Genomic DNA, 55,755 nt, shown 5'->3' with positions numbered 1-55,755 from the left:
AAGAGCTTGCCCCGCGCCTTTTAGCGCGCGACTGACGACGGAGTTCGACCCCGAGCCATGCTCAATACGCTGCGCAAGATCGTCCAGGAAGTTAACTCCGCCAAGGATCTCAAGGCGGCGTTGGGGATTATTGTGTTGCGCGTCAAGGAAGCCATGGGCAGCCAGGTCTGCTCGGTTTACCTGCTGGACCCCGAGACCAACCGTTTTGTGCTGATGGCCACGGAGGGCTTGAACAAGCGCTCCATCGGCAAGGTCAGCATGGCGCCCAATGAAGGTCTGGTGGGCCTGGTGGGGACGCGTGAAGAACCCCTGAACCTCGAGAACGCGGCCGATCACCCGCGTTATCGCTACTTTGCCGAAACCGGTGAAGAGCGCTACGCCTCGTTCCTTGGCGCACCGATCATTCACCACCGCCGTGTTGTCGGCGTGTTGGTCATCCAGCAAAAAGAGCGTCGCCAGTTCGACGAAGGCGAAGAAGCCTTCCTGGTGACCATGAGCGCGCAACTGGCCGGGGTTATCGCCCACGCCGAAGCGACCGGCTCGATTCGCGGCCTGGGGCGCCAGGGCAAGGGTATCCAGGAAGCCAAGTTCGTCGGCGTACCGGGTTCGCCAGGCGCCGCGGTGGGTACCGCGGTGGTCATGCTGCCGCCAGCCGACCTCGATGTGGTGCCGGACAAGAGCGTCAGTGACATCGACGCCGAGATCAAACTGTTCAAGACCGCCCTCGAAGGCGTGCGCGCCGACATGCGCAACCTGTCGACCAAGCTGGCCACCCAGTTGCGTCCCGAAGAGCGTGCGCTGTTCGACGTGTACCAGATGATGCTCGACGACGCGTCCCTGGGTAACGAAGTCAAGACCGTGATCAAGACCGGCCAGTGGGCCCAGGGCGCGTTGCGCCAGGTGGTCACCGATCACGTCAACCGTTTCGAAATGATGGACGACGCCTACCTGCGCGAGCGGGCATCGGATGTGCGCGACCTGGGGCGCCGTCTGTTGGCGTACCTGCAGGAAGACCGCAGCACCAACATGGTCTTCCCCGATAACACCATCCTGGTCAGTGAAGAATTGACCGCCACCCAGCTTGGCGAAGTGCCTGAAGGCAAGCTGGTAGGCCTGGTCTCGGTATTGGGTTCGGGTAACTCCCACGTGGCGATCCTGGCCCGGGCCATGGGTATCCCGACGGTGATGGGCCTGGTGGACCTGCCGTACTCCAAGGTCGATGGCATCGACATGATCGTCGACGGGCATCGCGGCGAGGTGTTCACCAACCCCAGCGACGTGCTGCGCAAGCAATACGCCGAGGTGGTGGAAGAAGAGAAGCAACTGGCCCAGGGCCTGGATTCGCTGCGCGAGCTGCCGTGTGTCACCCCCGACGGCCACCGCGTACCGCTGCTGGTCAACACCGGCCTGCTGGCGGATGTAGCTCGTGCGCAACAACGCGGCGCCGAAGGGGTGGGTCTGTACCGCACCGAAGTGCCGTTCATGATCAACCAGCGTTTCCCGAGCGAGAAGGAGCAGCTGGCGATTTATCGCGAGCAATTGCAAGCCTTCCACCCGTTACCGGTGACGATGCGCAGCCTGGATATTGGCGGCGACAAGTCACTGTCCTATTTCCCGATCAAGGAAGACAACCCCTTCCTTGGCTGGCGTGGCATCCGCGTTACCCTCGACCATCCCGAAATCTTCCTCGTCCAGACCCGCGCCATGCTCAAGGCCAGCGAGGGCTTGAACAACCTGCGTATCCTGCTGCCGATGATCTCCGGCACCCATGAACTGGAAGAAGCCCTGCACCTGATCCACCGCGCCTGGGGCGAAGTGCGCGACGAAGGCGCCGATGTGCCGATGCCGCCGATTGGCGTGATGATCGAAATCCCTGCGGCGGTGTACCAGGCCAAGGAACTGGCGCGGCAGGTGGACTTCCTGTCGGTAGGCTCCAACGACCTGACCCAGTACCTGCTGGCCGTGGACCGTAACAACCCACGGGTGGCCGACCTCTACGACTACCTGCACCCGGCGGTGCTGCAAGCGCTGCAACACGTAGTGCGCGACGCCCATGCCGAAGGCAAGCCGGTGAGTATCTGCGGCGAAATGGCCGGTGACCCGGCGGCGGCGGTGCTGTTGATGGCGATGGGCTTTGACAGCCTGTCGATGAACGCCACCAACTTGCCGAAAGTGAAGTGGATGCTGCGCCAGGTGGAATTGAGCAGGGCCAAGGATTTGCTCGCCGAGTTGATGACTATCGACAACCCGCAAGTTATCCACAGCTCGCTGCAATTGGCGCTGAAAAACCTGGGGTTGACCCGGATGATCAACCCGGCCTCGGCCAAGACCCTGTAGGAGCGAGCTTCTAGCAGATCGTTCCCGCGCTCTGCGTGGGAATGCAGCCCTGGACGCTCCGCGTCGGCTTTTAGAGCGTGACGCAGAGCGTCACAAGAGGCGTTTCCCACGCAGAGCGTGGGAACGATCAAAGTGAAGTGGATGCTGCGCCAGGTGGAATTGAGCAGGTCGAAGGATTTGCTCGCCGAGTTGATGACCATCGACAACCCGCAAGTTATCCACAGTTCGCTGCAATTGGCGCTGAAAAACCTGGGGTTGACCCGGATGATCAACCCGGCCTCGGCCAAAACCCTGTAGGAGCGAGCTTCTAGCAGATCGTTCCCGCGCTCTGCGTGGGAATGCAGCCCTGGACGCTCCGCGTCGGCTTTTAGAGCGTGACGCAGAGCGTCACAAGAGGCGTTCCCACGCAGAGCGTGGGAACGATCAATGCGCCAGGTGGAATTGAGCAGGGCCAAGGACTTGCTCGCCGAGTTGATGACCATCGACAACCCGCAAGTTATCCACAGCTCGCTGCAATTGGCGCTGAAAAACCTGGGGTTGACCCGGATGATCAACCCGGCCTCGGCCAAAACCCTTTAGACCGAGGCGCCTTCATCGCAGGCAAGCCAGCTCCCACCTGTGGAATGCATTCCCCTGTGGGAGCTGGCTTGCCTGCGATAGCGGTGGTCCAAGCAGCGCTAAAACATCAGGTCCACCTCACCCAGCCGCCCCCCGTGCGGGCCAAAGCTGCGCTCCAGCATCCGCCGCGTCCCATCGGCATTCACGATCAGCGCCGTGCTCGCCCGTGTCCCATAACTGGGGCTGGCGATAAACACGCTCGACAGCAGGCTTTCGGTCGCCAGGCCTACGCCGGTGTCCGGCAACTCAGCAAACGGGGCAGTCTGCGGGTCGCTGAGAATTCCCAGCAGTGCCTCAGGCTCGGGGTTTTCCAGCACGGCGCTGAACGCTGCTTTGGCCTTCACCAGCTTCGGCCATGGCGTATTCAGGCCGGCATTGGATAACCCGTACACCCCCGCCTTCAACCGCGTCGGCTCGGTATCATTGGCGTTGTAGTGCCACAGCTCATCCCGCGTGCCCACCAGCAGGTTGAACCCGGCATATTCAATCGAGCGGCCATTTACATCGGCCAAATAATCGTCGATCGGCAGCGAGCCGCTGAGAAACCGCGCAACCAGTTCGCCGCGAGACTTGCGTGCCGGTGGCTGGTGCGGGTCGCGGATGTTGGTCAAGGCGGCAAAGCGCCCATCCGCGTTCACCCCCAGCCAGGTGCCCCCGGCCTCCTGATCGCGACCGGCATAGACCTGGGGCGCATCCGCCCAATGGGCCAGCGGCAGGCTGGGGCGGGCGTAGAACTCATCGCGGTTGGCCGCAACGATCAGCGGTTGGGCATGGCCCGGTCGCCAGGCGAAAACAATCAGGCACATCGGGTGACCCCTTTTGTGTTTTTGCCACTCTACCCACAGACGCGCCGGTGTTCCATCGTCTCGAAGTTGGGCCGCGCACCTCTGATCCGTTAACATGCCGGGCTGTTTGGTGTGTATGTGAACTTCTTAATTTGATCTCGCAGCTGTAACGCAGGCTTAATCGCACATCGGCATGGTCCGGTGCGTCATGACTAAATGTTTTAACGAGGAGTCGCAATGCTGCCTTACCCGCAGATCGACCCGGTGGCCCTGGCCATCGGTCCGCTGAAAATCCATTGGTACGGGTTGATGTACCTGATCGGCATCGGCGGTGCCTGGCTGCTGGCTTCCCGGCGCCTGAACCGTTTCGACCCGACCTGGACCAAGGAGAAGCTCTCCGACATGGTGTTCTGGATGTCGATGGGCGTGATCGTCGGCGGGCGCCTGGGGTATGTGCTGTTCTACGACCTGTCTGCGTATCTCGCCAACCCGACCCTGATCTTCGAAGTGTGGAAGGGCGGCATGGCGTTCCACGGCGGGTTTATCGGCGTGATGATCGCCGCCTGGTGGTTTGGTCGGCGCAATGGCAAGTCGTTCTTCCAACTGATGGACTTCGTCGCACCCTTCGTGCCGATCGGCCTGGGCGCCGGGCGCATTGGTAACTTTATCAACGCCGAGTTGTGGGGCAAGCCGACCGACGTACCGTGGGCGATGGTGTTCCCGCCGTTCAGCGACCCGGCGCAATTGCCGCGCCACCCGTCGCAGCTTTACCAGTTCGCGTTGGAAGGTGTGGCGCTGTTCCTTATTCTCTATATCTTCTCGCGCAAGCCACGCCCAACCATGGCCGTCTCGGGCATGTTCGCGCTGTTCTACGGGATTTTCCGCTTTATCGTCGAATTCGTACGGGTACCGGATGCGCAGTTGGGCTACCTGGCGTGGGGCTGGCTGACCATGGGTCAGGTGCTTAGCCTGCCGATGATCCTGGCGGGCCTGGGCATGCTGTGGTGGGCGTACAATCGCCCGCAGCCGCTGAAGAACGCCGCGCTTTAAATTCGAATGCCAAGACCAGGAGGTCTTGGCTTCAACGATACGGGTAAAAACATGAAGCAATATCTCGAACTGCTGCAGGACGTCGTGACCAATGGCCTGACCAAGGGCGACCGCACGGGCACCGGCACCAAGGCTGTGTTTGCGCGTCAGTATCGGCATAACCTGGCCGACGGCTTCCCGCTGCTGACCACCAAGAAGCTGCACTTCAAAAGCATCGCCAACGAACTGATCTGGATGTTGAGCGGCAACACCAACATCAAGTGGCTCAACGAAAATGGCGTGAAGATTTGGGATGAGTGGGCCACCGAAGACGGCGACCTGGGCCCGGTCTACGGCGAGCAGTGGACGGCCTGGCCGACCAAGGACGGCGGCACGATCAACCAGATCGACTACATGGTGCACACGCTCAAGACCAACCCCAACAGCCGTCGCATCCTGTTCCACGGCTGGAACGTTGAATACCTGCCGGACGAAACCCAGAGCCCGCAGGAAAACGCGCGTAATGGCAAGCAAGCCTTGCCGCCGTGCCATTTGCTTTACCAGGCGTTCGTGCATGACGGCCATCTGTCGATGCAGCTGTATATCCGCAGCTCCGACGTGTTCCTGGGCCTGCCGTACAACACTGCCGCGCTGGCGTTGCTGACCCACATGCTGGCCCAGCAGTGCGACCTGATCCCCCACGAGATCATCGTCACCACGGGCGACACCCACGCCTACAGCAACCACATGGAACAGATCCAGACCCAGTTGGCGCGTACGCCGAAAAAACTGCCGGAACTGGTGATCAAGCGTAAGCCTGCGTCGATCTACGACTATAAGTTCGAAGACTTCGAAATCGTGGGTTACGACGCCGACCCAAGTATCAAGGCCGACGTGGCGATCTAAAGCCCTATTCGGTGAAAAACTGTGGGAGCTGGCTTGCCTGCGATAGCGCAGTGTCAGGCGACATTAATGTCGCTGGTCCACCGCCATCGCAGGCAAGCCAGCTCCCACATGGGTTTGGTGTTCACCTGAGTTAATGGCCGTGGCTTCTGCCCACATGCGAAGGCTCGGCCTCGCTGGCCGCAATCCCGCCGCTGACCTCCAACTGCTGCAAGATCCCGCACTGGTTCCCGCCGCCGCAGCGTTGACGCAAGTCCAGCAGTTGCTCCTGCAAGGCCAACAATCCATCGATCCGCGCTTTCACATGATGGATATGTTCGTCGATCAACGCATTCACGCTTTCGCACTGGTCCTGGGGACTGTCACGCAGCCCCAGCAGGCTGCGGATTTCTTCGAGGGTCATGTCCAGGCTGCGGCAGTTGCGGATAAAGGTCAGTCGCTCGGTATGCACCTGGGTGTACACGCGGTAGTTGCCGTCGGTGCGTGCCGGGGGCGGCAGCAGGTTTTCCTTCTCGTAATAACGGATGGTTTCCACCGGGCAATCGGTGAGTTTGGCCAGTTCGCCGATCTTCATCGCAGCAATCTCCAAATGGGTGCTTGACCCTATAGTGGCTACAGGGTCTTTACTTGGCAACAGGCACCTTTACGGACGCGACCTGATGAGCCACTCCATTTATACCCCGCACAAGCACGACCACAAGCATGATCACGATCACGATCACGATCACGATCACGCTCATGACCACGGCCATGATCACAAACATGACCATGGGCCTGCCAAACTCACGCCTGTGGATAACCACGGCCATTCCGGCTCCTGCTGCTCCGGCACTGCCGGGCCTGCCATCGTGACCTTGAGTGAAGCGCCCACCGCCGGCTCGCGCCTGAGCACCTTCCGCATCGAAGCCATGGATTGCCCTACCGAGCAGACGCTGATCCAGAACAAGCTGGGCAAGCTCGCTGGCGTGCAGCAACTGGAATTCAACCTGATCAACCGCATCCTCGGCGTCACCCATGACCTGCCGAACACGGCGCCGATCATTGAGGCAATCAAGTCCATCGGCATGCAGGCCGACCCTATCGAAGAAGGCAGCCCCGCTGCCGCGCCGCCCGCCAAGAAACATTGGTGGCCGCTGGCGGTGTCGGGCGTGGGTGCCCTGGGGGCAGAGGTGTTGCACTTCACTGGTGTGGCGCCCACCTGGGTAATCGCGCTGGTGGCGTTGGTGTCGATTCTCAGCGGCGGCCTTACCACCTACAAGAAGGGCTGGATTGCCCTGAAGAACTTCAACCTCAATATCAATGCCTTGATGAGCATCGCGGTGACGGGCGCGATCCTGATTGGCCAGTGGCCGGAAGCGGCGATGGTGATGTTCCTGTTCACCGTGGCCGAGTTGATTGAGGCCAAGTCCCTGGACCGGGCGCGCAACGCCATCAGCGGCCTGATGCAGATGACCCCGGAACAGGCCACGGTGCGCCAGGCCGATGGTTCCTGGCTGGAACAAGAGGTCAAGAGCATTGATCTTGGCGCGATTGTCCGAGTAAAACCCGGCGAGCGCATCGGGCTCGACGGTGAAGTCACGGCCGGCCAGTCCACCATCGACCAGGCACCGATCACCGGGGAAAGCCTGCCGATAGAAAAAACCGTGGGCGATAAAGTGTTTGCCGGCACCATCAACCAGGCCGGCGCCCTGGAGTACAAGGTCACCGCCGCGGCCAACAACTCCACGCTGGCGCGGATCATTCACGCCGTGGAACAGGCTCAAGGCGCACGCGCACCGACCCAGCGCTTTGTCGACAGTTTCTCCAAGGTCTACACCCCGGCTGTCTTCCTGTTTGCCCTCGGTGTGGCGGTGATTCCGCCGCTGTTCATGGCGGGCGTGTGGTTTGACTGGATCTACCGCGCCCTCGTGCTGCTGGTGGTGGCCTGCCCTTGTGCCTTGGTGATCTCCACCCCGGTGACCATTGTCAGCGGCCTGGCGGCGGCGGCGCGCAAAGGCATCCTGATCAAGGGCGGCGTGTACCTGGAGGGCGGCTACAAGCTCGACTACCTGGCCCTCGACAAGACCGGAACCATCACCCACGGCAAACCGGTACAAACCGACTACCTGCCGCTGTTCCCGAACATCGAAGACAGCGCGCCGGCCCTGGCGGCCAGCTTGGCATCGCGTTCCGATCACCCGGTGTCCCTGGCGATTGCCAACGCGGCTGTGGATAAAAACCTGTCGACTCACGCTGTGGATAACTTCGAAGCCCTGGCCGGGCGCGGTGTGCGGGGTGATATCAACGGCCAGACCTATCACCTGGGTAACCACCGCCTGGTGGAAGACCTCGGTCTGTGTTCCGAGGCCTTGGAAGAGAAACTCTTTGCCCTGGAAAAACAAGGCAAGTCCGTGGTGTTGCTGTTGGACAAGTCTGGCCCGCTGGCGCTGTTTGCCGTGGCCGACACGGTCAAGGAGAGCAGCCGCGAAGCCATTCAGCAGTTGCACGACCTGGGCATCAAGACCCTGATGCTCACCGGCGACAACACCCACACTGCCAAGGCCATTGCGGCCCAGGTGGGTATCGACCAGGCCCAGGGCGACCTGTTGCCCACCGACAAGCTGCAAGCCATCGAAACCCTCTACGGCCAGGGCCATCGGGTGGGCATGGTGGGTGATGGCATCAACGACGCCCCGGCCCTGGCCCGTGCCGAGATCGGCTTTGCGATGGCCGCGGCGGGCACTGACACCGCTATCGAGACCGCCGACGTGGCGCTGATGGACGATGATTTGCGCAAGATTCCGGCTTTCATTCGGTTGTCGCGGCAAACGTCGAGTATCCTCAAGCAGAACATCGCCCTGGCGCTGGTGATCAAGGCGATCTTCCTGGCCGTCACGTTCATGGGCATGGCGACCATGTGGATGGCGGTCTTCGCCGACATGGGCGTGAGCCTGCTGGTGGTGTTCAATGGCCTGCGCCTGGTGCGCAAATAGAGGATGAGAGGGTGGTGTGCTGAGTGCTGAGTTAAAGGCGTTTTTCATGGTCGCCCGCCTGGGCAGCATTACCCAGGCGGCGAAGAAACTCGGCTTGAGCCAGCCCACGGTGACCACCCAGATTCGCAACCTGGAAAGCCACTACGGCGTCGAGTTGTTCTACCGTGGCGGCCGCCGCCTCACCGTCAGCGACGAAGGCGCGCGGCTATTGCCGATGGTCAAGGCGCTGTTGCAGCAGGAAGCGGATATCGAGTTTTTCCTGCGCAACAACGGCCAGGTCCAGGGTGCGCTGAGAATTGCCGCAACGGCGCCGTATTACATCCTCGATCTGGTCAAAGCCTTTCGCGAGCGCCTGCCCCAGGTGGACGTGTCGGTGGAAATCGGCAACTCCCAGCAGGTGCTTGAGGCGCTGGACGATTACCGCGTCGATGTCGCGGCCTCATCGCAATTGCTGGAAGACGCCCGGCTGATCCGCCGCGTGCTGGGCACCGACCCGCTGGTGCTGGCGGTGCACCGCAATCACCCGTTGGCCAAGCTCGATCACGTAACGTTGAGCGCGCTAGTCGGGCATACCTTGCTGATGCGTGAAGCGGGCTCCACCACCCGCCGGCTGACGGAAGAGATGTTGAAGAACGCCGGCGTGGGGTACGGGCCGTTGCTGGAGATTGGCAGCCGTGAGTCGATTCGCGAGGCGGTGCTGCGCAACATCGGCATCAGCATCATCGCCCGCCAGGAAGTGCCCCATGACCCGCAGTTGCGCGTGCTGACCATCGAGAATGCACCGCAGATTCCGGAGTATCTGTATTGCCTCAAGGAGCGCAAAGGAGCGCGCCTGCCGGCGGCGTTCCTTGGCCTGGCTCAGGAAATGTCACCCCTCTGATCGTTCCCACGCTCCGCGTGGGAACGCCGCCCAGGACGCTCCGCGTCCGTGACGCGGAGCGTCACTAGAGACATTCCCACGCAGAGCGTGGGAACGATCATGATAGCGGTCGTGAGTCCTACACAAATCCACCAATACCACTATCACCTCTTTTTGCCTTTCTGCCACACCCGCTACGCATTGCCCTCCTAGCATGGCCTTCATCCGTTCGATGAGGTGCCACCATGCACACAGCCCTGACCCAACCCGGCGCACCGATGAAAGTGCGCGCAATCCAGAAACGCTTTGGCGCCTTCACCGCGCTGGACAACGTCTCCCTGGACGTCGCCGCCGGCGAGCTGGTGTGCCTGCTGGGCCCTTCCGGCTGTGGCAAGACCACACTGCTGCGCTGCATCGCCGGCCTGGAGCGCCAGGACAGCGGTGAGCTTTACCTGGGCGAGCGGGACGTGTCCTTGCTGCCACCCCAGGCGCGGGACTACGGCATCCTGTTCCAGTCCTATGCGTTGTTTCCCAACCTCAGCGTTGAAGCGAACATCGGCTACGGCCTCACCGGCAGCGGCCGCGATGAAGTGCGCAAGCGGGTCGCGCAGATGCTCGAACTGGTCGGCCTGATGGGCAGCGAAAAGAAGTACCCCGGCCAACTCTCCGGCGGCCAGCAACAGCGCGTCGCCCTGGCCCGCGCACTGGCGCCGGCGCCGTCGTTATTGCTGTTGGATGAGCCGATGTCGGCCCTCGATGCCCGGGTACGCGAGCACCTGTGCACCGAACTGCGCCAACTGCAGCGGCGCTTGGGTATCACCACCTTGATGGTGACCCACAACCAGGACGAAGCCATGTTGATGGCCGACCGTATCGCCGTGATGAACAACGGCAAGGTCGAGCAGTACGCCACGCCCCAGGAAATCTACGACCGCCCGGCCACGCCGTTCGTGGCGGAGTTTGTCGGCCAGGGCAACTGGTTGCCGTTCAGCCGTAACAGCGCCAGCCATGCCCAGGTGGGTGGGTTGAACATGCGCCTGGCTGAGGACGCGGGTGTCGCCCAGTCCGGCCGCTTGTTCTGCCGCCCGGAAGCCATTTGCGTCAACCCGCTGGTGCATGAAGAAAACCTGTTCCCGGCCAAGGTTCGCGAGATCACCTTTCTCGGTAACCGCTGCCGCATGAGCTTTGAGCTGGAACAATTGCCGGGCCATGCGTTGCTGGCTGAACTGGCGCCGGAAGCGATGCCGCGCCTGGGCGCCCAGGACATCTGGGTGGCGTTGCCGCCGCGCAGCCTGCAGGTGTTTGCCTGAGATGGGGGCTGTGATGACATTGCCGGTACCGCGCCAGGTGTCCCGCGCCGAGTGGGGCGACCGCCTCTTCGTGGTCGGCGGCAAGTGGCTCTGGCTGGGGCTGTTAGTGGTGGCGGTGCTGTCGCCGCTGTTGGCGATCTTCTGGCGCGGCTTCAGCAGCGAAGCCGGGCAGGGCGGTGGCCTGGTAGCCGCTCGCGAACTGCTGAGCAGCGCCAACTTTCATTGGTTGCTGGGCAATAGCCTGAAAGTTTCCCTCAGCGTGGCGGCCATCGTCGTGCCGCTGGCCTACTTGTTTGCCTATGCCCTGCAACGCACGCTGATCCCCGTCAAGTCCATCTGGCGCGGCCTGTCATTGCTGCCATTGATGGCGCCGTCGATGCTGCCGGGCATTGCCCTGGTTTATCTGTTCGGCAACCAGGGCCTGCTGCGCGGTTTGTTCTCGGAGAATATCTACGGTTTCTGGGGCATTGTGCTCGGTGAGGTGATTTACACCTTTCCCCATGCCTTGATGATCTTGCTCTCGGCGTTGTCCCTGGCGGATGCGCGTTTGTTCGACGCCGCTTCGAGCATGGGCGCCAGCCCGGCACGGGCGTTTCGCAGCATTACCTGGCCGGCCACGCGCCAGGCGGTGTTCGCCGCTTTCTGCCTGGTGTTCACCCTGACCATCACCGACTTCGGAGTACCGGTGGTGGTGGGCGGCGATTATCAGGTGCTGGCGCTGGAAGCCTACAAGGCGGTGGTGGGCCAGCAACAGTTCGGTCGCGGCGCGTTGATCGGCATGGTGTTGCTGCTGCCGGCGCTGTTCAGCTTTGGCGTGGATGCGTGGTTGCGCCGTCGGCATGGCGACGCGATGAGCGGCCGCGCCCAGGTGTTCCAGCCAGCGCCATCGCGGCTGCGCGACGGGTGCTACCTGGCCGTCGTGCTGCTGATTTGCGCGGCGTTGCTGCTGGTGTTCGGCATGGCGGTGTACTCCTCGCTGGTGAAATTCTGGCCGTACAACCTGTCGCTGTCGCTCAACCACTACCAATTCGAAGACACCGCCGGCGGCGGCTGGCTGGCCTATCGCAACAGCCTGACCATGGCGCTGTGCACGGCGTTGATCGGCAGCGTGCTGATTTTCACCGGCGCCTATCTGATGGAAAAAACCAAGGGCCAGAAAAACCTCAACCTGGCGCTGCGCATGCTCAGCTTCGTGCCGATGGCCGTGCCGGGCCTGGTCCTGGGGCTGGGCTACGTGTTCTTCTTCAACCTCAACGGCAACCCGTTGCATGTGTTGTACGGCAGCATGGCGTTGCTGGTGGTGTGCACCATTGCGCACTACCTGACCACCGCGCAGATGACCGCGACCACCGCCTTGCGCCAGTTGGACGCCGAGTTCGAAGCTGCCGCGTTGTCCCTCAAGGCACCGTTGTACCGCCATTATCTGCGCGTCACGGTGCCGATCTGTCTGCCGGCGCTGCTGGACATCCTGCGCTACCTGTTTGTCTCGGCGATGACCACCGTCTCCGCCGCGATCTTCCTCTACAGCCCCGACACCATCCTCGCCGCCGTCGCCGTGCTGAACATGGACGACGCCGGCAATGTGGGTGGCGCGGCGGCCATGTCGACCCTGATCCTGTTCACCTCGGCCAGCGTCTCGCTGCTGCTGGCGTGGGCTTCACGTGGCGCGCTGCGCCGCTCCCAAGCCTGGCGCCAGCGCGCACCTGGCCAATAAACATCCCTGAAGGAGGTGCTCCATGTTCAAGCCCCTGGCGCTGGTCGCTGCAGTCCTCACGGCATTCAGTCTGAATGCCTTCGCCAAGACCGAGTTGACCGTGTACACGGCCCTTGAAGCCGAGCAATTGAAGACCTACAAAAAAGCTTTCGAACAGGCCAACCCCGACGTCGAGATCAAGTGGGTGCGCGACTCCACCGGCATCATCACCGCCAAACTGCTGGCCGAGAAAGACCGCCCCCAGGCTGACGTAGTGTGGGGCCTGGCCGCCTCCAGCCTGGCGATCCTCGATCAGCAAGGCATGCTCGACAACTACGCGCCCAAGGACCTGGACAAGATCGGCAAGCATTACCGCGACGCCGCCAACCCTCCGGCCTGGGTGGGCATGGACGTGTGGGCCGCCACCCTCTGCTTCAACACCGTCGAAGCCGAGAAGCAGGGCCTCACCAAACCGGTGAGCTGGCAGGACCTGACCAAGCCCGAATACAAGGGCAAGATCGTGATGCCTAACCCGGCGTCTTCAGGCACCGGCTTCCTGGATGTCAGCGCCTGGCTCCAGACCTTCGGCGAGAAGCAAGGCTGGCTGTACATGGACGACCTGCACCGGAACATCGGCCAGTACGTTCACTCCGGCTCCAAGCCGTGCAAGCTGGCGGCGTCCGGTGAGTTCCCGATTGGCATTTCCTTCGAATACCCGGCGGTTCAGCTCAAACGCCAGGGCGCGCCGCTGGAGATCATCCTGCCCAAAGAGGGCCTGGGCTGGGAGATCGAAGCCACCGCTGTGATCAAGGGCACTGCCCATGCCGACGCGGCGAAAAAACTCGCCGACTTCTCTGCCAGCACCGCGGCGATGGACCTGTACAAGGAAAACTTCGCCGTGCTCGCGCAACCGGGTATCGCCAAGCCGCAGACCGAATTGCCGGCGGACTATGAGCAACGGTTGATCAAGAACGACTTTGTCTGGGCTTCCAGGAACCGTGACAGCATCCTGGCCGAATGGCGTAAGCGTTATGACGGTAAGTCGGAAAAACAGTAACCGATCGTTCCCACGCTCCGCGTGGTAACGCCGCTCTGGACGCTCCGCGTCCGCTTTTAAAGGTCGTGACGCGGAGCGTCACCGGATGAATTCCCACGCGGAGCGCGGGAACCAGAGGACAGTATGAGTAGTGATCTGTTAGTCGTCGGCGCCGGCATCCTCGGCCTCTCCCACGCCTATGCCGCCGCCAGGCGCGGCCTTAAGGTCAAGGTGTTCGAGCGCAGCGCCACGCCATTGGGCGCCTCAGTGCGCAACTTCGGCCAGGCACTGGTCACCGGTCAACCACCAGGGCCAATGCTGGACCTGGCGCGGGAAAGCCGCGAAATCTGGGGCCAGTGGGCGCAAGCGGCGGGCCTGGCGCTCAAGCGCAATGGCTCCTACCTGTTCGCCCGCACTGAAGCCGAAGAACATCTGCTCGAAGCCTTCTGCGACGGGCGCGCGCGGGAGCACGGCTACAACGTCGAGCTGCTGCAGGGCGCTGCCATGAACGACCTGTACGCCGGCCAGTTCCGCCATCACCGCGCCGCCCTGCATGGCAAGGATGACCAGCAGCTGTACTCCCGCGAGGCGATCCCGGCGCTGATCCATTACCTGAGCCAGCACTTGCACGTGGAGTTTCACTTCTCCACGCTGGTACGTGACGTAGAGCAGGGCCAGCTGCACAGCACGGCCGGCAGCTTTCGCGGGGAGCAGATCGTTGTCTGTTCAGGCCACGACTATCAGACCCTGCTGGCCGAATCCATCGCCCCGCTCAACCCGCACACCTGCCGCCTGCAAATGCTGCGTGCGCGGCCGGTGCTTAATCTGAACCTGCAACACGCGCTGCTCACCGGCTTGAGTTGCGTGCATTACGGCGCTTTCGCCGACCTGCCGGAAGCCGCTGTGGTCCAGGCGCAGATTCTGCGCGAAACGCCACATCTGCAGGAACACGGCATTCATCTGCTGATCAGCCCCACGCCCCATGGCGAGCTGATCATCGGCGACTCCCACCATTACGACAGCGACCCGTCGCCCTTCAATGCCGAGCAGATCGATGACTGGATGATCGAGCTGGCGCAGCAGACCCTGGGGTGCAACATCCAGGTGGTCGAGCGCTGGCAAGGCGTCTACGGCGCTCGCGGCCCCGGGCCGTTTTCGTTTGTGCAGGCGGCACCTGGCGTCAGCGCTGCCTTGATGCACACCGGCGTAGGGATGAGCGTGGGGCCGGCCATGGCCGAGCGCAATATCCGCAGGTTATGGGGAGAAGCGTGATGAACCCGGAACAGGCAGGCATTGGCGGTTCAGGTCTGGTCCAGGCGTTGGGCCAGGGCTTCAACCTGCTCTTGGCGCTCGGCCTGGCTTAGTTTCGCGTGGGGGTTGAGGGATGACCATTGCGGATAGGCGCGGGCTTTGTTCAAGGCGTCGGGCAGTTTGCCCTCGCGCCAGGTTTTGTCCTGGGGCGTATCGACCTTGATGCTGTGCATTGCCGCATGGCCGCGCAGGTTCAGGGCCTTGAGCAACTGGCGCTGGCGCAGGGCTAGCAGGCGCAGCACGCTGTCGTCGACGGTCAGCTCGCGCTGGCCCTTGATCTTGCCGAGCAGGCGACTGCCGTAGCTGCGTGCGGTTTGCAGGGCGCCACCGGCGATAGCGCCTGCCAGGGCCGCGGCGCCAAGGGTCAGGCCGCCGACCAGTAGATCCACGCCAGCACCGGCAGCGGCTCCGGCAGCTATCCCGCCGCCGACCCGCACGCCAAGTTGCTTGAGGGTTTCGGGGTTGAACAAGTCATCGCCCCAGCGACCGTCGAGCAGCGGCAGGTCGCTGGCCGCCGCGTCCTGTGGGCGAAAGCCGAACAGTTTGAGCAGGGCTTCAACGCACTTTTGTTCGCGTTGGCGCACGGCCTTGCGTAAGTCGCTGACGGCTTGGGGCTCATTCTCGGTTGTCACACTGCGACGGCAGGCCGCGCAGTCGATCAACAGTTCGGCGATCAAGCGGGCGGCGCTTTGCTGGCGAGCCTGGCGCTGGGCTTCTTGATCGAGGATCAGGCGTTCCAACTGCGGCCGTGAGTTTTCCAGCAGCAGGGCCAGGCTTTCATACAGCCGGCGTTCGCCGTCTTCGGGCGGTGCCACGCTGTCGAAACGCACCAGCGCATGCAGGCCGAGGCGGGCCAGGGCTTCGCGCCAGTCCGGTTCGCGGTGGTCGCTGCTGCTGACAAAGTTGAGCACCGGCAACAACGGCTTGCCGCAACTGGCCAGCACTTGCAGTTCGTCGCGGTACTTGGCCAGCACCGGCTCGCGAGCGTCGATCACGTACAGGCCGGCATCGGAGGCCAGCAACTGGCGCAGCACCTTGGCTTCCTGTTCGAAACGCTGGCGCGCCTCGCTGCCTTCCAGGAAACGCGCCAGCCGCGCAGGGCCATCCAGGCGTTCGCCGGGGCGGTCGAGGCGTTCCAGGTAATCGAGCAGGGCGATGGCGTCTTCCAGGCCGGGAGTGTCGTACAGCTCCAGCAAAGCTTCGCCATCTACCGATAGGCGTGCACCTTCCACGTGCCGCGTGGTGCTGGGGCGATGGGACACTTCGCCAAAGCCGACATCGCGGGTGAGGGTGCGCAACAATGAGGTTTTGCCCACGTTGGTATGGCCGACCACGGCGAGTTTCAGCGGTTTAGTCATGACCTGTCTCCAGCCAAGTGAGCGGCGCGCAATCTGCAAACGACACTTCAAGCTGTTGCAACGCGGCATGCCAGTCGCCCAGGCGCTCGGCGTCCAGCGCCTGGCCCGGTGGTGCCTGCAGCAGCCATACGCGAGTGTCGGTGGCGCTGCGTGCCAGCTCGGCGATCAGTGCCAGGCTGCCACGGTCGGGCGAGCGGCGCGGGTCACAGGCGATGGCCAGGCGCGCGGGTGGGAAACGGCTGAGTTGCTCCAGCAGTTTGTTGCGTGATTCGCGGCTGTCGAGGATGCCGGCGTTCTTGACGTTGGCAGGCAGTTTGGGGGGCCAAGGGTGTTGGTCGTCGAGTTCGATGGCGACCAGCAAGGCGCCATCACTCTCCAGCTCACTTGCGCCGCCGCTGATCGGGTGCAGGTGTTCGGGCGCCACATCGTTGACCCCCAGGCGCTCGCTGCTGGGCATCAGGCGTTCGCGCAGTTGGGCGTAACCGGGCAGGTTGAGGTCCAGGTGCAACGCTGCGCGCCCGCGTTTCCATCGCCACAGGCACAGCAAGGCAAGGATCAACCGCGGCAGCAGACCGTAGACCAGCAACACGCCCACCAGCCAGGCCGCCCAGGCCTGGCGGGCGCTTTCGATATTCAGCGCGGAGTCGCCGCTGGCGCGGATCATCTCCACGGTGGGCACATTGAAACCGAGCAGAGCCGGGAGTGTGCCGAGGGCCTGGGTCACGGCGACAAAGGTATCGGCGCCGAGAATGGTGGTTTCCCACACAAACCCATAGCGGCGGGTGGCGAGCAGAGTCAGTAGGATCACCAGGGCGCTGAGCAAGGCCAGCAACCACAAGCTGTTGACCAGCACACCCACCGCCCAGCGATTGAGTTTTTGCCGTTGCAGCAACAGCAACAACGCCGGGGCCAGTTGCGCGGCCTTGGCGTCACGGGCCAGTTTCTCGCTGAGCCACAACCACAGCCGGCCAAGGCTGGCGCTGTGTTCGCCGGCAAACAGCAGGCCCAGGGCCCAACTGATCAGCAAGATCAGGTTCAGGCCGAGCAGGCTGCCCAAGGCCCAAAACACATTCACCGGAGCCAGGCCATTGCCCAGCGCGGCGAACGCCAAACCGGCGCCGCTGATGACGGCCACCGCCGCCAGTAACAACAGCGCCAGGCGTGCGCCTTGCAGCCAGCGGCTGAGCGCGGCGGCCAAACCATCGCGCTCGGCCAGGTGCAGCGCACGCTGCTGGATGCGCGTGGCCAGGTCGCCCCCGGCGGTGCGGGCCAAGCGGTTGGCTTCCAGGTCTTCCAGGGGGCCGGCGTGTTCTTCCCGCAGGCGCACGGTTTCTGTCAGCCAAAGTCTGTGCAGCGGGTTCAGTGCAGTCACGCGCCGTCCTGTCGTGTTGATGAGGTTGGAGCATAACCGCTGGCTCGCCGCTCTGGTATTCTCGTCGCCATGAAAAAAACTCTCCCTTTAAGCCTGATCGCAGCCCTCGGTGAAAACCGTGTGATCGGCGTCGACAACAGCATGCCCTGGCATTTGCCGGGGGATTTCAAATATTTCAAAGCCACCACCCTTGGCAAGCCGATCATCATGGGGCGCAAGACCTGGGATTCCCTGGGCCGACCGCTGCCGGGGCGCTTGAACCTGGTGGTCAGCCGTCAGACCGATCTTGTGCTGGAAGGTGCGGAAGTTTTTCCTTCACTGGGTGCAGCGGTCGAGCGCGCTGAGGAATGGGCCAAGGCGCAAGGCGTGGACGAGCTGATGCTGATCGGCGGCGCGCAGTTGTATGCGCAGGGGCTGGAACAGGCCGATCGCTTGTACCTGACCCGCGTGGCGCTGAGCCCGGGAGGGGATGCGTGGTTTCCGCAGTTTGATGGGAACCAGTGGAAGCTGGTGTCGAATGTCGAAAATCCGGCTGAAGGTGATAAGCCGGCCTACAACTTCGAGGTGTGGGAGCGCAACTAGTGTAGGAGCGAGCTTGCTCGCGAAGATCGTCAACGATGGCGCGGGCATTCTGAATGAACGCGGCGCCCTCAGGTTCTTCGCGAGCAAGCTCGCTCCTACAGGTTATAAGCCTTTATGCCTGCGCCAGTTCGGCATGCTCATCGGCATCCAGCAACGCTTTATCCGTCTGCCCCATGATCTGGCTGGTAATCGCCCCCGCCGTCATCGAACCATTGACGTTCAACGCCGTACGGCCCATGTCGATCAGCGGCTCCACGGAAATCAACAGCGCCACCAGTGACACCGGCAAGCCCATGGCCGGCAGCACGATCAGCGCGGCAAAGGTCGCACCGCCGCCCACGCCGGCAACGCCCGCCGAACTCAAGGTCACTATCGCCACCAGGGTCGCGATCCACAGCGGATCCAACGGGTTGATGCCCACAGTCGGCGCGACCATCACCGCCAACATCGCAGGGTAAAGACCGGCACAACCGTTCTGGCCGATGGTCGCGCCAAACGAGGCGGCGAAGCCGGCGATGGATTGCGGGATGCCCAGGCGACGGGTCTGCGCTTCAATGCTCAGCGGGATGCTTGCAGCGCTGGAGCGGCTGGTGAAGGCGAAGGTCAGCACCGGCCACACCTTGCGGAAGAAGCGCAGCGGGTTGATCCCGGCCAAGGACAGCAGCAGGCCGTGCACCACGAACATCAGGCCCAGGGCCAGGTACGACACCACCACGAAACTGCCCAGCTTGATGATGTCTTGCAGGTTGGAACCGGCGACCACTTTGGTCATCAGCGCCAGCACACCGTAGGGGGTCAGCTTCATCACCAGGCGCACCAGGCGCATCACCCAGGCTTGCAGGGTGTCGATGGCGTTAAGGACTTTCTGGCCTTTTTCCACGTCGTCCTTGAGCAGTTGCAGCGCGGCAACCCCAAGGAACGCGGCGAAAATCACCACGCTGATGATCGACGTCGGCTTGGCCCGGGCCAGGTCGGCGAACGGGTTGGCCGGTACGAACGACAGCAGCAACTGCGGGATATTCAGGTCGGCAACCTTGCCCGCGTAATCACTCTGGATCACTTGCAGGCGCGCCATTTCCTGGGTGCCGGCCACCAGGCCTTCGGCAGTGAGGCCGAACAGGTTGGTCAGGCCGATGCCGATCAGGGCCGCGATGGCCGTGGTGAACAGCAGCGTGCCGATGGTCAGGAAGCTGATCTTGCCCAGGGACGAGGCGTTGTGCAGGCGCGCCACGGCACTGAGGATCGAGGCGAATACCAGCGGGATCACGATCATTTGCAGCAGCTGCACATAGCCGTTGCCGACCAGGTCAAACCAGCCGATCGAAGCTTTGAGCACCGGGTTGCCGTCGCCGTAGATCGTATGCAACGTCGCACCGAACAGCACGCCAAGCACCAGGGCGAACAGCACCTTCTTGGCGAGGCTCCAGTTAGTACGGCCAGTTTGTGCCAGGCCCAGCAACAGGGCCACGAACACCAATAAATTGAGAATCAGGGGCAGATTCATTGAAGCTCCGTTGAGAAGGCAGCCAATCGCGTGAGCCTGCGATTGCGAACCGGGAAGCCTAACAGCTTGAAATATATTGATTTAATACCAATATGGAATGGCGACTGTCGTTTTTGGAATAAGCGTTTGACGCCCAGGCGTATGCGCTTGGCGCAATCGCGACGTCAGCGGTCGCGCTCGGGCGATAAGTGTCATACGGATTTGTTAGCGTCGATGTCTTTCACTTGAGGGAGACAACGCCTATGAAGCTCGCGCCGAAACTACTGTTATCCGCCGCCTTTTGCCTCGGGCTCGCCAGCCAGGCGTTTGCCGCCACCGAGTTGAAACACTGGCCGGCACCTGCCGCCAAACAACTCAATGAAATGATCGCCGCCAACGCCAACAAGGGTAACTACGCGGTGTTCGATATGGACAACACCAGTTACCGCTACGACCTTGAAGAGTCCTTGCTGCCGTTCATGGAAAACAAGGGCCTGATCACCCGCGAAACCATGGACCCTTCGCTCAAGCTTATCCCCTTCAAAGACACCGCCGACCATAAGGAAAGTCTGTTCAGCTACTACTATCGCCTGTGTGAAGTCGACGACATGGTCTGCTACCCCTGGGTTGCGCAGATTTTTTCCGGCTTCACCCTCAAGGAACTCAAAGTGCAGGTCGACGAGCTTATGGCCTCCGGCAAGCCCGTGCCGGTCAGCTATTTCGAAGGCGACGTGGTGAAAAAATCCGAGGTACAGCCGCCAAAAGTCTTCACCGGCCAGGCCGAGCTGTACAACAAACTGATGGAAAACGGCATCGAGGTATATGTGATGACCGCCGCGTCCGAGGAGTTGGTGCGCATGGTCGCGGCTGATCCGAAGTACGGCTACAACGTCAAACCCCAGAACGTCATCGGCGTGACCACCTTGCTCAAGGATCGCAAGACCGGCGAGCTGACCACCGCACGCAAACAGATCACTGCCGGCAAGTATGACGAGAAGAGCAACCTCGGCCTGGAACTGACCCCCTACCTGTGGACCCCGGCGACCTGGATGGCCGGCAAGCACGCGGCGATCCTCACCTACATCGACGAATGGAAAAAACCAGTGATTGTCGGCGGTGACACACCGACCAGCGACGGCTACATGCTGTTCCACGATGTGGACGTGGCCAAGGGCGGCGTCCACCTGTGGATCAACCGCAAAGACAAGTACATGACCCAACTCAACGGTATGATCGCCAAGCACGCGGCGGCGCAAGCCAAGGAAGGGCTGCCGGTGACGGCGGACAAGAACTGGGTGATCGTCAAGCCGGAAGAGATCCAGTAAGACCGAGTCACCTGCATCGCAGACAAGCCAGCTTCCACCGTCGACCGCATTCTCATGTTGGGGAGCGGTCAACTGTGGGAGCGGGCTTGCCCGCGAAGGCGGTCTTAAGAACACCGCAGACTCAAAGGCAAAATAGATATCAATTGCGAACTAATCTCATTCTTTGCTAGCGTGCGCACTCCCTGAACCGTCCGTTCTTCTCAAGGTAGTGCTGTGTCCTCCTGGAATACGCAGATCGCGCGCCTGTTCGCGGAGCAGAAGAAAGCCCTCGAAGCCTTCGTCACGCGCCGCACCGGCAGCGCCCAGGTGGCTGCCGACCTGACCCAGGAATCCTTCCTGCGCCTGGCGCGCCTGGAGTCCGGCGAGAAGATCGATAACCTACCCGCGTTCCTCTTCACCATTGCCAGCAACCTGGTGCGCGACCACCAGCGCCAGGCTATCCGCCGCGAGCGTCTGGATGCCGGCGCACCGAGCGAAGAACTGCCCTGCAGCAACCCCGGTGCCGACGAACAACTGGCCGCCTATCAGCAGGAGCAACTGATGCAGGATGCGATCCTGGGCCTGCCCGAGGCGACTCGGCAGATCTTCCTGCTCTATCATGTCGACGAGCTTTCCTACCGCGAGATTGGCGAACGCCTGTCGATCAGCCCGCGCAGTGTGGAATACCAATTGCGTCGCGCCTTGATTGAATGCCGTGGGTACATCAAGACGCGCCTAGCCTGCGATGCACAAGGACGTCGGTCATGACTGCCCTGCCTACTGCTGATGTGTTGTTCGAAGAGGCGTCCGGCTGGTATTTCCGCCTGCACGCCGAGGACTTGACCCCGGCTGAAATGGACGCCTTTGCTGCGTGGCTCGGTCAGGGCCAGGCCCAGGATGATGCCTGGCAGGAAGTGCAGGCGATGCTCGGCGGCCTGCGTGAGCCGGCGCGCGTCATTCGCCGTGGCGAGCAGGCCAACTGGCGTAAACCGCTTCGGCGCTGGGCGTATGCGGCTGCCGTGTTGCTGGCCGTGGGCCTGATCGTGCAGAACACTCCCTGGCTTGACCGCTTGCGTGCCGACTACGCCACCGGCACTGGCGAGTCGCGCACCATCGAACTGGCCGATGGTTCCCACCTTCAGCTCAACACCGACAGTGCGGTGCAAATCCGCATGACTGCGGGTGAGCGGCAGATTCGTTTGCTGCGTGGCGAAGGTTTCTTCGATGTGACCAAGGACCCCGCACGGCCCTTCGTGGTGCAGTCGGGCGACGGCTGGGTGCGAGTGGTCGGCACCCAGTTCAGTGTGGCGCGGCGTGATGACCAGACGCGTGTGCAGGTGGCGCAGGGCAAGGTTGAAGTCAGTGCAGGGAGCGGCACGCCGGTCTATCTGGAACCGGGGCGGGCCGTGGAGTATCAGAGCCGGCACCTTGCACACGTCCACGGTTTCGACCCGGCCAGCGGCTTTGCCTGGCGTCAGCGGCAACTGGTGTTCCGTCAGCAACCTTTGTCGGTGGTGGTCTCTGAACTGAACCGTTACTGGCCCGGCAAGACGCTGGTGCTCGGTGATGCGTTGCGCAGTCGGGTAGTGTCCGGCGTGTTCGAAATCGACAAGCCCGATGCCGTGCTCAAGGCGTTGGAATACACCCTCAGCCTGCGTGCCGAGCACTACACCCCGTATTTGCTGGTGTTGCGTGAAGGCAATGCGTCCTGACGGCAATTTCTCAAAATATTTTCAGGGTTTCCCCGCAAGCCATCGTCCTTGATCACTGAGGCGTAAATAGTAAGCACTCTCAAGTAGTGCGGCGCCGATCACAGACTTTTGTACCGGGGAGCACCATTCATGGCACACCGATTCGCCACACGGCCCTTGCTGGCCTTGGCCATTTCCTTGGCCAGCTGTATCGCGCCGTCGTACCTGCAGGCCGCTGAGGCCAAGCAGGCCCAGACCTACCGCTTCGATATTCCCGGGCAGGGCCTGGACGCTGCGCTGGCGGCGTTCTCGGCGGTGACGCGGGTTCAGGTGCTAGTGAATGGGGAGTTGACCCAGGGGGTGATATCGCCGGGTGTGAAGGGCAACCTGGGGCAGCGTGAAGCCTTGGGGCAACTGCTCGGCGGCACGGGACTGAGCGCGGCGTTTATCAATGCCGATACCGTCACCCTGGAAAAACGTGTGGTACCAGGTTCTGCCCTGGAAGTGGGCGCCACCACCATCACGGCCGAACGCCTGGGCGTCACCACCGAAGGCACGGGCTCGTACACCACGGGGGCCGTGACCCTGGGCAAGGGCGAGCAAAAACTCAAGGACATCCCGCAGTCGGTCAGCGTCATGACCCGCAAGCAGATGGATGATCAGAACACCACCAAGCTCTCTGAAGTGGTCAAGCGCACGCCCGGCCTGACAGCGACCAAGTCTCCCGGCTCCGGTATGTTCATCTTCTCCCGTGGCTTCGAGGTTGGCACCCTGCAATACGACGGTGTGGGGATTCCACGTAACACTTACACCTTGGGCAGCTATCTCACCGAAAACATGGCCATTTACGACCGCGTCGAGACGCTGCGCGGCCCGGCCGCCTTGCTGCAAGGTGCCAACAGCCCCGGCGGCACCATGAACCTGGTGCGCAAGCGCGGGCAGCAAGCGCCGACGGCGACCATTACCGCCAAGGCTGGCTCATGGGACCACTACGGCACTCAGGTCGATGTCGGTGGCCCGCTGAACGCCGAAGGCACCTTGCGCGGACGCTTCGTGGCGGATTACGACACCACCGACTCCTTCGTCGACTATGCGGGCGGCTGGAACCAGACGGTTTATGGCGCCGTCGACTACGATTTCACTCCCGACACCACCGTCGGCCTGGGCATCAGTAACCAGAAGGGCCATTCGCGCCCCAACTTCATGTCGTTGCCCCGTTATGCCGACGGCAGTGATATCGGTCTGCCGCGTTCGACATTTGTCGGCGCCAGTTGGAACCGCAGCGTCAACAATCAGACTCAGGTGTTTGCCGACATCGAGCACCGCTTCAACGATAACTGGAAAGTGAAAGCCGCACTGGTAGCCATGGATGAGCACAACGACGCAACCTACCAGGCGACGTGGGACACGGTACCCGTCGGCGGTGGCACTGTGCCCTATGTGGATTGGATCACCGACTTCAATACCAAGAGCCGCGGCGCGGATGTGTATGTAAACGGCAAGTTTGAGGGGCTGGGCTTCCAGCAGGAAGTGGTGCTGGGCGCCAACTATTCCAAGCTCACCACCGACGACCAGTGGGCACGGGCTTCAAACCCCGGCGCGGATATCTTCAACATCGACCACAACCGCCCACAGCGCGACAAATACCAATTGTTCCAGGAGGGTGCCGCCTCGAAGAGCTGGTATGACATTCGCCAGAAAGGCATCTATGGCACCTGGCGTGTGAAAGTCCTGGACCCGCTGACGTTGATCGTCGGTGCGCGTACCAGTTGGTATGACTATTCCTACATTGGCCAGAGTGGTTTCAAAGGCACATATGGTGCCCCGCAAGACAATACCACCCAGTCCAATGGCAAGGTTACGCCCTACGCCGGCCTGGTCTATGCGCTCAACGAGCAGTGGTCGGCCTACGCCAGCTATGCCGATGCCTTTGAGCCGCAAACCAACCTGACCACCTCCGGCTCCCTGCTCAAGCCTATCGAGGGCAAAAACTACGAGTTGGGCATCAAGGGAGAGCTGGCTGACGGGCGCCTCAATACCTCGTTTGCGATCTTCCGTTACGATCAGGAAAACCGTAGCGTGCAGGACCTGCAAGGGCCAATGAACTGCAATGGTTGGTACTGCTCGGTCGCTTCCGGCAAGGTCCGCAGCCAAGGCTTTGAAGCCACACTCAGTGGTGAGGTGCTGCCAGGCCTGCAGCTGGCCTCCAGCTACACCTACAACACCACTAAATTCCTCAAGGACAATACCTACGAAGGCAAGATTTTCAGCACCTGGACCCCCAAGCACTTGCTCAAGGTCTGGGGCGATTACCAGTTGCCGGGCGATTGGCAGCATTGGAGCGTGGGTGCCGGTGTGACTGCGCAAAGCAGCACCGAAGCCTATGACCGTACTTTCAGCGTGCCGGGTAATGCATTGTGGGATTCGCGGGTGGCCTACAAGATCAACCAGGAATTCACTGTGGCGGCAAACCTGAACAACATGTTCGACAAGAAGTATTACATCCCGGCCTACAACGCGAACTGGGGCAGCAACTACTACGGGGACCCACGCAATGTGATGTTCACCATGACCTATACCCCACAGTTCTAAAGCTTGACGCATCATTGCTGTAGGAGCGAGCTTGCTCGCGAAAAACTCAAAGGCACCGCGTTTATTCAGTAAGTACGCGTTATCGTTGACGCTTTTCGCGAGCAAGCTCGCTCCTACACTGGCATCAGGGGTAAGCCCCGTCCCATATGGGATTTCCAGGCATAAAAATGCCCCGCACCTGGCGGGGCTTTTTTATGCGCGGGGCTTACAGGCCGTCGAGCATGGCTTTGTTGCGTACGGCACCCTTGTCGGCACTGGTGGCCAACAACGCGTAGGCCTTCAATGCGGTGGTGACTTTACGCGGGCGCTTCTCCACTGGCTTCCAGCCTTTCTTGTCCTGCTCAACCCGGCGTGCTGCCAGTTCTTCATCGCTGATCAACAGGTTGATCGAGCGGTTCGGGATGTCGATCAGCACCTTGTCGCCATCCTGCACCAGGCCAATCGCGCCACCGGCAGCGGCTTCCGGCGAAGCGTGGCCGATGGACAGGCCCGACGTGCCGCCGGAGAAACGGCCGTCGGTCAGCAGGGCGCAGGCTTTGCCCAGGCCTTTGGATTTCAGGTAGGACGTGGGGTAAAGCATCTCCTGCATACCCGGGCCGCCTTTGGGGCCTTCGTAGCGGATGATCACGATATCGCCTTCCTTCACTTCGTCCGCGAGGATGCCGCGTACCGAGCTGTCCTGGCTTTCGTAGATCTTGGCGCGGCCTTCGAAGACGTGGATGGACTCATCCACGCCCGCCGTTTTGACCACACAGCCGTCGAGGGCGATGTTGCCGTACAGCACGGCCAGGCCGCCTTCTTGCGAGTAGGCGTGCTCGACACTGCGGATGCAGCCGTTTTCACGGTCGTCATCCAGGGTGTCCCAACGGGTCGACTGACTGAACGCCGTCTGCGTCGGGATACCGGCCGGGCCGGCCTTGAAGAAGGTGTGCACGGCTTCGTCGTCGGTCTGGGTGATGTCCCACTTGGCGATGCCTTCGGCGATGGACTTGCTGTGCACGGTTGGCAGATCGGTGTGCAGCAGGCCGCCACGGGCCAGGGAGCCGAGGATCGAGAAGATCCCGCCGGCGCGGTGCACGTCTTCCATGTGGTACTTCTGGATGTTCGGCGCGACTTTGCACAGTTGCGGCACGTGACGGGACAGGCGGTCGATGTCGCGCAGGTCGAAGTCGATCTCGGCTTCCTGGGCCGCGGCCAGCAGGTGCAGGATGGTGTTGGTGGAACCGCCCATGGCGATGTCCAGGGTCATGGCGTTTTCGAACGCCTTGAAGTTGGCGATATTGCGCGGCAACACCGACTCATCGTTCTCGCCGTAGTAGCGCTTGCACAGCTCGACGATGGTACGGCCGGCCTGCAGGAACAGCTGTTCGCGGTCGCTGTGAGTGGCCAATGTGGAGCCGTTGCCCGGCAAGGCGAGCCCCAGGGCTTCCACCAGGCAGTTCATCGAGTTGGCGGTGAACATGCCGGAGCACGAACCGCAGGTCGGGCAGGCGCTGCGCTCGTATTCGGCGACCTTCTCGTCAGAAGCGCTGGAGTCGGCGGCGATCACCATGGCGTCGACGAGGTCGAGGCCGTGGGAGGCGAGTTTGGTCTTGCCGGCTTCCATCGGCCCGCCGGAGACGAAGATCACCGGGATGTTCAGGCGCAAGGCAGCCATCAACATGCCGGGGGTGATCTTGTCGCAGTTGGAGATGCACACAATGGCGTCGGCGCAGTGGGCGTTGACCATGTACTCCACGGAGTCAGCGATGATCTCGCGGCTCGGCAGGGAATACAGCATGCCGTCATGGCCCATGGCGATGCCGTCGTCCACGGCGATGGTGTTGAATTCTTTAGCCACGCCACCGGCGCGTTCGATCTCGCGGGCGACCAGTTGGCCCAGGTCCTTGAGATGGACATGGCCCGGCACGAACTGGGTGAACGAGTTGGCAATCGCGATGATCGGCTTCTTGAAGTCGTCATCTTTCATCCCCGTGGCACGCCACAGTGCGCGCGCGCCGGCCATGTTGCGGCCGTGGGTGGATGTTTTCGAGCGGTAATCAGGCATTGGAGCACTCCGGGCGGCTAATCAAGTACTAAAGGGGAGTGAGCTTCTAATTGACGACTGGAACACTCAGAAAATGGCCGTGTGTCCGGAAGTTGCCACTCGCGTCGCGGGATCGCCGCGTGCTTGGGCCTCGAGCTCATAAACCCGCCGGGGGATGACTGGCGATGAATAGGGCCGATTCTACACCGCTGGCGGCTGGAGGGAATGGGCGCAACCTTGAAGTTAGCCGCTACAGGACGTGCGGGTGGCGCCTTGCCCATGAGTTCAACGCAAGGGCGGCGAGGCTCAGGATCAGAAAGCACAAGCCAAGCGCAGTACTCAACTGGTGGGTAAAGGTGCTGATAAACGCACTGATACAGCCGCCAGCAATGAACAGCACTGCCGCAACGGCGGAAGCCGCGGCTCCCGCATTGTCTGGAAACAGGCTCATGGCCTTGGAGTTGGACATGGGCCGGGTGATGGTGGTGCCCGCCGTGCAGAGCAGCATGGGCACCAACACTGTCGGGGTTGATAAGCCGAACAGGTAGGCCAACAGCAGCATGACCACGCCAGAGATAGCGATCAGAACCAGCCCGACTGCCATCTGGGTAGCCGCCGCCAGCCGTTTGTGCAGGACGCCTGCACAGAGGCCACCCACTACGTAGGCGGCGCCGTAGAGAAGCAAGGTCAATGAGTACTCATGGGGGGACAGCTTTAACTGGTCCATGAAAATGAGCGGTGACACAACGATGAATGAGAAATGACAGGCGAAGGTGATCGCGGAGATCGTGGCGTAGCTGGCGAAATGTCTGTTGGCGAAAACCTTGGCGTAGGCCCTGAAAATACCCCGCTCGCCTGGCGCGGTTGGAGGGAAGCCGCCATGCAGTAATCGGTGAGCCATAATCCACGTTGCGGCACAGAGGGCGATAAACGCGTAGAAGCTGGCTTTCCATCCCCAGTGCAATTGCAGCCATGCGCCCAGCACTGGGGAAATCGAGATGAAAATGCCTCCGGCCGTGGCCATTGCTATGCGCAACCGCTCCTGTTCCCTGCCGAAAAAAAGGTCCTGCACCAGCGCTTGGGACAGTATGAAACCACCGCAGCCTATGGCCTGAATGACTCGGAAGAACAGGAATTGGGGCGTGTTTCTGGCGGCCAGACACCCGACTGCACCCAGGATGGCTACTACCATACTGGCCAGGAGTAGCTTCTTGCGACCGATTCTGTCGGACAGCGGGCCGATCAGCAGCATTGAGCAGGAAAATCCAATGGCGAACAGGCTGACGGATCGAGCGATATGGGTGGTCGAAGTATGGAAGTGTTCAGCCAGGGCGGGAAAGGAGGGCAGTACGACGTCAAGGGGGAGGACGCCCAGCAAAGTCATGGTCATCAGCCAGAAAACCAAGAGCGGTTTTTCAGCCTGTGTAATTGCCTTCGACATGCGCGAGCCTCGGTTCCATGAGAGGGGCGAGGATCGAGTCTGCGCTACGGAAAGTCAAAGCCTGGGGCAGTACGACATTTCCTGAAAACCTGTAGGAACCCGCAAGTCCCTACAGGGGAACAGCATCAGCTATTGGGTAGCAACCGGCAGGTAATGCTCTTGATGTAGCGCGTCTCGACAATCGCCGGGTGCACCGGGTGGTCCGGGCCTTGGCCGCCGCGTTCGAGCATCTGGATGTTGCGGTCCAGATGGCGGGCGCTGGTGAGCAGGATGTTTTGCAGGTCGTCTTCCGGCAGGTGCATGGAGCACGAGGCGCTGACGAGGATGCCGTCTTTGCTGAGCAGGCGCATGGCTTGCTCGTTGAGGCGGCGGTAGGCGCCTTCGCCGTTTTTCATGTCTTTTTTGCGTTTGATGAAGGCCGGTGGGTCGGCGACGATCACGTCGAAGCGTTCTTCGCTGGCTTTCAGTTCTTTAAGCGCTTCAAAGACGTCGCCTTCGATGCAGGTCATCTTCTCGGCAAAGCCGTTCAGCGCGGCGTTGCGCTCTACGCCGTCGAGGGCGAAGGCCGAAGCGTCGACGCAGAACACTTCACTGGCACCAAAGGCGGCGGCTTGCACGCCCCAGCCGCCGATGTAGCTGTACAGGTCCAGTACACGCTTGCCCTTGGCATACGGGGCCAGGCGGGCGCGGTTCATGCGGTGGTCGTAGAACCAGCCGGTTTTCTGGCCCTGGATCACCGGGGCTTCGAATTTCACGCCGTTCTCTTCCAGCGCCACCCACTCCGGCACCAGGCCGAACACGGTTTCGACGTAGCGGTTGAGGCCTTCGGCGTCACGCGCGGCGGAGTCGTTCTTGAACAGGATGCCGCTGGGCTTGAGTACTTGGGTCAGCGCGGCAATCACATCTTCTTTATGCGCTTCCATGGTCGCCGAGGCGATCTGTACCACCAGGATGTCGCCGAAACGGTCGACCACCAGGCCCGGCAGCAGGTCGGAATCACCGTAGACCAGGCGGTAGAACGGCTTGTCGAACAGGCGGTCACGCAGCGACAGAGCCACGTTGAGGCGGTGCACCAGCAGCGACTTGTCCAGCGGCAACTTGATGTCGCGCGACAGCAGGCGGGCGCAGATCAGGTTGTTCGGGCTCATGGCCACGATGCCCAGGGTCTTGCCGCCGGCGGCTTCCAGGATAGCCTGGTCGCCTGCCTGGAAGCCGTGGAGTGGGGTGGCGGCCACGTCGATTTCGTTGCTGTAGACCCACAGGTGGCCGTTGCGCAAACGACGATCGGCGTTGGCTTTGAGACGCAGGCTTGGCAGGGACATGACGTCGCTCCGGAAAAAAGAGCGGGAGTATACCCTTTGCGCACTCTTTCATGTGGGAGCTGGCTTGCCTGCGATGCGGGCGGCGCGGTGTATCAGACGTACGGTGGTGAGGCTATCGCAGGCAAGCCAGCTCCCACATTCGATCGGGTTTCACTTGGGTTTTTGGGTGTCGGCCACATCGGCATAAGGGGTAGAATTCGCGCCTAGCCCAGAGTGTGTACTTATGTCCCAAGAGCTTTCCCCCGAGCAGATCCAACAGGCCCTGCAAGGCATCAGCGTGCCGCCTCAACCGCAAATCATGGTGGATTTGCAGATGGAGCAGTATATGCCCGACCCGGACCTGGAAGTGATTGCAAGGTTGATCTCCCAGGACCCGGGCTTGTCCGGTGCACTGCTGAAGATCGTCAATTCGCCGTATTACGGCCTGAGCAATAAGATCGCTTCGATCCAGCGTGCGGTGAACCTGCTGGGCAGCCGTTCGATCATCAATTTGATCAACGCGCAGTCAATCAAGGGCGAGATGTGCGACGACACCATCGTCACCCTCAACCGCTTCTGGGACACTGCCCAGGATGTGGCCATGACCTGCCTCACACTGGCCAAGCGCACCGGCTCGCAAACCGTCGACGAAGCCTATGCCCTGGGCCTGTTCCACGATTGCGGCGTGCCGTTGATGCTCAAGCGCTTCCCCAACTACATGTCCGTGCTGGAACAGGCTTACGCCAACGCCGGCCCGGATTGCCGCGTGGTCGATACTGAGAACAATGCGTTCCACACCAACCATGCGGTAGTCGGCTACTACACCGCCAAGTCCTGGCGCCTGCCGGAGCATGTCACCGACGCCATCGCCAATCACCATAACGCCCTGGTGATTTTCAGCGATGAGACGACGCGCAACCCGCAGCTCAAGAACCTGCTGGCCATTTTGAAGATGGCCGAGCATATCTGTTCGTCTTACCGCGTACTGGGTAACCAGGCGGTGGACCATGAGTGGAATGCCATCGGCCACCTGGTGCTGGATTACGTGGGCCTGTCGGACTACGACTTCGAGAGCCTGAAGTTGTCGATCCGCGAACTGGGCGCGCACTGACCCGTCATTCAAGAGGTACACATGCCCGAGTTACCAGAAGTCGAAACCACCCGACGCGGCATTGCACCGCACCTGGAAGGCCAGCGCGTCAGCCGCGTGGTAGTGCGTGAGCGGCGCCTGCGCTGGCCAATTCCGGAAGACCTGGATGTGCGCCTGTCAGGGCAGCGCATCGTGCTGGTGGAGCGCCGGGCCAAATACCTGTTGATCAATGCCGAAGTGGGCACCTTGATCAGCCACCTGGGCATGTCGGGCAACTTGCGCCTGGTTGAGGTAGGTATGCCGGCGGCCAAGCATGAACATGTGGATATCGAGCTGGAATCGGGTATGGCCCTGCGCTACACCGACCCGCGGCGCTTCGGTGCGATGCTCTGGAGCCTCGACCCGCACAACCATGAGTTGCTGATGCGGCTGGGGCCGGAGCCGTTGACCGACCTGTTTGATGGCGAGCGTTTGTTCCAGCTGTCTCGAGGCAAGTCGATGGCGGTGAAGCCGTTCATCATGGACAACGCGGTGGTGGTAGGCGTGGGCAATATCTATGCGACAGAGGCGCTGTTTGCAGCGGGTATTGACCCGCGCCGCGCCGCCGGGGGAATTTCACGCGGGCGTTATTTGAAGCTGGCGATTGAGATCAAGCGGGTGCTGGCCGCTGCCATCGAACGGGGCGGTACCACGTTGCGGGACTTTATCGGCGGCGATGGGCAGCCGGGGTATTTCCAGCAGGAACTGTTCGTGTATGGCCGGGGCGGCGAGGCGTGCAAGGTCTGCGGCACTGAGCTGCGCAATGTGGTGCTGGGGCAGCGGGCGAGTGTGTTTTGCCCTAGGTGTCAGAGCTGATGGTTGGTTGAGGGCTGAGATTGCTATCGCAGGCAAGCCAGCTCCCACATTTGAATGTATTCACATATCCAGGTGTGGGAGCTGGCTTGCCTGCGATGAGGCCTTTACCTGCAATGAAGAGGCTTAGGCCTTACCGGTAATCTTGCGGTACTTCTCCATCAACTGCTCTTCAGTCTCAGGGTGTGCCTCGTCCAGAGGAATGCAATCGACCGGGCATACCTGCTGGCACTGCGGTTCGTCGTAGTGGCCGACGCACTGGGTGCACAGGTTGGGGTCGATCACGTAGATCTCTTCGCCTTGGGAAATGGCGGCGTTCGGGCACTCGGGTTCGCAGACGTCGCAATTGATGCAATCGTCGGTGATGATCAGGGACATGGAAACTCCTGCCAGGGCACTCTGCCAAGGCATCTGAAAACTAATGCGCGCAATTGTGCCGCATTGGCGCCCGCAGTGCGAGCCTGTCTCTGTGGTGAGGGATGAAAGGATTGGGACTGCTGTGCAGTCCAGCGGGAGCAAGCTCCCTCGCCACAATGAGCCTTACTTCTTGAAGCGCAATGTCAGTGCGTCTGCTACAGCTGGATGCACGAACTTGGTGATATCTCCGCCCAAAGCAGCGATTTCACGAACCAACGTCGAGGAAATGAACGAATAACGCTCCGACGGCGTGAGGAACAGGCTTTCCACGTCCGGCGCCAATTGGCGGTTCATGTTGGCCAGCTGGAATTCGTATTCGAAGTCCGACACCGCGCGCAGGCCACGCAGGAACACATTGGCGTTCTGCTCCTTGGCGAAATGCGCCAGCAGTGTCGAAAAGCCCACTACTTCCACATTCGGCAGGTGCTTGGTGACCTCTTGCGCCAACTCCACACGTTGTTCCAGGGGAAACAGCGGGTTTTTCTTGGGGCTGGCCGCGACCGCGATGATCACATGGTCGAACAGGCGAGAGGCGCGTTCGACCAGATCGCCATGGCCTTTGGTAATCGGGTCGAAGGTACCTGGGTACAACACTCGGTTCATCGCGTCGTCCTGGCGGAGTCCGTTGGGGAACCGGATGGTATCGCAGCATTACCGGTGGGCCAAGTCGACTTATGTAGATAGATACCGTGAATACCCTGTCTTTTCATGCCGTTTTCAGACGTTCGGCCAATGCGCTCGCCAGTTGCGCGGTCAATCCGTACACCGACAATTGCGGGTTGGCGCCAATGCTGGTGGGGAACAGCGAGCCATCGTGGATCGACAGGTTACGCAACTGATGATGGCGACCCAGGCTGTCGGCGACGGCATTTTTCGGATCTTCACCCATGGCACAACCGCCCATCACGTGGGCGCTGCCCAGGGTGGTGCGATGCAGTTCCAGGTTCAGACCGTCGATCACGCTGCGCGCTTCGGCCAAGTTGTTCACAAAGCGCGCGTCGTGATGCAGGGGCTTGACCGATTTGGCCCCCGCCGCGAACTGAATCTCGGCCATGCTGTGGAAGGCCCGGCGCAGGCCGTCCCAGGCGTAGGGCGAGACCTGATAGTCGAGCACTGGGGTGCCGTCACCGCGTAACTCCACCGTACCGCCCGGGCTGTCGGGGTGAAAGCCGTCGCGCAGCAGGGCGAGCATGGCGTGGGTGTTGGGTAATTGGTTCATGTCCAGGGCGTTCTGGTTGCCATAGCCACCAAACAGGGTGCTCGCCAGGCCTGGATGCAGGGGCGGTGCTTCCAGTTTGTAGGACATTTTGCCGGTAGTGCCGTCCTGCCATTGGAAGTGGTCGGAGTAGATGGATTGCGGCGCACCGTAGAAGGGGTTGATCACCTCGTCGAACAGCCCGGCGGAGAAATTGACCAAGTGCAGGAAAGTGCGCTTGCCCAGCCGCGAGTGTGGATCGGGCGCGTCGGAGCGCATCAGCAGGGCCGGGCTGTTGATGCCGCCGCCCGCCAACACATAGTGCTTGGCTTTCACCCTGATCTTGCGCCCTGTTGGCGCTACGCAGCGTTCGTCCATGGCCACGCATTCGAGGCTGCTGATGGTGTCGCCGCTGTATGTGAGCCGTTCGGCGCGGGCCAGGTAAAGCAGTTCGCCGCCCTTTTCCAGGGTGGACGGGATGGTCGTCACCAGCATTGACTGCTTGGCGTTGACCGGGCAGCCCATGCCGCAATACCCCAGGTTGAAGCAGCCGCGCACATTGCGCGGGATCACATGCCAGCTGTAGCCGAGCTTTTCACAGCCTTTGCGGATCACATCGTTGTTGGCATTCGGCGGCAGCGCCCAGGGCGCGATGCCCAGGCGCTGTTCCATTTTTTCGAACCAAGGCGCCATTTCGGCGCTGCTGTGGCCTTTGACCGCATATTCGCTGGCCCAATGCGCGAGGGTAGCGTCAGGGGTGCGAAAGCTGGAGGTCCAGTTGATCAAGGTGGTACCGCCCACCGCCCGGCCCTGCAGGATGGTGATAGCGCCGTCCTTGCTCATGCGGCCGATACCTTCCTGGTAAAGGCTGGCGTAGGCTTCGTCTTCCAGCAGCTTGAAATCACTACTGGTCTTAAGCGGGCCTTCTTCGATCAGCAACACTTTGTAGCCGGCGGCGCTGAGGATTTCGGCGGTGGTACCGCCCCCGGCGCCGCTGCCGATGATGGCGACATCCGCTTCCAGGGTCAGGTCGTTATCCAGGGCGGCGCCATTGTGGGTTTTCCAGCCACGGGCCAGGCCGTCGCGGAACAGATCGGGTACGGGCATAGGTGTGCTCTCTTATTCTTGTCGGAAGATGCAATCTTGGGGGATTGCCCAGGCTAGATCTTGGGCGGGCCGGGGTAGCCGCAATGGGCCCAGGACTCGGGCCGGAAGTACCAGGCCATGATCACCAGTTTGAGCAGCGAGCCCTGGCCCATGCGCAAAAGGTTCAGGTAACTGTTTTCCCAGCGGTGCAGGAAATTGCGGATCTGTTCGCTGCTGGCGTTTTCCCAACTGCCCCAGATACCGGTCAGCGGGCCGCGGGTAATGCCCATGCCCAGTACGTCGAATAATTGCTGGGTGAGCTTGAACATTTCGGGCGACAAGTGCTGCAGGCTGTAATCGAGCTTTTTCAGGGTGTCCTCAATACCGACAAGCACTTGCTCGGTACTGGCCGCTCCTTCTAGCAGCACCGGGATTACCGCCCGCAAGAACGGCAAGTCGCTGGTGCGCAACATCGCAAAGCCGCTGGCCGGCGTACTGCTGGAGCAACCACTGAGGCTGGCGCCCAACCCGGCGGTGGCGAGGAAGGCGCTGGCACACAGGCCGATTTTCAAGACGCCGCGCCGTGACAGCGCGGGTGAATCAGTCAGGCTGGGGTTCATTGTTTTTATAGTCCCGAAGGTGGCGGTTATCAGCGTATAAACAGCTTCTGGATCAGCTTCTGGATCGACTTGCCATAGGGCGGGTAGATCAACTTCGCCGCGTTCAGGCGCTGTTTGACCAGCACACCCTTGGCCTTGCTGAACGTCAGGAAACCTTCGTGACCGTGGTAATGGCCCATGCCTGACGGGCCGATGCCACCGAACGGCATATCGTCCTGGGCGACGTGCAGCAAGGTGTCGTTCAGGCACACACCGCCGGAATGGGTTTCGTGGAGCACCCGCGCTTGTTCGCCTTTGTTGTAGCCGAAGTAATACAAGGCCAGTGGGCGAGGGCGCTGGTTGATGTAGGCAAAGGCTTGGTCAAGGCCGCGATACGGCACGATGGGCAGGAGCGGGCCGAAGATTTCGTCCTGCATCACGGTCATGTCGTCGCTGACATTCAACAGCAGGCTGTGGGCCATTCGCCGCGCCTGGCCTTGCTCGTACAGCGGGATCAAGTTGGCGCCTTTGTCGGTGGCGTCCTTGGCGTAGGCATTGAGCCGGGCCAGTTGGCGTTCGTTGATGATGGCGGTGTAGTCCGGGTTGTCGGCCAGCGTCGGATAAAACCCGCGCACCGCTTTGGAATACGCCTCGACAAAGCCCTCCACGCGATCTTCCGGTACCAGCACATAATCCGGCGCCACGCAGGTTTGCCCGGCGTTCAAGGCTTTGCCGAAGGCGATGCGTTCGGCAGCATCCTTGAGCGGCACGTCGGCCGAGACAATGGCTGGCGATTTGCCGCCCAGCTCCAGGGTCACCGGCGTGAGGTTTTCGGCCGCCGCACGCATCACGTGCTTGCCTATACTGGTAGCGCCGGTGAACAGCAGGTGATCGAAGCGCAACTTGGAAAACGCCATGCCCACGTCAGCTTCGCCCAGCACGACGCACACCAGATCCTCGGGGAAGATCTTGGCCAGCAACGCCTTGAGCAGCTCACCGGTGGCCGGCGTGGACTCGCTGAGCTTGAGCATCACTCGGTTACCGGCAGCCAATGCCCCAACCAGCGGGCCGATGGCCAGGTACAGCGGGTAGTTCCACGGCACGATGACGCCGACGACGCCCAGTGGCTGGTAAATGACTTTGGCTGAGGCGGGCTGGAAGGCAATGCCTACAGCGCGGCGGGAAGGTTTCATCCAGCCCTTGAGGTGTTTGCTCGCGTAGTGAATGCCATGCAGGCTAGGCATCAATTCGGCAAAAAGGGTTTCGTCGGCGCTGCGATGGCTGAAATCCTGGCTGATCGCATTGATCAGCGCCTGGCGTTCGTCGCTCAGCAGATCCCGCAGGGCCTTGAGCCATTGCTGGCGCTGCCCGGCCGGCGGCATCGGGTTGGCGGCATAGGCACGGCGTTGGGCGTCGAACAGGTCCTGGAGTTGATCCAGCGCCTGGGAATCTTGCAGGTAGGCAACGTTGGCAGACATGGCGCGGCACCGATTGTTATTGGTCTGCCTGGATTTTTAGAGTCATTGCTCTAAATTGTCAAATAACATTGCAGTAACATCCAGATTTATCCTGGCCGGGTTAGGCCGTAAGATGCCCCATCCCGTGTATAGAAGCTGATCCCCTATGGCACCACGAGTAAAGACCAGCGAGCGCATTGTGCAAACCAGCCTGGAGCTTTTTAACCAGCAGGGCGAGCGCAGTGTCAGTACCAACCACATTGCCGCCCACATGGAAATTTCCCCGGGCAACCTGTACTACCACTTCCCTAACAAGCAGGCGATCATCGCCGTGCTGTTCCGCGAATATGAAGCGTTGGTAGACAGTTTCCTGCGCCCACCCCAGGGACGCACGATGGTGGTGGAGGATAAACGCTTTTACCTGCAAGCCGTATTGGCCGGCATGTGGCGTTATCGCTTCCTGCATCGCGACCTCGAACACCTGCTGGAAAGCGACCCGGAACTGGCGACCGGCTACCGGCGTTTTTCCCAGCGTTGCCTGATCCAGGGCGGCGCGATCTACCAGGGCTTTGTCGATGCCGGCATTCTCAATATGGACCCGGTGCAAACAGAAGCCCTGACCCTGAATGCGTGGATCATCCTCACCTCGTGGGTGCGCTTTTTGTGTACCACCAATGAAAAATCCACCCACCTGAGCGCCGAGGCGATCAAGCGTGGGGTTTATCAGGTGCTGGTGCTGGAGGCGGGGTTTGTCACGCCACAAGCCAAAGAGGCGGTGGACGCCTTGTTCAAAGAGTTTTACGTGCCGTTGAATCAGGCACTGGAAGAAGTGAAGTAAGACCTTTCCCCTTTGTATTCACAGGAGTCAGTCATGCCGCTTGCCCAACTGATCAGCCCCCAGCAATTGGCCGAGCGCCAACAGTCGAGCGGGTGGGTGATCCTGGATTGCCGCTTTGCCCTGGAAGACCCGGACTACGGCTTGTGCAGTTACGCCGAAGGGCATATCGAGGGCGCGCAATACGCCGACCTGGAGCGCCACCTGAGCGGCCCGGTGACCAAGGGCGTGACCGGTCGTCATCCTTTGCCGGCGGCGGACACGTTCGCCAGGCAACTGCGGGCCTGGGGTATCAGTGCCGACACCGATGTGGTGCTGTATGACGACGGCCCCGGTGCCTACGCCGCCCGTGCCTGGTGGCTGCTGGCCTGGCTGGGCAAGCGTGATGGTGTGTTTATTCTGGATGGTGGCCTCAAGGCCTGGCATGCCGCCGGTTTCCCCCTGAGCCTGGACGCGCCCGTGGTTGAGCCAGGTACCTTCGCCGGTACGCCGGATCATCGTCTGTTGCTGGATGCCGAACACCTGCAAAAACGCCTGGGCCAACCCGGCCTGACTTTGATCGACGCCCGCGCCCAGTCGCGCTTTCGTGGCGAAGTAGAACCCATCGACCCGATTGCCGGGCATATCCCTGGCGCGCAATGCGCGGCGTTCAGTGAAAACCTGGGCAGTGATGGTCGTTTCTTACCGGCTGATCAGCTCAAGCAACGCTTTGCCGCGCAGCTGCGAGGGCGCCCGCCGCAGGAGTTGGTGGCGTATTGCGGGTCTGGGGTGACGGCGTGCCATAACCTGTTTGCGTTGAGCCTGGCGGGGTACCCGTTGGGTAAGTTGTATGCGGGGTCGTGGAGTGAGTGGATTACCAATCCGGCGCGGGAAATTGCGAAGGGCGACTAAACGATCGGTGTGAACACTTGCTTAAAATGTGGGAGCTGGCTTGCCTGCGATAGCAGAGTGTCAGCCACCTCAACGTTGGCTGGCCCACCGCTATCGCAGGCAAGCCAGCTCCCACACTATTGACCGTATTGGGTCTGGAGCCATTGCGGGATCCGGCGCTCCAGGTAGTAACCAGGGCGCTTCAGCGAACCCTCCACAAACCCCACATGCCCGCCCTTGGCCAGCAACTCGAACTCGGTGCAGGCCGACAGCTCACTGGCGTCAGGCAAGCTGTGCGCAAACACAAACGGATCATCAGCCGCCTGGATAATCAGCGTCGGCGTGCGGATACCGCCCAGGTAATAGCGACTGGAAGCGCGGCGATAGTAATCCTCGGCACTCAAGAAACCGTGCAGCGGCGCGGTTACCCGCCCGTCGAAGTCCCAGAACGTGCGCATCTTTTCCAGGGAGCCAAGGGCCTCGAGGGTTTTGAGCCCATCCTCACGACCGTCCTGCAGGAATTGGCGTTGCTTGACGCGGATATACGCCAGCATCTCGCGCATGAAGTGCTTCTGATACACCCGCGAGAACCCCAGCCCAATGCGATCCGCGCATTGATCCAGGCGAAACGGCACCGACACCGCCGCCGCGCCCTGCAGCCCTGAAGCCTCGCCGGTTTCCCCCAAATGCTTGAGCAACACGTTGCCGCCCAGGGAGTAACCCACCGCGTACAAGGGCGCCAAAGGCCGCTTGGCGCGCAGATGAGCAATCGCGGCTGCCAGGTCTTCGCTGGCGCCGGAGTGATAGCTGCGAGCCAGCAGGTTGGGCTCGCCCGAGCAGCCGCGCCAGTTCAACGCAGCACTGGCCCAGCCTTGGGTGGCGAGGACTTTTTGCAGGCCGGCCACATAGGGCGAATTGGACGAACCGGTCAGCCCATGCAACACCAGCACCAAAGGCGCTTGCACGTCATGAGGCCCGTGCCAGTCGAGATCGAGGAAGTCGCCATCCTCCAGCCACAGGCGCTCACGCTGACGCTCGATGTGGGTGGTCGGCCGCCACAGCGGTCCCCACAGTGTCTGCAAGTGAGGGTTGCCGAGGCCGAAGGCGGGTTTGAACAGGTCGCAAGAAGGGGTCATGACGCTCTCGGTGGCAAGTGAACTCACTGTGGCGAGCGAGCTTGCTCGCGCTGGGCCGCGTAGCGGCCCCATCAAGAACACTGCGTTTATTCAGTCGGAACACCTTGGCAGGTTTCAGGGCCGCTTCGCAGCCCAGCGGGAGCAATCTCTAGCCACACGATCAGGCGGCGTTTTCGACCAAACGATGCCACAACGCGTAATACACCCGCCCGGACTTCTGCTCCCGGTGCAGGCGCCAGCCACTTGGCAGGCCGAGCGTGGAGGGCGCGGTCTCGCTCTCAGTGTAGATCCAGGCATCCGGTGCCAGCCACTGGCGTTCTTCCAGCAGTGTGCAGACGGTCGGCAGCAGGTTCTGGTTGAACGGTGGATCGAGGAACACTACGTCGTATTCAGTGGCCGCCTGGGTTTCCAGGTAGCGCAGCGCGTCGGCCGTCTGCACCTGGCCGGTGGTGCAACGCAGCGTGCCCAGGTGCTCCTTGAGGCTGGACACCGCCACATTGCTGGCGTCCAGCGCCTGGCCCTGGGCCGCGCCACGGGACAGCGCCTCCAGGAACAGCGCGCCGCTGCCGGCGAACGGGTCCAGCACTTTGGCCCCGCCTATGTACGGCGCGAGCCAGTTGAACAGGGTTTCACGCACGCGATCGGGCGTCGGGCGCAGGCCCACGACGTCGGGGAAGCTCAGCTTGCGGCTGCCCCATTCACCGCCAATGATGCGCAGTTGGCCCACACCGTTATGCACGTTGTGGACAGGTTTTTTCGGGCGAGATGAACTGGCCATTAATGCTCCGGAACCCCGAGCGGCTGCTCGGCAGGTTTATCAGTGGGGGGCGGTAGTGGCTTTTGCGCAATCGTCGGGCCGGCGGTCACAATGACCATCTTGTCGGCGCTCAAGTGTTTGTTCATTGCAGCCTTGACCTGATCGACGGTCAGGGCCTGGGATTGTTTCATGAAATCTTCCAGATAGCTCAGCGGCAGGTTGTAGAAACCCATGGCGCCCAACTGCCCGACGATATCGGCGTTGCTGGCGGTGGACAGCGGGAAGCTGCCGGCCAGTTCGCGCTTGGCGTCGTCCAGTTCTTTTTGTGTTGGGCCGTTCTTGAGGTAATCAGCCAGTACATCCTCAACCAGGCGCAGGGTGCCGCCGCTCATTTCGGCGCGGGTCTGCAGGTTGATCATGAACGGGCCGCGCACCTGCATCGGTGAGAAACCGGAGTACACGCCGTAGGTCAGGCCGCGTTTTTCACGCACCTCGCTCATCAAACGGGTACCGAAGCCGCCGCCGCCAAGGATCTGGTTGCCCAGGGACAAGGCTGCGTAGTCCGGGTCGGCGCGGTCGATGCCCAATTGCGCAAACAGCAGGTGGGTTTGCTTGGACGGAAACTCGATACGGCTCAGGCCGGCTTTTGGCTCGGTCGGTTGAGCGATCTTGGCCATGGCCGGGCCTTTGGGCAGCGATGCCGATACTTTGGCCGTCATGGCCTCGGCTTCTGCACGGGTCAGGTCGCCGACGACCGCAATCACCGCATTGCCCGCCGCATAGGCTTTGGCATGGAACGCCTTCAGCTGTGCCAGGGTAATTTTCGGCACGCTTTCTGGGGTGCCTTCGCTCGGATGCGCGTAAGGATGGTCGCCGTACAGACGCTTGAACAGCTCGATGCTCGCCAGCTTGCCGGGGTTCTGCTTCTGGTACTCGAAGCCGGCCAGGATCTGGTTCTTGATCCGCGCCAGGGAATCCGCCGGGAACGTCGGCTGGCCAATCACCTGGTCGAACAGGGCCAGGGCGGCGGTGCGCTTATCGTTGTCGCTCAGGCTGCGCAGGGTCACCAGCGCCATGTCGCGATAGGCGCCGTTGCCGAAATCGGCCCCCAGGCCTTCGAACCCACTGGCGATCTGGCTGACATCCTTGCCCGGCACGCCTTCGTTGAGCATGGCGTTGGTCATCAGCGCCAAGCCTGGCACGTCGCCATCCTGGCTGCTGCCGGCGGCAAACAGCAGGCGCATGTCGAACATCGGCAATTCGTGGGCTTCGACGAACAGCACCTTGGCGCCTTCGGCGGTGGTCCAGGTTTGTACGTCGAGCTTGCGGTTGCTCGGTGCCTTGCCATCCAGTTCCGCCAGGGACTGCAGGGTGCTGGCCGTTTGAGCCTTGTCCAGGGCCTGGCTGGCGACCGACTCGCTCGGGCGCAAAAAGTAAACGGCGCTGGCCGCCATCAGGGTGACGGCGATCAGGCCGGGCAGGATCAGGCGGCTGTTTTTGCGATCACTCATGAGCGGTCTCCTCTGGCAAAACATGGGCGACGCTCAGACGTTCGCGGGTGAAGTAGGTGCGCGCGGCTTTCTGGATATCTTCCGGCGTCACGCTTTGCAGGTCGGCAAGCTCCGTGTCCATGAGCTTCCAGGACAGACCAACGGTTTCCAGGGAGCCGATGGCCGTGGCCTGGCTGGTGATGGAATCACGCTGGTACACCAGGCCGGCAATGACCTGGGCACGGATGCGCTCCAGTTCTTCGGCGGTCGGCGGCTTGGCCTTCAACTCATCGAGCAGGCGCCACAGGCCGGCTTCGGCTTGGGCGACGGTTTTCTTCTTCTGCTGGTTCGGCGTGGCCGAGAGGGTAAACAGGCTGTCGCCACGGGTGTAGGCGTCGTAGTTGGTGGAAGCCGCGGACACAAGTTCCTCACCGCGCTCCAGTTGCTCGGAGATCCGTGCACTGTAGCCGCCGTCCAGCAGAGCCGAGATCAGGCGCAGGGCCTGCACCGAGCGTTTGTCTTCGGCGGTGGCCAGGCCAGGCACGTTGAAGCCCAGGAACACGCTTGGCAATTGGGTCTGCACGTGCAGGGTCAGCAGGCGCTCGCCGGGCTCGGCCAGTTCCATCGGGATTTTTGCCGGCGGCACGTCACGCTTGGGGATCGGGCCGAAGTAACGTTGGGCGAGGTTTTTCACCTCGTCCGGGGTCACGTCGCCGACCACCACCAGGGTGGCGTTGTTCGGCACGTACCAGGATTGGTACCAGTGGCGCAGTTCCTCGACCTTCATGCGGTCCAGGTCGGCCATCCAGCCGATGGTCGGCGTGTGGTAGCCGCTGGCGGGGAAGGCCATGGCCTTGAAGCGCTCGTAGGCCTTGGACATCGGGTTGTCGTCGGTGCGCAGGCGGCGTTCTTCCTTGATTACTTCGATTTCACGGCTGAATTCGTCGGCCGGCAGGCGCAAGCTGGCCATGCGGTCGGCTTCCAGCTCGAAGGCCACACCTAGGCGATCACGGGCCAATACCTGGTAGTACGCGGTGTAGTCGTCGCTGGTGAAGGCGTTTTCTTCGGCGCCCAGGTCGCGCAGGATCAGCGAGGCTTCGCCGGGGCCAACCTTGGCGCTGCCCTTGAACATCATGTGTTCCAGGGCGTGGGACAAACCGGTCTGGCCCGGGGTTTCGTAGCTTGAGCCAACCTTGTACCAGACCTGGGAAACCACCACCGGCGCGCGGTGATCTTCGCGCACGACCACTTTGAGGCCGTTATCCAGGGTGAATTCATGGGTGGGTTGTGGATCGGCAGCCAGAGCTGAGAGAGGCAGACAAACTGTGCTGAACAGCAGGCCTGCGGCGCGGCGGGCTAGAGCATTCATTCGTTTTTAAACCTGTTGGGCTGCCCGCTTGGTCTTAGCGTCGGCGGGCGAGGAGGTGCTAGGATACTGATCCGACCTAGGGACGGCCACTGTGGCTGTCTTGTTAAGGCCCTATTTAGGCCTTACAAAATGTTGCGCATGAACGAGCTGGCTAAAAAACAGTCTGTTACGCATCGAATTTTATTTACCGAAGCGCCCCTTGGCGCGTCGCTACCTTGAGATAGCCGTCTCCATGTTTGGTTCCAACGACGACAAGAAGAGCCCAGCTGCGGCTGGCGAGAAGAAAGGCCTGTTCGGATGGCTGCGCAAAAAGCCGCAGGAAACCGTCGTCGAACAGCCACAGGTTCACGCTGAACCGACCCCCGAACCCGTAATAGAAGCTGAACCGGTTGCCGAGACGCCAGTTCCGGTGGTGTTGCCGATGGCTGAGCCGGTGTTGCAGCCGGTCGTCGAGGCCGAGCCGGAACCTGAGCCTGCGCCCGAGCACAAGCCCTGGTTGGAGCTGCCCGTGGCCGAAGAGCCCGTGGCGTTGGTGGAGGATGTTCAGGCCGAGCACGTCGTGCCGCCGATTCCTGCAGTGGTTGAGCCGGCGCCGGTAGAGGTTGCGGCTGAAGTACCGCCCGTTGTTGAAGTTCCTGTCCCGGTTGTTGCCGCACCTGCCGTCGTCGAGCCAGAGCCTGCCGTTGCCACCACCGAAACCAGCAAAACCGGATTTTTCGCCCGCCTCAAGCAGGGCCTGAGCAAGACCAGCGCCAGTATTGGCGAAGGCATGGCCAGCCTGTTCCTGGGCAAGAAAGTCATTGATGACGAGCTGCTGGAAGACATCGAGACCCGCCTGCTCACCGCCGACGTGGGCGTCGAAGCCACCGCCGTGATCATCCAGAGCCTGACCCAGAAGGTCGCGCGCAAGCAGTTGACCGACGCCGATGCGCTGTACAAATCCCTGCAGGCTGAGCTGGCCGCCATGCTCAAGCCGGTTGAAGCGCCGCTGGTGATCACCCCGAAAAAGCCGTTCGTCATCCTCGTTGTAGGGGTTAATGGCGCTGGCAAGACCACCACCATCGGCAAACTGGCCAAGAAGCTGCAGGGGGAGGGCAAGAAAGTCATGCTCGCCGCCGGTGACACCTTCCGTGCCGCGGCCGTCGAGCAGTTGCAGGTGTGGGGCGAGCGCAACAAGATCCCGGTGATCGCCCAGCACACCGGTGCCGACTCTGCGTCGGTGATCTTCGATGCCGTGCAAGCCGCCAAGGCGCGCAACATTGATGTGCTGATCGCCGATACAGCCGGCCGTCTGCACACCAAAGACAACTTGATGGAAGAGCTGAAGAAAGTGCGCCGCGTGATCGGCAAGCTCGACGCCGATGCACCCCATGAAGTCCTGCTGGTGCTCGACGCCGGTACCGGCCAGAACGCCATCAGCCAGGCCAAGCAATTCAACCAGACGGTGCAGCTGACCGGCCTGGCATTGACTAAGCTCGACGGCACGGCCAAGGGCGGTGTGATTTTCGCCCTGGCCAAACAGTTCGGGTTGCCGATTCGCTATATCGGCGTCGGTGAAGGCATCGACGACCTGCGCACCTTTGAAGCCGAACCCTTTGTACAGGCACTGTTTGCCGAGCGGGAGCGTTCATGATTCGATTCGAACAGGTCGGTAAACGCTATGCCAACGGGCATGTGGGCTTGCATGAGCTGAGCTTTCGAGTGCGTCGCGGCGAATTCTTGTTTGTCACCGGCCATTCGGGCGCGGGCAAAAGTACGCTGTTGCGCCTGCTGCTGGCCATGGAACGCCCGACTACCGGCAAGTTGCTGCTGGCGGGCCAGGACCTGGCCACTATCAGCAATGCGCAAATTCCATTCCTGCGCCGCCAGATCGGCGTGGTGTTCCAGAACCACCAATTGCTGTTCGACCGCACGGTATTCAACAACGTGGCCCTGCCGTTGCAGATACTGGGGCTGTCCAAGGCCGAGATCGTCAAGCGCGTGGATTCGGCCCTGGAGCGTGTGGCCTTGTCGGACAAGACCGACCTCTTCCCCGGCGACCTGTCCACCGGCCAGCAACAGCGTGTCGGTATCGCCCGCGCCATCGTCCATCGCCCGGCTTTGCTGCTGGCGGACGAACCCACCGGTAACCTCGACCCGCGCCTGGCGGCCGAGATCATGGGGGTGTTCGAAGACATCAACCGCCTGGGCACCAGCGTCTTGATCGCCAGCCACGACCTGGCCCTGATTGCCCGTATGCGCCATCGCATGCTCACCCTGCAACGCGGCCGCCTGATCGGCGATGGGGAGGCTGGCGTATGAGTGCTACACGCAGCCCTAAAGTATCCGAACGCGTGGCGCCGAAACCGGCCGACCCGCAACCGAAAAAGAAGAAGCACGACGACGACGACGGCCCGGACTTCGGCACCCTGGTGCACGCCTGGATCGAAAGCCATCGCGCCAGCCTGCTGGACAGCCTGCGGCGCCTGGGCAAACAGCCGATCGGTAGTTTTTTCACTTGCCTGGTGATGGCCGTGGCCTTGAGCCTGCCGATGGGCTTGTCGCTGTTGCTTAATAATGTGGAGCGCCTGGGCGGCTCCTGGCAGCGGGCGGCGCAGATTTCGCTGTACCTGAACCTGGACACCAGCAGCAAGGAAGGCGAAGCGCTGCGTGACGATATCAAGAACATCCCGGGGGTAGCCGAGGCCGAGTACATCAGCCGCGACCAGGCTCTCGAAGAGTTCCAGCAGCAATCCGGCCTGGGCGAGGCGCTCAAGGAGCTGCCGCAGAACCCGCTGCCGGGCGTGGTGCTGGTAACGCCGAACGAGGTCGACAAGCCGGCGCTGGAAGCCCTGCGACAAAAACTCGCAGAGATGCCGAAGGTGCAACAGGCGCAACTTGATCTAGTCTGGGTAGAGCGCCTGGCCGCGATCCTCAAGCTGGGTGACCGCTTTGTGTTCGGCCTGACGGTGTTATTAGTGTCTGCATTACTTTTGGTGATAGGTAATACCATTCGTCTTCATATTGAAAACCGTCGCACCGAGATAGAAGTGATTAAACTGGTGGGCGGCACAGACAGCTATGTGCGTCGGCCTTTCCTGTACATGGGCGCGCTGTATGGCCTGGGTGCGGGGATCTTGTCTTGGGGGGTACTGGCGTTTGGCCTGGATTGGTTGAACGACGCGGTTGTCGGCTTGGCCGGGCTCTACGGCAGTGATTTCGCGCTGGCCGGTGTGCCGGTAGCCGATGGTCTGAGTCTCTTGCTCGGAGCGGTGTTGTTGGGGTATATCGGTGCGTGGATTGCGGTGGCACGGCATTTACGCGAGCTGGCGCCGAAGTAGTTAATGCCAGATTAATGTGGTTTCGTTTGTATTGACCGTATCAGCGGTTTAGGGAACTTGTCCTACGGTTCCCAGGTCAATTTTCGCAGTGCTGAACTGCACGAGTTATGTGAGTCGGAGGTTTTTTCGTATGACCACTTCTTTGCAACCTGCTTATGCCTTGGTCCCGGGTGCGAACCTGGAGGCTTATGTGCACACGGTCAACAGCATTCCATTGCTGACGCCCGAGCAGGAGCGTGAACTGGCCGAGAGTCTCTACTATGAGCAGGATTTGGGGGCGGCTCGGCAGATGGTGCTCGCCCACCTGCGTTTTGTCGTACATATCGCCCGTAGCTATAGCGGCTACGGTCTGGCCCAGGCCGACCTGATTCAGGAAGGCAACGTTGGCCTGATGAAGGCAGTGAAGCGTTTCAACCCTGAAATGGGCGTGCGCCTGGTGTCGTTTGCCGTGCATTGGATCAAGGCGGAAATCCACGAGTTCATCCTGCGCAACTGGCGCATCGTGAAAGTGGCCACCACCAAGGCCCAGCGCAAGCTGTTCTTCAACCTGCGCAGCCAGAAAAAACGCCTGGCGTGGCTGAACAACGAAGAAGTCCACCGCGTGGCCGAAAGCCTCGGTGTGGAGCCGCGTGAAGTGCGCGAGATGGAAAGCCGCCTGACCGGCCATGACATGGCCTTCGACCCAGCCGCCGAAGCGGATGACGACAGCGCCTTCCAATCGCCGGCCAACTACCTGGAAGACCACCGGTACGACCCGGCGCGTCAACTGGAAGACGCCGACTGGAGCGACAACTCCAACCACAACCTGCACGAAGCGCTGGAAGTGCTGGACGACCGCAGCCGTGACATCCTCTACCAGCGTTGGCTGGCAGAAGAAAAAGCCACGCTGCACGATCTGGCGCAGAAGTACAACGTGTCGGCCGAGCGGATTCGTCAGCTTGAGAAAAGCGCGATGAACAAGCTGAAGTTGTCGATCGCCGCTTAAAATGCAGCGAACAAAAAATGCCCCGGTCGAAAGACCGGGGCATTTTTGTTTGTGTTCGAAAAGTCTCAAGCCCAACTCGGTTTAATGTGGGAGCTGGCTTGCCTGCGATGAGGCCGTGTCAGATGAAGCATGGGTTACTGACCCACCGCTATCGCAGGTAAGCCAGCTCCCACAGGTCCCATATTGTGTCAGTCGGACCAGGGTGCCTTTCGAGAGTTGTTCAGCTCCATCAGGTAACCATCCCCGCCCAATTGGCTCATCTGCTGGCGAATCCACGCCGCCCGCCGTGCCACATAGGCCGTCGGATGGCTGGCACTCCACACCCGTGGATTGGGCAATACCGCCGCCAGGTAACTGGCCTGCTGCCGCGAAAGGCCCTTGGCGCTCACGCCAAAATGGTGCCGCGCCGCTGCCTCTGCGCCAAACACACCTTCATCCCATTCCACGCTGTTGAGGTACACCTCAAGAATCCGCTGCTTGGGCCACAACACCTCGATCAAACCGGTAAACCACGCCTCTAGGCCTTTGCGCAAATAGCTGCGGCCGGCCCACAGGAACAGGTTTTTCGACACCTGCTGGCTCAGGGTGCTGGCACCGCGAATCGAGCCGCCGCGTTCGTTGTGCAGAATCGCCGCCTGGATCGCGCCGAAATCAAAACCCCAATGTTGTGGGAAGCGCTGGTCTTCACCGGCCATCACCGCCACTTTCAGGTCATCGGATATTTCATCCCATGGCACCCAGCTGCGTTGCAGGTCGATAGGCTCTCCGTCGACCCAGGACTCGACCTTGCGCTCCACCATCAGCGCAGTGAACGGTGGCGGCACCACACGAAACAGCAGCACCAGCAACACACTGCCGATGGCAAACCATTTCACGACGTTGAGAAAGCGTTTGAAGAGGACACGCAGCATAGAGATGGCTTGGCCGAACCCGTTGAGCGGGCCATTATACAGACCCTGCCCGATGAGTCTGACTGGAGTTCCCCATGCTGCGTAGCTTTCTGATGCTGGCTGCCTTTTTCGGCTTTACCGGTGTCGCCCTGGGCGCGTTCGCCGCCCACGGCCTGAAAAACCGCCTGAGCACCGACTACCTGGCGATCTTTCATACTGGTGTGACCTACCAGTTGGTGCATGCCCTGGCACTGTTCGGCGTGGCCTTGCTGGCGGCGCATATTCCGGGTCGGCTGGTCACTTGGGCGGGTATTTCGTTTACCGTCGGTATCCTGCTGTTCTCGGGCAGCCTGTATGTGCTGACGATGACCGGCATCAGTAAACTGGGGATCATCACGCCGTTTGGCGGGCTGGCGTTCCTGCTCGGCTGGTTCTTCCTGGGCCTGGCGGCGTGGCGTTTGCAGCTTTGACCGCTTGACGCTTGGAGCTGACCTTCAGGTTCCAATCGCGCTAGAATGCGGGCCCCTAAAAACGATGGCGGCCCGTGGCATGCGCATTCAGTTGAACGGCGAACCCTTTGAACTGCCCGACGGCGAAACCGTTGCGGCCCTGCTGACCCGTCTGGACCTGACCGGGCGTCGCGTCGCAGTGGAGCTCAACCTGGATATCGTCCCGCGTAGCCAGCACGCCGAGACTGCGCTCACCGAAGGTGACCAGATCGAAGTGGTCCACGCCATCGGCGGCGGCTAGCCCGCCACGGCCGCAACGCATTCTGCAGAACCTCATCCAACCAGAGGATTTCCCATGAGCATCGTTCGTAGCGACAAGCCTTTCGTCCTGGCCGGTCGTACCTACCAGTCCCGTCTGCTGGTCGGCACCGGCAAGTACCGCGACATGGAAGAAACCCGCCTGGCCATCGAAGCCTCGGGTGCCGAGATCGTCACCTTCGCCGTGCGCCGCACCAACCTCGGCCAGATCGAGGGCGAGCCGAACCTGCTCGAAGTGCTGTCGCCGGAGCGCTACACCTTTTTGCCAAACACTGCTGGCTGCTACGACGCCATCGAAGCCGTGCGCACCTGCCGCCTGGCTCGTGAGCTGCTCGACGGCCACAACCTGGTGAAGCTGGAAGTGCTGGCCGACCAGAAAACCCTGTTCCCCAATGTGATCGAAACCCTCAAGGCCGCCGAGACCTTGGTCAAGGAAGGCTTCGACGTGATGGTCTACACCAGCGATGACCCGATCATCGCGCGCCAACTGGCAGAAATCGGCTGCATCGCGGTGATGCCGCTGGCTGGTTTGATCGGTTCCGGCCTGGGCATCTGCAACCCGTACAACCTGCAGATCATCCTTGAAGAAGCCAAGATCCCGGTGCTGGTTGATGCGGGCGTGGGCACTGCCTCCGACGCAACCATCGCCATGGAACTGGGCTGCGACGCGGTGCTGATGAACTCGGCCATTGCCCATGCCCAGCAACCAATCATGATGGCCCAAGCCATGAACCACGCCATCGTCGCGGGCCGCCTGGCCTACCTCGCCGGGCGCATGCCGAAAAAACTCTATGCCAGCGCCTCTTCGCCGCTGGATGGTCTGATCAAGTAAGAGCTATTGATGACTGAATCAAACGAAACGCCGAACACCGTGGAAGAGGGCGACGAGTCCAAGCACCGCCGCATCAAGAGTTTTGTGATGCGCGCCGGCCGTATGACCGAAGGCCAGCAAAAGGGCCTGGAGCAGGGCACGCCGCTGTTCGTGTTGCCCCTGGCCGACGCGCCGGTGGACTATGACCAAGTGTTCGGCCGTTCAGCCCCACGCTCCCTGGAAATCGGTTTCGGCATGGGCCATTCCCTGCTGGAAATGGCCGCAGCCGCGCCGGAGCAGGATTTCATCGGTGTGGAAGTGCACCGCCCAGGCGTCGGCGCACTGCTCAACGGTGTGCTGACCCAAGGCCTGAAAAACCTGCGGGTCTACGACTGCGATGCGATTGAAGTGCTCAACCGCTGCATCGCCGACAACAGCCTCGACCGCCTGATGCTGTTCTTCCCCGACCCATGGCACAAGGCCCGTCACCACAAGCGCCGCATCGTCCAGGCGTCCTTCGCGGAACTGGTGCGCAGCAAGCTGAAAGTGGGCGGCATCCTGCACATGGCCACCGACTGGGAACCGTACGCGGAATACATGCTGGAAGTGATGAACGTCGCCCCCGGCTACCGCAACCTGGCCGAAGACGGCAAATGCGTGCCACGCCCGGCCGAGCGGCCGATCACCAAGTTCGAACGCCGTGGCGAGCGATTGGGGCATGGGGTGTGGGATTTGAAATTCGAGAAGCTGGCTTAAACAGTCATTAGCTTGAAACGCAATCAAATGTGGGAGCTGGCTTGCCTGCGATAACATCACCTCGGTATCACTGATACACCGAGGTGTCTGTATCGCAGGCAAGCCAGCTCCCACATGTGTTTTGTAGTGCCTGCTGGGTCAGCGGCGGTCTGCTACCACGCCAATCAACACCAGCACCACGATCAACACCGGCGCTAGGCTGTAGTTATTGAACTGGCTCAACCCCCGCACAATCCACGGCGTGGCATAGATCAACGCCGCACCGCTGCCGATCAGGCACAGCAGGGCCATCAAGGGTACGCGCAAGGCGCCGGCGATGCTGCCCAGGCGCGCTTCGACCCAGCCCTTGATGTCGGCGCCGAACAGCACCAGCAAACAGCCCACAAGGGCCAACGATATTTCCGACAGGTTGCTACGGCTCCAGCGGGATACGGTGGCGAGCAGGTCGAGTACCAGATCCATTCGATTTCCTTAAGAGCTATCAGCTCAAAAACTTCTGCAACAGGTCATTGAGAAAGAGTTGCCCGCGGTCGGTGGCCGCCAGGCGTGACGGTTCGACCTGCATTAATCCACTTTGTTCTGCGTCGCGGCGGCCTTCATCGAGGCTCGCCAGATCGAGGCCGGTGCGCTCGGCGTAAAGCTTGGCATCAACCCCTTCGGTGAGGCGCAGCGCGTTCATCAGAAACTCGAACGGCAGTTCATCGTTGGTCAGTTCTTTCGCGCCGGCCTGGAAGCTTTTGGCCGGGTTGAGATAGTCCTTTGGTGCACGGGTTTTCCAGGTGCGGATAATGCGCCCGTCCGGGTGGCTGAGCTTGCCGTGGGCCCCGGCGCCGATGCCGATAAAGTCGCCAAAGCTCCAGTAATTGAGGTTATGCCGCGCCGGCCGCCCCGGTTGGGCGTAGGCCGAGACTTCATATTGTGCGTAACCGTGTTCGGCGAGCAGTGCCTGGCCGGCTTCCTGGATATCCCACAGCGTGTCGTCTTCCGGCAGCGCGGGCGGCTGGTTCCAGAACACGGTGTTGGGTTCCAGGGTCAGTTGGTACCAGGACAGGTGCGTCGGTTTGAGTGCAATGGCCTGGCGCAGGTCGCCCAAGGCGTCCTCCAGGGACTGGTTGGGCAGGCCGTGCATCAAGTCCAGGTTGAAGTTGTCGAACCCGGCCTGGCGCGCCATGCCGGCTGCGCGCACGGCTTCATCGCCATTGTGGATGCGGCCCAGGGCTTCAAGCTTCTCTTGCTGGAAACTCTGGATGCCGATGGACAGGCGATTGATCCCCAGTTTGCGGTACGCCACGAACTTCTCTTGTTCGAACGTCCCGGGGTTGGCTTCCAGGGTGATCTCGATATCGTCAGCAAACGGGATACGCGCTTGAACGCCCTTGAGCAGGCGGCCCAGTGCAGCCGCACTGAACAGGCTGGGCGTGCCGCCGCCAAAGAAGATCGAACTCAGCTTACGGCCATATACGGCGTGCAGGTCTTGGTCCAGGTCGGCCAGCAGGGCGTCCACATACTCTTCTTCCGGCAGCACTTTGCTCGCGGTGTGGGAGTTGAAGTCGCAATACGGGCATTTACGCACGCACCACGGGATATGGATGTACAGCGCCAGGGGCGGCAGATGGGGCAGGGCCGCCCGTGGTGTTTGCGCGCCACCGTGGATCAGCGGCTGCGCAGAGGTGTTCTGGGTCATTTCAAACCCAGGCGCTGGCGCAGCAACGCCATGGCGCGGGCGCGGTGGCTGATCTGATTTTTGTCGGCCGGGCTCAGTTCAGCGCTGGAGACATTGCGCTCCGGCACCCAGAACAGCGGGTCATAGCCAAAGCCATGTTCACCGCTGGCCGCGTGCAGGATGCGCCCGTGCCACAAGCCTTCGCACAGAATCGGCAGCGGGTCGTCGGCATGCCGCACCAGGGCCAACACGCAGACGAACTGCGCACCACGCTCGGCCTCCGGCACGTCTTTGAGGGCGTCGAGCAGCTTGACGTTGTTGGCTGCATCGCCCTGGCCGTCGGCGTAACGGGCCGAGTAGATACCAGGGGCGCCGCCGAGGAAATCCACGGCCAGGCCCGAATCATCCGCCAGGGCCGGCAGGCCAGAGATACGCGCAGCATTGCGGGCCTTGAGGATGGCATTCTCGACGAACGACAGGCCGGTCTCTTCCGGTTCGACCTGGCTGAACTCGCCGATCGAACGCAGTTGCACAGACTCACCGAGCATGGCCTGCAGTTCTTTGAGTTTGCCGGCGTTATGGCTGGCGAGTACGAGTTGGGTGAGGTTCATCATTGGGCCGGGAACAGTTCTTGGTTGAATTGGAAGCCGTGGGCCTTGCCGCCGGTTTCAACGTTGATGGTGAAGGTCTTGTATTCCCGTTGCGTCACGGTGTAGGGCGCGAGGTAGCTGATGCCGCCTTTTTCTTCGATCTGCTTGAACGTCAGGATCTCGCTTTTGCCGCCCAGGTCCTTGATAGTGCCGGTGACTTGCGCGGCCACTGGGCTTACGCCCTTGATCACGGTCACGTTGATCAATCCCTTCTCCTTGCTGCGCACCACGCCGACTTTCTGGGCGGTCTCGGGTGGCAGGAAGCTTGAAGTGAAGGTGTTGTAATGAACGGTGATATCGCCAAAGTCTTTTTTGCGATTAGCGTCGATAGTGTCGGCGGCCATGGCGCTGGCGCCCAGGCATGCGGTCAATAGAAAAATAGCCAAACGACTCATGAACGTCCCTCTTGAAGATGATTAGACGGCAACTTTGTGGTCGGTCAGGCCAGGACTGCTGACCCGGTAGATACCAATTTCGCCCAACAGGTTGGGCCATAGCTTACTCGCCCAGCCGTGGCGGTGCTGTTGATCGACGGCAAGGCGGTTGATCACTTTGGCTTCACGTTCGCCACACAGGGCTTCGAAGTCTTCGAAGGTGCAAAAGTGGATGTTCGGCGTGTTGTACCAGGTGTACGGCAGGAAGTCGGAGACCGGCATGCGCCCCTTGGTGGCCAGGTACCAGCGGCAGCGCCAGTGGCCAAAGTTGGGGAAGGTGATGATGCATTGGCGGCCCACGCGCAGCATTTCGTCGAGGATGCGGTCCGGGTAGTGCACCGCTTGCAGGGCTTGGGTCATCACCACGATATCGAAGCTGTTGCTGGCAAAGTTGCCCAGGCCCTTGTCCAGGTCCTGCTCGATCACGTTGATGCCCTTGGCCACGCATTGGGCGATGTTGTCCGGGTCGTTTTCCAGGCCGTAGCCGGTGACTTGCTTGTGGTCGCGCAGCCAGCTCAGCAGTTCGCCGTCGCCGCAGCCCAAGTCGAGCACGCGGCTGCCGGCGGGGATCCAGTCTTGGATGATTTCCAGGTCGGCTCTCATGGCGTTCTCACAAGCGAAATACGGTTCATGTAGTTACTGAACGCCTGCAGGTAGCGTGGGATCGGAATCAGGAAGGCGTCGTGGCCTTGCGGTGCATCGATCTCCAGGTAGCAGACGTCTTTCTTGGCGGCCATCAGGGCATCCACCAGCTCACGGGAGCGCGCTGGCGAAAAGCGCCAGTCGGTGGTGAACGACATCACGCAGAACTTGGCCGTGGCGTGCTCGAAGGTTTTCGCCAGGTCGTCATCGTGATTGGCGGCCGGGTCGAAGTAGTCCAGGGCCTTGGTCATCAGCAGGTAGGTATTGGCGTCGAAACGCCCCGAGAACTCCTCGCCCTGGTAACGCAGGTAGCTTTCCACCTGGAATTCGACGCTGTGGAAGTCGTAGTTGAGCTTCTCGCTCTTGAGGCCACGGCCGAATTTCTCGCCCATGGAGTCATCGGACAGGTAGGTAATGTGGCCGACCATCCGCGCCAGCATCAAGCCACGCTTGGGGATCACGCCGGCTTCCTGGAACGAACCGCCGTGAAACTCGGGGTCGGTGAGGATTGCCTGGCGCGCCACTTCGTTGAAGGCGATGTTCTGCGCTGACAACTTGGGCGCCGAGGCGATAGCCAGGCAATGGCGCACACGGTCCGGGTAAGTGATGGTCCATTGCAGCGCCTGCATACCGCCCAGGCTGCCGCCAATTACGGCGGCCCACTGGCTGATGCCCAACAGGTCGGCGAGGCGTGCCTGGCTGTGCACCCAGTCCTCTACCGTCAGCACCGGGAAGTCGGCGCCGAACGGCTTGCCGGTTTCCGGGTTGAGGCTGCTGGGGCCGGTGGAGCCGTTGCAGCCGCCGAGGTTGTTCAGGCTGACCACAAAGAACTTGTTGGTGTCGATGGGCTTGCCGGGGCCGATGCAGCTGTCCCACCAGCCGGGCTTGCGGTCGTCAACGCTATGGAAGCCGGCGGCGTGATGATGGCCGGATAAGGCATGGCAGATCAGCACGGCGTTGCTCGCCGTGGCGTTCAGTTGGCCATAGGTTTCGTAGATCAGGTCGTAGGCCGGCAACGAACGGCCGCAGGCCAGGGCCAGCGGTTCGCTGAAATGCGCCACTTGTGGCACGACCAGTCCAACAGAATCGGGGGGGAAGGCAGCTGGCATCGACCCTGCTCTCGTTTAAATGAGGCGTAAGTCTAAAGAGCGGGGACCCTAGCGGCAAGCAATGGTCGGGGGTTAGCGTGATCGTTCCCACGCTCCGCGTTTGATCGTTCCCATGCTCCGCGTGGGAATGCCTCTTGGGACGCTCTGCGTCCCGTCCTTGTGACGCGGAGCATCACGGGCTGCATCCCCACGCAGAGCGTGGGAACGATCTATCGGTCAGATCAGGCCAAACAACTCTTTTGGCATGTAGGCAAAGTACGCCAGGCGTGGAATCACCCAGCTTTGCAGCAACTGAATCACGATAAACGCGAAGATCGGCGAGATATCCAGGCCACCCAGGTTGGGGATCAGGCGACGGAACGGCGCCAGCACCGGCTCGGTGATCTGATAGACCAACTCGGCACCCGGGCTACGGCTGCCGGGTGCGACCCACGAGAGGATCACGCTAATGATCATCGACCAGAAAATGATCTTCAGGAACAGCGAGAAAATGCCGATCAGGCCCCATGGCAACAGCAGCACGGTGAAGGCCTGGTAGCCATTGAGCATCAGGATCACCACGAACAGCAAAA

52 protein-coding genes and 2 pseudogenes (2 of these 54 only partly in view) are annotated in these 55,755 nt (G+C 61.5%); 29 read left to right on the top strand and 25 right to left on the bottom strand.

All coding sequences use genetic code 11. From position 1 onward, the window contains the following. The 4 genes and pseudogenes from GIV26_RS08760 to GIV26_RS08745 form a co-directional block, all read left to right on the top strand. On the top strand, positions 1-35 hold the end of the coding sequence (locus GIV26_RS08760; protein WP_003176750.1) for an RNA pyrophosphohydrolase. 445 nt of this gene lie to the left of the window's left edge; only the last 35 of its 480 coding nucleotides appear in the window; its start codon lies off the left edge, out of view; it ends in the stop codon at positions 33-35. Between the two features lie 22 nt (positions 36-57). After that, positions 58-2,337, top strand: a complete 2,280-nt coding sequence (gene ptsP / locus GIV26_RS08755; RefSeq protein WP_003195193.1) for a phosphoenolpyruvate--protein phosphotransferase — start codon at positions 58-60, stop codon at positions 2,335-2,337. Positions 2,338-2,466: 129 nt separating this feature from the next. Continuing rightward, positions 2,467-2,634: pseudogene (locus tag GIV26_RS08750) on the top strand (hypothetical protein); the annotation flags it as partial. Positions 2,635-2,766: 132 nt separating this feature from the next. Beyond that, a pseudogene (locus GIV26_RS08745) lies at positions 2,767-2,916 on the top strand (hypothetical protein); the annotation flags it as partial. Positions 2,917-3,014: 98 nt separating this feature from the next. Here the strand turns inward: GIV26_RS08745 and GIV26_RS08740 are convergent. Further along, positions 3,015-3,761 carry an NRDE family protein gene (locus GIV26_RS08740; RefSeq protein WP_236280089.1) on the bottom strand — a complete coding sequence of 249 codons (747 nt, stop codon included), beginning with the start codon at positions 3,759-3,761 and terminating at the stop codon, positions 3,015-3,017. Between the two features lie 216 nt (positions 3,762-3,977). Between GIV26_RS08740 and lgt the strand changes: the two genes are divergently transcribed. Next, complete coding sequence (lgt, locus tag GIV26_RS08735; protein WP_003195189.1) at positions 3,978-4,790, top strand: prolipoprotein diacylglyceryl transferase; 813 nt, start codon at positions 3,978-3,980, stop codon at positions 4,788-4,790. A 51-nt stretch (positions 4,791-4,841) separates the two neighbouring features. Next, complete coding sequence (locus GIV26_RS08730; protein WP_014720362.1) at positions 4,842-5,675, top strand: thymidylate synthase; 834 nt, start codon at positions 4,842-4,844, stop codon at positions 5,673-5,675. Between the two features lie 130 nt (positions 5,676-5,805). Here GIV26_RS08730 and cadR read toward each other — a convergent pair whose 3' ends face one another. Next, positions 5,806-6,246: a Cd(II)/Pb(II)-responsive transcriptional regulator gene (gene cadR, locus GIV26_RS08725; protein WP_236280086.1), complete on the bottom strand. Its 441-nt coding sequence runs from the start codon at positions 6,244-6,246 to the stop codon at positions 5,806-5,808. Positions 6,247-6,331: 85 nt separating this feature from the next. Between cadR and GIV26_RS08720 the strand changes: the two genes are divergently transcribed. The 6 genes from GIV26_RS08720 to GIV26_RS08695 all read left to right on the top strand — a co-directional run bounded on the left by GIV26_RS08720 (position 6,332) and on the right by GIV26_RS08695 (position 14,814). After that, on the top strand, positions 6,332-8,644 hold the full coding sequence (locus GIV26_RS08720; RefSeq protein WP_236280084.1) for a heavy metal translocating P-type ATPase: 2,313 nt from the start codon (positions 6,332-6,334) through the stop codon (positions 8,642-8,644). Positions 8,645-8,660: 16 nt separating this feature from the next. Beyond that, positions 8,661-9,524, top strand: a complete 864-nt coding sequence (locus GIV26_RS08715) for a LysR family transcriptional regulator (protein ID WP_034128973.1) — start codon at positions 8,661-8,663, stop codon at positions 9,522-9,524. Between the two features lie 224 nt (positions 9,525-9,748). Continuing rightward, entirely contained in the window at positions 9,749-10,813 is a 1,065-nt protein-coding gene (locus tag GIV26_RS08710; RefSeq protein ID WP_181124115.1) for a putative 2-aminoethylphosphonate ABC transporter ATP-binding protein, read from the top strand. Between the two features lies 1 nt (position 10,814). Further along, complete coding sequence (locus GIV26_RS08705) at positions 10,815-12,527, top strand: putative 2-aminoethylphosphonate ABC transporter permease subunit (RefSeq protein WP_236280082.1); 1,713 nt, start codon at positions 10,815-10,817, stop codon at positions 12,525-12,527. Between the two features lie 22 nt (positions 12,528-12,549). After that, the gene (locus GIV26_RS08700; RefSeq protein WP_034128970.1) at positions 12,550-13,563 is read left to right on the top strand and encodes a putative 2-aminoethylphosphonate ABC transporter substrate-binding protein; all 1,014 of its coding nucleotides are present in this window, start codon (positions 12,550-12,552) and stop codon (positions 13,561-13,563) included. Between the two features lie 123 nt (positions 13,564-13,686). Continuing rightward, positions 13,687-14,814, top strand: a complete 1,128-nt coding sequence (locus tag GIV26_RS08695) for a TIGR03364 family FAD-dependent oxidoreductase (RefSeq protein WP_236280080.1) — start codon at positions 13,687-13,689, stop codon at positions 14,812-14,814. Between the two features lie 29 nt (positions 14,815-14,843). On the opposite strand, the gene GIV26_RS08690 is transcribed toward GIV26_RS08695, so the two are convergent. Then, entirely contained in the window at positions 14,844-16,211 is a 1,368-nt protein-coding gene (locus tag GIV26_RS08690; protein ID WP_034128968.1) for a DUF3482 domain-containing protein, read from the bottom strand. After that, positions 16,204-17,583: a DUF2868 domain-containing protein gene (locus GIV26_RS08685; RefSeq protein WP_198716707.1), complete on the bottom strand. Its 1,380-nt coding sequence runs from the start codon at positions 17,581-17,583 to the stop codon at positions 16,204-16,206. Before GIV26_RS08685 ends, GIV26_RS08690 begins: the two co-directional genes overlap by 8 nt. A gap of 69 nt (positions 17,584-17,652) precedes the next feature. Between GIV26_RS08685 and GIV26_RS08680 the strand changes: the two genes are divergently transcribed. Next, entirely contained in the window at positions 17,653-18,165 is a 513-nt protein-coding gene (locus GIV26_RS08680) for a dihydrofolate reductase (protein WP_054898689.1), read from the top strand. A gap of 112 nt (positions 18,166-18,277) precedes the next feature. On the opposite strand, the gene GIV26_RS08675 is transcribed toward GIV26_RS08680, so the two are convergent. Next, positions 18,278-19,669 carry an L-cystine transporter gene (locus GIV26_RS08675; RefSeq protein WP_054898690.1) on the bottom strand — a complete coding sequence of 464 codons (1,392 nt, stop codon included), beginning with the start codon at positions 19,667-19,669 and terminating at the stop codon, positions 18,278-18,280. Positions 19,670-19,911: 242 nt separating this feature from the next. Between GIV26_RS08675 and GIV26_RS08670 the strand changes: the two genes are divergently transcribed. The 4 genes from GIV26_RS08670 (at position 19,912) to GIV26_RS08655 (ending at position 25,235) form a co-directional block, all read left to right on the top strand. Continuing rightward, positions 19,912-20,973: a hypothetical protein gene (locus GIV26_RS08670; RefSeq protein WP_054898691.1), complete on the top strand. Its 1,062-nt coding sequence runs from the start codon at positions 19,912-19,914 to the stop codon at positions 20,971-20,973. A 213-nt stretch (positions 20,974-21,186) separates the two neighbouring features. Then, complete coding sequence (locus GIV26_RS08665; protein ID WP_034128963.1) at positions 21,187-21,720, top strand: RNA polymerase sigma factor; 534 nt, start codon at positions 21,187-21,189, stop codon at positions 21,718-21,720. Continuing rightward, on the top strand, positions 21,717-22,664 hold the full coding sequence (locus GIV26_RS08660) for a FecR family protein (RefSeq protein WP_054898692.1): 948 nt from the start codon (positions 21,717-21,719) through the stop codon (positions 22,662-22,664). The genes GIV26_RS08665 and GIV26_RS08660 overlap by 4 nt, the downstream gene beginning before the upstream one ends. 129 nt (positions 22,665-22,793) lie before the next feature. Next, positions 22,794-25,235, top strand: coding sequence for a TonB-dependent siderophore receptor (locus GIV26_RS08655; RefSeq protein WP_127880392.1), 2,442 nt, complete (start codon positions 22,794-22,796; stop codon positions 25,233-25,235). Between the two features lie 205 nt (positions 25,236-25,440). Here the strand turns inward: GIV26_RS08655 and ilvD are convergent, their stop codons facing one another. The 3 genes from ilvD to GIV26_RS08640 all read right to left on the bottom strand — a co-directional run bounded on the left by ilvD (position 25,441) and on the right by GIV26_RS08640 (position 30,024). Next, positions 25,441-27,282 (bottom strand): dihydroxy-acid dehydratase, encoded by a 1,842-nt coding sequence (gene ilvD, locus GIV26_RS08650; RefSeq protein WP_003195159.1) that lies wholly within the window; start codon positions 27,280-27,282, stop codon positions 25,441-25,443. A gap of 229 nt (positions 27,283-27,511) precedes the next feature. Next, a complete protein-coding gene (locus tag GIV26_RS08645; protein ID WP_198861818.1) occupies positions 27,512-28,702 on the bottom strand; it encodes an MFS transporter in 1,191 nt (396 codons plus the stop codon). A gap of 125 nt (positions 28,703-28,827) precedes the next feature. Further along, a complete protein-coding gene (locus GIV26_RS08640; RefSeq protein ID WP_005792302.1) occupies positions 28,828-30,024 on the bottom strand; it encodes a class I SAM-dependent rRNA methyltransferase in 1,197 nt (398 codons plus the stop codon). 277 nt (positions 30,025-30,301) lie between these two features. Here GIV26_RS08640 and GIV26_RS08635 point away from each other — a divergent pair, with 277 nt between their 5' ends. Beyond that, positions 30,302-31,114 carry an HDOD domain-containing protein gene (locus tag GIV26_RS08635; protein WP_169918786.1) on the top strand — a complete coding sequence of 271 codons (813 nt, stop codon included), beginning with the start codon at positions 30,302-30,304 and terminating at the stop codon, positions 31,112-31,114. Between the two features lie 21 nt (positions 31,115-31,135). After that, entirely contained in the window at positions 31,136-31,948 is an 813-nt protein-coding gene (mutM, locus tag GIV26_RS08630) for a bifunctional DNA-formamidopyrimidine glycosylase/DNA-(apurinic or apyrimidinic site) lyase (protein ID WP_003195148.1), read from the top strand. A gap of 123 nt (positions 31,949-32,071) precedes the next feature. On the opposite strand, the gene GIV26_RS08625 is transcribed toward mutM, so the two are convergent. The 5 genes from GIV26_RS08625 to GIV26_RS08605 all read right to left on the bottom strand — a co-directional run bounded on the left by GIV26_RS08625 (position 32,072) and on the right by GIV26_RS08605 (position 36,720). Further along, on the bottom strand, positions 32,072-32,323 hold the full coding sequence (locus GIV26_RS08625) for a YfhL family 4Fe-4S dicluster ferredoxin (protein ID WP_003195146.1): 252 nt from the start codon (positions 32,321-32,323) through the stop codon (positions 32,072-32,074). A 162-nt stretch (positions 32,324-32,485) separates the two neighbouring features. Next, positions 32,486-32,965 (bottom strand): pantetheine-phosphate adenylyltransferase, encoded by a 480-nt coding sequence (coaD, locus tag GIV26_RS08620; RefSeq protein ID WP_003195136.1) that lies wholly within the window; start codon positions 32,963-32,965, stop codon positions 32,486-32,488. Between the two features lie 103 nt (positions 32,966-33,068). Beyond that, positions 33,069-34,664: a GMC family oxidoreductase gene (locus GIV26_RS08615; RefSeq protein WP_236280078.1), complete on the bottom strand. Its 1,596-nt coding sequence runs from the start codon at positions 34,662-34,664 to the stop codon at positions 33,069-33,071. A 53-nt stretch (positions 34,665-34,717) separates the two neighbouring features. Beyond that, positions 34,718-35,263, bottom strand: coding sequence for a twin-arginine translocation pathway signal protein (locus GIV26_RS08610; protein WP_236280076.1), 546 nt, complete (start codon positions 35,261-35,263; stop codon positions 34,718-34,720). Between the two features lie 29 nt (positions 35,264-35,292). Continuing rightward, positions 35,293-36,720 carry a coniferyl aldehyde dehydrogenase gene (locus tag GIV26_RS08605; RefSeq protein ID WP_236280074.1) on the bottom strand — a complete coding sequence of 476 codons (1,428 nt, stop codon included), beginning with the start codon at positions 36,718-36,720 and terminating at the stop codon, positions 35,293-35,295. Positions 36,721-36,865: 145 nt separating this feature from the next. Here GIV26_RS08605 and GIV26_RS08600 point away from each other — a divergent pair, with 145 nt between their 5' ends. Beyond that, positions 36,866-37,537, top strand: coding sequence for a TetR/AcrR family transcriptional regulator (locus tag GIV26_RS08600; RefSeq protein WP_005792294.1), 672 nt, complete (start codon positions 36,866-36,868; stop codon positions 37,535-37,537). 33 nt (positions 37,538-37,570) lie between these two features. Further along, positions 37,571-38,425: a sulfurtransferase gene (locus tag GIV26_RS08595; protein WP_236280072.1), complete on the top strand. Its 855-nt coding sequence runs from the start codon at positions 37,571-37,573 to the stop codon at positions 38,423-38,425. Between the two features lie 116 nt (positions 38,426-38,541). On the opposite strand, the gene GIV26_RS08590 is transcribed toward GIV26_RS08595, so the two are convergent. From GIV26_RS08590 to GIV26_RS08575, 4 genes are all read right to left on the bottom strand, one after another. Beyond that, positions 38,542-39,540: a hydrolase gene (locus GIV26_RS08590; protein ID WP_054897587.1), complete on the bottom strand. Its 999-nt coding sequence runs from the start codon at positions 39,538-39,540 to the stop codon at positions 38,542-38,544. Positions 39,541-39,700: 160 nt separating this feature from the next. Further along, positions 39,701-40,318: a 16S rRNA (guanine(966)-N(2))-methyltransferase RsmD gene (rsmD, locus tag GIV26_RS08585; RefSeq protein ID WP_034128953.1), complete on the bottom strand. Its 618-nt coding sequence runs from the start codon at positions 40,316-40,318 to the stop codon at positions 39,701-39,703. Beyond that, positions 40,318-41,808: a M16 family metallopeptidase gene (locus GIV26_RS08580; protein ID WP_236280070.1), complete on the bottom strand. Its 1,491-nt coding sequence runs from the start codon at positions 41,806-41,808 to the stop codon at positions 40,318-40,320. Before GIV26_RS08580 ends, rsmD begins: the two co-directional genes overlap by 1 nt. Then, on the bottom strand, positions 41,801-43,156 hold the full coding sequence (locus tag GIV26_RS08575) for a M16 family metallopeptidase (RefSeq protein WP_054897586.1): 1,356 nt from the start codon (positions 43,154-43,156) through the stop codon (positions 41,801-41,803). The genes GIV26_RS08580 and GIV26_RS08575 overlap by 8 nt, the downstream gene beginning before the upstream one ends. A gap of 232 nt (positions 43,157-43,388) precedes the next feature. Between GIV26_RS08575 and ftsY the strand changes: the two genes are divergently transcribed. From ftsY to rpoH, 4 genes are all read left to right on the top strand, one after another. Beyond that, positions 43,389-44,789 (top strand): signal recognition particle-docking protein FtsY, encoded by a 1,401-nt coding sequence (gene ftsY, locus GIV26_RS08570; protein WP_236280068.1) that lies wholly within the window; start codon positions 43,389-43,391, stop codon positions 44,787-44,789. Continuing rightward, on the top strand, positions 44,786-45,457 hold the full coding sequence (gene ftsE, locus GIV26_RS08565) for a cell division ATP-binding protein FtsE (protein WP_003195112.1): 672 nt from the start codon (positions 44,786-44,788) through the stop codon (positions 45,455-45,457). Before ftsY ends, ftsE begins: the two co-directional genes overlap by 4 nt. Further along, positions 45,454-46,476 carry a permease-like cell division protein FtsX gene (gene ftsX, locus GIV26_RS08560; RefSeq protein ID WP_054897584.1) on the top strand — a complete coding sequence of 341 codons (1,023 nt, stop codon included), beginning with the start codon at positions 45,454-45,456 and terminating at the stop codon, positions 46,474-46,476. The genes ftsE and ftsX overlap by 4 nt, the downstream gene beginning before the upstream one ends. Before the next feature lie 130 nt (positions 46,477-46,606). Next, positions 46,607-47,461, top strand: a complete 855-nt coding sequence (rpoH, locus tag GIV26_RS08555; RefSeq protein ID WP_003176698.1) for an RNA polymerase sigma factor RpoH — start codon at positions 46,607-46,609, stop codon at positions 47,459-47,461. Positions 47,462-47,649: 188 nt separating this feature from the next. On the opposite strand, the gene mtgA is transcribed toward rpoH, so the two are convergent. Beyond that, positions 47,650-48,372 (bottom strand): monofunctional biosynthetic peptidoglycan transglycosylase, encoded by a 723-nt coding sequence (gene mtgA, locus GIV26_RS08550; protein WP_054897583.1) that lies wholly within the window; start codon positions 48,370-48,372, stop codon positions 47,650-47,652. Positions 48,373-48,446: 74 nt separating this feature from the next. On the opposite strand from mtgA, the gene GIV26_RS08545 reads away from it, so the two are divergent. From GIV26_RS08545 to trmB, 4 genes are all read left to right on the top strand, one after another. Then, positions 48,447-48,821 (top strand): DUF423 domain-containing protein, encoded by a 375-nt coding sequence (locus GIV26_RS08545; RefSeq protein WP_054897582.1) that lies wholly within the window; start codon positions 48,447-48,449, stop codon positions 48,819-48,821. 79 nt (positions 48,822-48,900) lie between these two features. Next, positions 48,901-49,101, top strand: a complete 201-nt coding sequence (gene thiS, locus GIV26_RS08540; RefSeq protein ID WP_020301926.1) for a sulfur carrier protein ThiS — start codon at positions 48,901-48,903, stop codon at positions 49,099-49,101. A 54-nt stretch (positions 49,102-49,155) separates the two neighbouring features. Next, positions 49,156-49,950: a thiazole synthase gene (locus GIV26_RS08535; protein WP_014720334.1), complete on the top strand. Its 795-nt coding sequence runs from the start codon at positions 49,156-49,158 to the stop codon at positions 49,948-49,950. A gap of 9 nt (positions 49,951-49,959) precedes the next feature. Beyond that, positions 49,960-50,685, top strand: coding sequence for a tRNA (guanosine(46)-N7)-methyltransferase TrmB (gene trmB, locus GIV26_RS08530; protein WP_003195101.1), 726 nt, complete (start codon positions 49,960-49,962; stop codon positions 50,683-50,685). 138 nt (positions 50,686-50,823) lie between these two features. Here trmB and GIV26_RS08525 read toward each other — a convergent pair whose 3' ends face one another. The 7 genes from GIV26_RS08525 to GIV26_RS08495 all read right to left on the bottom strand — a co-directional run. Next, the gene (locus GIV26_RS08525; RefSeq protein ID WP_003195099.1) at positions 50,824-51,147 is read right to left on the bottom strand and encodes a DUF3392 domain-containing protein; all 324 of its coding nucleotides are present in this window, start codon (positions 51,145-51,147) and stop codon (positions 50,824-50,826) included. A gap of 19 nt (positions 51,148-51,166) precedes the next feature. Next, a complete protein-coding gene (gene hemW / locus GIV26_RS08520) occupies positions 51,167-52,369 on the bottom strand; it encodes a radical SAM family heme chaperone HemW (protein ID WP_054897580.1) in 1,203 nt (400 codons plus the stop codon). Beyond that, a complete protein-coding gene (gene rdgB, locus GIV26_RS08515) occupies positions 52,366-52,962 on the bottom strand; it encodes an RdgB/HAM1 family non-canonical purine NTP pyrophosphatase (protein ID WP_070415484.1) in 597 nt (198 codons plus the stop codon). Before rdgB ends, hemW begins: the two co-directional genes overlap by 4 nt. Further along, the gene (locus GIV26_RS08510; protein WP_032894709.1) at positions 52,959-53,393 is read right to left on the bottom strand and encodes a DUF4426 domain-containing protein; all 435 of its coding nucleotides are present in this window, start codon (positions 53,391-53,393) and stop codon (positions 52,959-52,961) included. Before GIV26_RS08510 ends, rdgB begins: the two co-directional genes overlap by 4 nt. A 21-nt stretch (positions 53,394-53,414) precedes the next feature. Beyond that, positions 53,415-54,035, bottom strand: a complete 621-nt coding sequence (gene metW, locus GIV26_RS08505) for a methionine biosynthesis protein MetW (protein WP_003195091.1) — start codon at positions 54,033-54,035, stop codon at positions 53,415-53,417. Continuing rightward, positions 54,032-55,183: a homoserine O-succinyltransferase MetX gene (gene metX / locus GIV26_RS08500; protein ID WP_034128945.1), complete on the bottom strand. Its 1,152-nt coding sequence runs from the start codon at positions 55,181-55,183 to the stop codon at positions 54,032-54,034. Before metX ends, metW begins: the two co-directional genes overlap by 4 nt. A gap of 216 nt (positions 55,184-55,399) precedes the next feature. Further along, positions 55,400-55,755 carry the 3' portion of a YggT family protein gene (locus GIV26_RS08495; RefSeq protein WP_169912766.1) on the bottom strand. It continues 232 nt past the right edge of the window, so 356 of the gene's 588 nt are visible here — the last part of the coding sequence; its start codon lies beyond the right edge, outside the window; its stop codon occupies positions 55,400-55,402.

This window comes from Pseudomonas sp. PA-1-3F, assembly GCF_021609665.1.
Taxonomy (GTDB): domain Bacteria; phylum Pseudomonadota; class Gammaproteobacteria; order Pseudomonadales; family Pseudomonadaceae; genus Aquipseudomonas; species Aquipseudomonas paracarnis.
This window is presented reverse-complemented; position numbering and strand designations above follow the sequence as displayed.

What these genes read in the sequence shown, in the direction of transcription:
- ptsP (WP_003195193.1), top strand. Translation starts at nt 58, where the DNA reads ATGCTCAATACGCTGCGCAAGATCGTCCAGGAAGTTAACTCCGCCAAG.
- GIV26_RS08740 (WP_236280089.1), bottom strand. Translation starts at nt 3,761, where the DNA reads ATGTGCCTGATTGTTTTCGCCTGGCGACCGGGCCATGCCCAACCGCTG.
- lgt (WP_003195189.1), top strand. Translation starts at nt 3,978, where the DNA reads ATGCTGCCTTACCCGCAGATCGACCCGGTGGCCCTGGCCATCGGTCCG.
- GIV26_RS08730 (WP_014720362.1), top strand. Translation starts at nt 4,842, where the DNA reads ATGAAGCAATATCTCGAACTGCTGCAGGACGTCGTGACCAATGGCCTG.
- cadR (WP_236280086.1), bottom strand. Translation starts at nt 6,246, where the DNA reads ATGAAGATCGGCGAACTGGCCAAACTCACCGATTGCCCGGTGGAAACC.
- GIV26_RS08720 (WP_236280084.1), top strand. Translation starts at nt 6,332, where the DNA reads ATGAGCCACTCCATTTATACCCCGCACAAGCACGACCACAAGCATGAT.
- GIV26_RS08710 (WP_181124115.1), top strand. Translation starts at nt 9,749, where the DNA reads ATGCACACAGCCCTGACCCAACCCGGCGCACCGATGAAAGTGCGCGCA.
- GIV26_RS08705 (WP_236280082.1), top strand. Translation starts at nt 10,815, where the DNA reads ATGGGGGCTGTGATGACATTGCCGGTACCGCGCCAGGTGTCCCGCGCC.
- GIV26_RS08700 (WP_034128970.1), top strand. Translation starts at nt 12,550, where the DNA reads ATGTTCAAGCCCCTGGCGCTGGTCGCTGCAGTCCTCACGGCATTCAGT.
- GIV26_RS08695 (WP_236280080.1), top strand. Translation starts at nt 13,687, where the DNA reads ATGAGTAGTGATCTGTTAGTCGTCGGCGCCGGCATCCTCGGCCTCTCC.
- GIV26_RS08690 (WP_034128968.1), bottom strand. Translation starts at nt 16,211, where the DNA reads ATGACTAAACCGCTGAAACTCGCCGTGGTCGGCCATACCAACGTGGGC.
- GIV26_RS08680 (WP_054898689.1), top strand. Translation starts at nt 17,653, where the DNA reads ATGAAAAAAACTCTCCCTTTAAGCCTGATCGCAGCCCTCGGTGAAAAC.
- GIV26_RS08675 (WP_054898690.1), bottom strand. Translation starts at nt 19,669, where the DNA reads ATGAATCTGCCCCTGATTCTCAATTTATTGGTGTTCGTGGCCCTGTTG.
- GIV26_RS08670 (WP_054898691.1), top strand. Translation starts at nt 19,912, where the DNA reads ATGAAGCTCGCGCCGAAACTACTGTTATCCGCCGCCTTTTGCCTCGGG.
- GIV26_RS08660 (WP_054898692.1), top strand. Translation starts at nt 21,717, where the DNA reads ATGACTGCCCTGCCTACTGCTGATGTGTTGTTCGAAGAGGCGTCCGGC.
- GIV26_RS08655 (WP_127880392.1), top strand. Translation starts at nt 22,794, where the DNA reads ATGGCACACCGATTCGCCACACGGCCCTTGCTGGCCTTGGCCATTTCC.
- ilvD (WP_003195159.1), bottom strand. Translation starts at nt 27,282, where the DNA reads ATGCCTGATTACCGCTCGAAAACATCCACCCACGGCCGCAACATGGCC.
- GIV26_RS08645 (WP_198861818.1), bottom strand. Translation starts at nt 28,702, where the DNA reads ATGTCGAAGGCAATTACACAGGCTGAAAAACCGCTCTTGGTTTTCTGG.
- GIV26_RS08640 (WP_005792302.1), bottom strand. Translation starts at nt 30,024, where the DNA reads ATGTCCCTGCCAAGCCTGCGTCTCAAAGCCAACGCCGATCGTCGTTTG.
- mutM (WP_003195148.1), top strand. Translation starts at nt 31,136, where the DNA reads ATGCCCGAGTTACCAGAAGTCGAAACCACCCGACGCGGCATTGCACCG.
- GIV26_RS08625 (WP_003195146.1), bottom strand. Translation starts at nt 32,323, where the DNA reads ATGTCCCTGATCATCACCGACGATTGCATCAATTGCGACGTCTGCGAA.
- coaD (WP_003195136.1), bottom strand. Translation starts at nt 32,965, where the DNA reads ATGAACCGAGTGTTGTACCCAGGTACCTTCGACCCGATTACCAAAGGC.
- GIV26_RS08615 (WP_236280078.1), bottom strand. Translation starts at nt 34,664, where the DNA reads ATGCCCGTACCCGATCTGTTCCGCGACGGCCTGGCCCGTGGCTGGAAA.
- GIV26_RS08610 (WP_236280076.1), bottom strand. Translation starts at nt 35,263, where the DNA reads ATGAACCCCAGCCTGACTGATTCACCCGCGCTGTCACGGCGCGGCGTC.
- GIV26_RS08605 (WP_236280074.1), bottom strand. Translation starts at nt 36,720, where the DNA reads ATGTCTGCCAACGTTGCCTACCTGCAAGATTCCCAGGCGCTGGATCAA.
- GIV26_RS08600 (WP_005792294.1), top strand. Translation starts at nt 36,866, where the DNA reads ATGGCACCACGAGTAAAGACCAGCGAGCGCATTGTGCAAACCAGCCTG.
- GIV26_RS08595 (WP_236280072.1), top strand. Translation starts at nt 37,571, where the DNA reads ATGCCGCTTGCCCAACTGATCAGCCCCCAGCAATTGGCCGAGCGCCAA.
- GIV26_RS08590 (WP_054897587.1), bottom strand. Translation starts at nt 39,540, where the DNA reads ATGACCCCTTCTTGCGACCTGTTCAAACCCGCCTTCGGCCTCGGCAAC.
- rsmD (WP_034128953.1), bottom strand. Translation starts at nt 40,318, where the DNA reads ATGGCCAGTTCATCTCGCCCGAAAAAACCTGTCCACAACGTGCATAAC.
- GIV26_RS08580 (WP_236280070.1), bottom strand. Translation starts at nt 41,808, where the DNA reads ATGAGTGATCGCAAAAACAGCCGCCTGATCCTGCCCGGCCTGATCGCC.
- GIV26_RS08575 (WP_054897586.1), bottom strand. Translation starts at nt 43,156, where the DNA reads ATGAATGCTCTAGCCCGCCGCGCCGCAGGCCTGCTGTTCAGCACAGTT.
- ftsY (WP_236280068.1), top strand. Translation starts at nt 43,389, where the DNA reads ATGTTTGGTTCCAACGACGACAAGAAGAGCCCAGCTGCGGCTGGCGAG.
- ftsE (WP_003195112.1), top strand. Translation starts at nt 44,786, where the DNA reads ATGATTCGATTCGAACAGGTCGGTAAACGCTATGCCAACGGGCATGTG.
- ftsX (WP_054897584.1), top strand. Translation starts at nt 45,454, where the DNA reads ATGAGTGCTACACGCAGCCCTAAAGTATCCGAACGCGTGGCGCCGAAA.
- rpoH (WP_003176698.1), top strand. Translation starts at nt 46,607, where the DNA reads ATGACCACTTCTTTGCAACCTGCTTATGCCTTGGTCCCGGGTGCGAAC.
- mtgA (WP_054897583.1), bottom strand. Translation starts at nt 48,372, where the DNA reads ATGCTGCGTGTCCTCTTCAAACGCTTTCTCAACGTCGTGAAATGGTTT.
- GIV26_RS08545 (WP_054897582.1), top strand. Translation starts at nt 48,447, where the DNA reads ATGCTGCGTAGCTTTCTGATGCTGGCTGCCTTTTTCGGCTTTACCGGT.
- thiS (WP_020301926.1), top strand. Translation starts at nt 48,901, where the DNA reads ATGCGCATTCAGTTGAACGGCGAACCCTTTGAACTGCCCGACGGCGAA.
- GIV26_RS08535 (WP_014720334.1), top strand. Translation starts at nt 49,156, where the DNA reads ATGAGCATCGTTCGTAGCGACAAGCCTTTCGTCCTGGCCGGTCGTACC.
- trmB (WP_003195101.1), top strand. Translation starts at nt 49,960, where the DNA reads ATGACTGAATCAAACGAAACGCCGAACACCGTGGAAGAGGGCGACGAG.
- GIV26_RS08525 (WP_003195099.1), bottom strand. Translation starts at nt 51,147, where the DNA reads ATGGATCTGGTACTCGACCTGCTCGCCACCGTATCCCGCTGGAGCCGT.
- hemW (WP_054897580.1), bottom strand. Translation starts at nt 52,369, where the DNA reads ATGACCCAGAACACCTCTGCGCAGCCGCTGATCCACGGTGGCGCGCAA.
- rdgB (WP_070415484.1), bottom strand. Translation starts at nt 52,962, where the DNA reads ATGATGAACCTCACCCAACTCGTACTCGCCAGCCATAACGCCGGCAAA.
- GIV26_RS08510 (WP_032894709.1), bottom strand. Translation starts at nt 53,393, where the DNA reads ATGAGTCGTTTGGCTATTTTTCTATTGACCGCATGCCTGGGCGCCAGC.
- metW (WP_003195091.1), bottom strand. Translation starts at nt 54,035, where the DNA reads ATGAGAGCCGACCTGGAAATCATCCAAGACTGGATCCCCGCCGGCAGC.
- metX (WP_034128945.1), bottom strand. Translation starts at nt 55,183, where the DNA reads ATGCCAGCTGCCTTCCCCCCCGATTCTGTTGGACTGGTCGTGCCACAA.